The sequence below is a fragment of the Natronoarchaeum rubrum genome, assembly GCF_024494695.1.
Genome location: NZ_JANHDP010000001.1, coordinates 558939 through 612927, shown reverse-complemented (window position 1 = coordinate 612927; position 53989 = coordinate 558939). Strand labels below are relative to the sequence as shown.

63 protein-coding genes and 2 tRNA genes (2 of these 65 only partly in view) are annotated in these 53989 nt (G+C 67.3%); 34 read left to right on the top strand and 31 right to left on the bottom strand.

The genetic code is table 11. The features are described 5' to 3' along the window. The 4 genes from NO931_RS03225 to NO931_RS03210 all read left to right on the top strand — a co-directional run. Nucleotides 1–319: the 3' portion of an NADPH-dependent FMN reductase gene (locus NO931_RS03225; protein ID WP_256391183.1), read on the top strand. It extends 257 nt beyond the left edge of the window; the window shows 319 of its 576 coding nt (coding positions 258–576); its start codon lies off the left edge, out of view; it ends in the stop codon at nt 317–319. A gap of 74 nt (nt 320–393) precedes the next feature. Beyond that, a complete protein-coding gene (locus NO931_RS03220; RefSeq protein WP_256391182.1) occupies nt 394–1086 on the top strand; it encodes a YIP1 family protein in 693 nt (230 codons plus the stop codon). Nucleotides 1087–1254: 168 nt separating this feature from the next. After that, nucleotides 1255–1533 (top strand): DdfA family disk-determining factor, encoded by a 279-nt coding sequence (gene ddfA / locus NO931_RS03215; RefSeq protein ID WP_256391181.1) that lies wholly within the window; start codon nt 1255–1257, stop codon nt 1531–1533. A gap of 58 nt (nt 1534–1591) precedes the next feature. Beyond that, on the top strand, nt 1592–2125 hold the full coding sequence (locus NO931_RS03210) for an HAD family hydrolase (RefSeq protein WP_256391180.1): 534 nt from the start codon (nt 1592–1594) through the stop codon (nt 2123–2125). 15 nt (nt 2126–2140) lie between these two features. On the opposite strand, the gene NO931_RS03205 is transcribed toward NO931_RS03210, so the two are convergent. From NO931_RS03205 to NO931_RS03180, 6 genes are all read right to left on the bottom strand, one after another. Beyond that, a complete protein-coding gene (locus NO931_RS03205) occupies nt 2141–2800 on the bottom strand; it encodes a uracil-DNA glycosylase family protein (RefSeq protein WP_256391179.1) in 660 nt (219 codons plus the stop codon). Between the two features lie 224 nt (nt 2801–3024). Further along, a tRNA-Thr gene (locus NO931_RS03200) sits at nt 3025–3098 on the bottom strand. Nucleotides 3099–3109: 11 nt separating this feature from the next. After that, nucleotides 3110–3592, bottom strand: coding sequence for a GNAT family N-acetyltransferase (locus NO931_RS03195; protein ID WP_256391178.1), 483 nt, complete (start codon nt 3590–3592; stop codon nt 3110–3112). A 67-nt stretch (nt 3593–3659) separates the two neighbouring features. Further along, complete coding sequence (locus tag NO931_RS03190; RefSeq protein ID WP_256391177.1) at nt 3660–4256, bottom strand: CBS domain-containing protein; 597 nt, start codon at nt 4254–4256, stop codon at nt 3660–3662. A gap of 139 nt (nt 4257–4395) precedes the next feature. Next, nucleotides 4396–5157, bottom strand: a complete 762-nt coding sequence (locus tag NO931_RS03185; RefSeq protein WP_256391176.1) for a GTP cyclohydrolase III — start codon at nt 5155–5157, stop codon at nt 4396–4398. A 78-nt stretch (nt 5158–5235) separates the two neighbouring features. Further along, nucleotides 5236–5556: a DUF5785 family protein gene (locus NO931_RS03180; protein WP_256391175.1), complete on the bottom strand. Its 321-nt coding sequence runs from the start codon at nt 5554–5556 to the stop codon at nt 5236–5238. 413 nt (nt 5557–5969) lie between these two features. Here NO931_RS03180 and tbsP point away from each other — a divergent pair, with 413 nt between their 5' ends. Beyond that, complete coding sequence (tbsP, locus tag NO931_RS03175) at nt 5970–6785, top strand: transcriptional regulator TbsP (protein ID WP_256391174.1); 816 nt, start codon at nt 5970–5972, stop codon at nt 6783–6785. Here tbsP and NO931_RS03170 read toward each other — a convergent pair. Beyond that, nucleotides 6782–8629 carry a helicase HerA domain-containing protein gene (locus NO931_RS03170; protein ID WP_256391173.1) on the bottom strand — a complete coding sequence of 616 codons (1848 nt, stop codon included), beginning with the start codon at nt 8627–8629 and terminating at the stop codon, nt 6782–6784. The two genes, tbsP and NO931_RS03170, sit on opposite strands and share 4 nt — an antisense overlap. Nucleotides 8630–8757: 128 nt before the next feature. Beyond that, entirely contained in the window at nt 8758–9927 is a 1170-nt protein-coding gene (mct, locus tag NO931_RS03165; protein ID WP_256391172.1) for a succinyl-CoA:mesaconate CoA-transferase, read from the bottom strand. 174 nt (nt 9928–10101) lie between these two features. Between mct and glmS the strand changes: the two genes are divergently transcribed. The 5 genes from glmS to citE are packed head-to-tail and all read left to right on the top strand — an operon-like array spanning nt 10102 to nt 15518. Continuing rightward, nucleotides 10102–10542 carry a methylaspartate mutase subunit S gene (glmS, locus tag NO931_RS03160; RefSeq protein WP_256391171.1) on the top strand — a complete coding sequence of 147 codons (441 nt, stop codon included), beginning with the start codon at nt 10102–10104 and terminating at the stop codon, nt 10540–10542. Nucleotides 10543–10546: 4 nt separating this feature from the next. Further along, nucleotides 10547–11980, top strand: a complete 1434-nt coding sequence (locus NO931_RS03155; RefSeq protein ID WP_256391170.1) for a methylaspartate mutase subunit E — start codon at nt 10547–10549, stop codon at nt 11978–11980. A gap of 1 nt (nt 11981) precedes the next feature. After that, complete coding sequence (locus NO931_RS03150; protein ID WP_256391169.1) at nt 11982–13289, top strand: methylaspartate ammonia-lyase; 1308 nt, start codon at nt 11982–11984, stop codon at nt 13287–13289. A gap of 17 nt (nt 13290–13306) precedes the next feature. Next, nucleotides 13307–14440, top strand: a complete 1134-nt coding sequence (gene mch, locus NO931_RS03145) for a 2-methylfumaryl-CoA hydratase (RefSeq protein WP_256391168.1) — start codon at nt 13307–13309, stop codon at nt 14438–14440. A gap of 40 nt (nt 14441–14480) precedes the next feature. After that, complete coding sequence (citE, locus tag NO931_RS03140) at nt 14481–15518, top strand: L-malyl-CoA/beta-methylmalyl-CoA lyase (RefSeq protein ID WP_256391167.1); 1038 nt, start codon at nt 14481–14483, stop codon at nt 15516–15518. 31 nt (nt 15519–15549) lie between these two features. Here the strand turns inward: citE and NO931_RS03135 are convergent, their stop codons facing one another. Continuing rightward, nucleotides 15550–16122 carry a response regulator gene (locus tag NO931_RS03135; RefSeq protein WP_256391166.1) on the bottom strand — a complete coding sequence of 191 codons (573 nt, stop codon included), beginning with the start codon at nt 16120–16122 and terminating at the stop codon, nt 15550–15552. A gap of 114 nt (nt 16123–16236) precedes the next feature. Then, complete coding sequence (locus NO931_RS03130) at nt 16237–18207, bottom strand: PAS domain-containing protein (protein ID WP_256391165.1); 1971 nt, start codon at nt 18205–18207, stop codon at nt 16237–16239. A 173-nt stretch (nt 18208–18380) separates the two neighbouring features. On the opposite strand from NO931_RS03130, the gene NO931_RS03125 reads away from it, so the two are divergent. The 3 genes from NO931_RS03125 (at nt 18381) to NO931_RS03115 (ending at nt 19606) form a co-directional block, all read left to right on the top strand. Next, nucleotides 18381–18770, top strand: a complete 390-nt coding sequence (locus NO931_RS03125; RefSeq protein WP_256391164.1) for a hypothetical protein — start codon at nt 18381–18383, stop codon at nt 18768–18770. Between the two features lie 123 nt (nt 18771–18893). Then, a complete protein-coding gene (locus tag NO931_RS03120; RefSeq protein ID WP_256391163.1) occupies nt 18894–19241 on the top strand; it encodes a winged helix-turn-helix domain-containing protein in 348 nt (115 codons plus the stop codon). Between the two features lie 8 nt (nt 19242–19249). Continuing rightward, nucleotides 19250–19606 carry a hypothetical protein gene (locus tag NO931_RS03115; RefSeq protein ID WP_256391162.1) on the top strand — a complete coding sequence of 119 codons (357 nt, stop codon included), beginning with the start codon at nt 19250–19252 and terminating at the stop codon, nt 19604–19606. Nucleotides 19607–20000: 394 nt separating this feature from the next. Here the strand turns inward: NO931_RS03115 and NO931_RS03110 are convergent. Both NO931_RS03110 and NO931_RS03105 read right to left on the bottom strand, forming a co-directional pair. After that, nucleotides 20001–20082, bottom strand: a tRNA-Ser gene (locus NO931_RS03110). A gap of 55 nt (nt 20083–20137) precedes the next feature. Next, complete coding sequence (locus NO931_RS03105) at nt 20138–20893, bottom strand: hypothetical protein (RefSeq protein WP_256391161.1); 756 nt, start codon at nt 20891–20893, stop codon at nt 20138–20140. Between the two features lie 69 nt (nt 20894–20962). Here NO931_RS03105 and NO931_RS03100 point away from each other — a divergent pair, with 69 nt between their 5' ends. After that, entirely contained in the window at nt 20963–21157 is a 195-nt protein-coding gene (locus NO931_RS03100; protein WP_256391160.1) for a hypothetical protein, read from the top strand. Nucleotides 21158–21178: 21 nt separating this feature from the next. On the opposite strand, the gene NO931_RS03095 is transcribed toward NO931_RS03100, so the two are convergent. Beyond that, nucleotides 21179–21811, bottom strand: a complete 633-nt coding sequence (locus NO931_RS03095; RefSeq protein WP_256391159.1) for a uracil-DNA glycosylase — start codon at nt 21809–21811, stop codon at nt 21179–21181. 259 nt (nt 21812–22070) lie between these two features. Here NO931_RS03095 and NO931_RS03090 point away from each other — a divergent pair, with 259 nt between their 5' ends. Next, complete coding sequence (locus NO931_RS03090) at nt 22071–23033, top strand: DUF7344 domain-containing protein (RefSeq protein WP_256391158.1); 963 nt, start codon at nt 22071–22073, stop codon at nt 23031–23033. A gap of 2 nt (nt 23034–23035) precedes the next feature. Here NO931_RS03090 and NO931_RS03085 read toward each other — a convergent pair whose 3' ends face one another. Continuing rightward, on the bottom strand, nt 23036–24067 hold the full coding sequence (locus NO931_RS03085) for an Mrp/NBP35 family ATP-binding protein (RefSeq protein ID WP_256391157.1): 1032 nt from the start codon (nt 24065–24067) through the stop codon (nt 23036–23038). Between the two features lie 109 nt (nt 24068–24176). Here NO931_RS03085 and NO931_RS03080 point away from each other — a divergent pair, with 109 nt between their 5' ends. The 7 genes from NO931_RS03080 (at nt 24177) to NO931_RS03050 (ending at nt 29073) form a co-directional block, all read left to right on the top strand. Then, nucleotides 24177–24938 carry a hypothetical protein gene (locus tag NO931_RS03080; protein ID WP_256391156.1) on the top strand — a complete coding sequence of 254 codons (762 nt, stop codon included), beginning with the start codon at nt 24177–24179 and terminating at the stop codon, nt 24936–24938. Nucleotides 24939–25000: 62 nt separating this feature from the next. Beyond that, nucleotides 25001–25291, top strand: a complete 291-nt coding sequence (locus NO931_RS03075) for a 50S ribosomal protein L21e (RefSeq protein ID WP_256391155.1) — start codon at nt 25001–25003, stop codon at nt 25289–25291. Nucleotide 25292: 1 nt separating this feature from the next. After that, nucleotides 25293–25649, top strand: coding sequence for an RNA polymerase Rpb4 family protein (locus NO931_RS03070; protein WP_256391154.1), 357 nt, complete (start codon nt 25293–25295; stop codon nt 25647–25649). Between the two features lie 128 nt (nt 25650–25777). Further along, on the top strand, nt 25778–26359 hold the full coding sequence (locus NO931_RS03065) for a DUF655 domain-containing protein (RefSeq protein WP_256391153.1): 582 nt from the start codon (nt 25778–25780) through the stop codon (nt 26357–26359). A gap of 153 nt (nt 26360–26512) precedes the next feature. Beyond that, nucleotides 26513–27352, top strand: coding sequence for a 16S ribosomal RNA methyltransferase A (locus NO931_RS03060; protein ID WP_256391152.1), 840 nt, complete (start codon nt 26513–26515; stop codon nt 27350–27352). After that, entirely contained in the window at nt 27352–28500 is a 1149-nt protein-coding gene (locus NO931_RS03055) for a mechanosensitive ion channel family protein (protein WP_256391151.1), read from the top strand. The genes NO931_RS03060 and NO931_RS03055 overlap by 1 nt, the downstream gene beginning before the upstream one ends. Beyond that, entirely contained in the window at nt 28501–29073 is a 573-nt protein-coding gene (locus tag NO931_RS03050; protein ID WP_256391150.1) for a HemK2/MTQ2 family protein methyltransferase, read from the top strand. Between the two features lie 90 nt (nt 29074–29163). On the opposite strand, the gene NO931_RS03045 is transcribed toward NO931_RS03050, so the two are convergent. Beyond that, nucleotides 29164–29385 carry a DUF8144 family membrane protein gene (locus tag NO931_RS03045; protein WP_256391149.1) on the bottom strand — a complete coding sequence of 74 codons (222 nt, stop codon included), beginning with the start codon at nt 29383–29385 and terminating at the stop codon, nt 29164–29166. A gap of 155 nt (nt 29386–29540) precedes the next feature. On the opposite strand from NO931_RS03045, the gene NO931_RS03040 reads away from it, so the two are divergent. Further along, on the top strand, nt 29541–30539 hold the full coding sequence (locus tag NO931_RS03040; protein ID WP_256391148.1) for a 5-methyltetrahydropteroyltriglutamate--homocysteine methyltransferase: 999 nt from the start codon (nt 29541–29543) through the stop codon (nt 30537–30539). Further along, nucleotides 30536–31606 carry a methionine synthase gene (locus tag NO931_RS03035; RefSeq protein WP_256391147.1) on the top strand — a complete coding sequence of 357 codons (1071 nt, stop codon included), beginning with the start codon at nt 30536–30538 and terminating at the stop codon, nt 31604–31606. Before NO931_RS03040 ends, NO931_RS03035 begins: the two co-directional genes overlap by 4 nt. 175 nt (nt 31607–31781) lie before the next feature. Here the strand turns inward: NO931_RS03035 and NO931_RS03030 are convergent, their stop codons facing one another. From NO931_RS03030 to NO931_RS03010, 5 genes are all read right to left on the bottom strand, one after another. Then, nucleotides 31782–32297 carry a hypothetical protein gene (locus NO931_RS03030; protein WP_256391146.1) on the bottom strand — a complete coding sequence of 172 codons (516 nt, stop codon included), beginning with the start codon at nt 32295–32297 and terminating at the stop codon, nt 31782–31784. Between the two features lie 66 nt (nt 32298–32363). Continuing rightward, nucleotides 32364–32612 (bottom strand): hypothetical protein, encoded by a 249-nt coding sequence (locus NO931_RS03025; protein ID WP_256391145.1) that lies wholly within the window; start codon nt 32610–32612, stop codon nt 32364–32366. Nucleotides 32613–32678: 66 nt separating this feature from the next. After that, nucleotides 32679–34484 (bottom strand): sensor histidine kinase, encoded by a 1806-nt coding sequence (locus tag NO931_RS03020; RefSeq protein ID WP_256391144.1) that lies wholly within the window; start codon nt 34482–34484, stop codon nt 32679–32681. Nucleotides 34485–34663: 179 nt separating this feature from the next. Then, complete coding sequence (locus tag NO931_RS03015) at nt 34664–36118, bottom strand: DHH family phosphoesterase (protein WP_256391143.1); 1455 nt, start codon at nt 36116–36118, stop codon at nt 34664–34666. A gap of 68 nt (nt 36119–36186) precedes the next feature. Further along, nucleotides 36187–36471 carry a DUF357 domain-containing protein gene (locus NO931_RS03010; protein ID WP_256391142.1) on the bottom strand — a complete coding sequence of 95 codons (285 nt, stop codon included), beginning with the start codon at nt 36469–36471 and terminating at the stop codon, nt 36187–36189. A gap of 213 nt (nt 36472–36684) precedes the next feature. Here NO931_RS03010 and NO931_RS03005 point away from each other — a divergent pair, with 213 nt between their 5' ends. Together NO931_RS03005 and NO931_RS03000 are read left to right on the top strand one after the other, a co-directional pair. Then, nucleotides 36685–38031 (top strand): FAD-dependent oxidoreductase, encoded by a 1347-nt coding sequence (locus tag NO931_RS03005; protein WP_256391141.1) that lies wholly within the window; start codon nt 36685–36687, stop codon nt 38029–38031. 62 nt (nt 38032–38093) lie between these two features. Next, complete coding sequence (locus tag NO931_RS03000) at nt 38094–38384, top strand: DUF7545 family protein (protein WP_256391140.1); 291 nt, start codon at nt 38094–38096, stop codon at nt 38382–38384. Between the two features lie 36 nt (nt 38385–38420). On the opposite strand, the gene NO931_RS02995 is transcribed toward NO931_RS03000, so the two are convergent. The 5 genes from NO931_RS02995 to NO931_RS02975 form a co-directional block, all read right to left on the bottom strand. Continuing rightward, entirely contained in the window at nt 38421–39080 is a 660-nt protein-coding gene (locus NO931_RS02995; RefSeq protein ID WP_256391139.1) for a 2,5-diamino-6-(ribosylamino)-4(3H)-pyrimidinone 5'-phosphate reductase, read from the bottom strand. Between the two features lie 76 nt (nt 39081–39156). Further along, nucleotides 39157–39663, bottom strand: coding sequence for a YciE/YciF ferroxidase family protein (locus NO931_RS02990; protein WP_256391138.1), 507 nt, complete (start codon nt 39661–39663; stop codon nt 39157–39159). A gap of 72 nt (nt 39664–39735) precedes the next feature. Continuing rightward, nucleotides 39736–40206, bottom strand: coding sequence for a plastocyanin/azurin family copper-binding protein (locus tag NO931_RS02985; protein WP_256391137.1), 471 nt, complete (start codon nt 40204–40206; stop codon nt 39736–39738). Between the two features lie 194 nt (nt 40207–40400). Next, on the bottom strand, nt 40401–40694 hold the full coding sequence (locus NO931_RS02980) for a DUF7521 family protein (protein ID WP_256391136.1): 294 nt from the start codon (nt 40692–40694) through the stop codon (nt 40401–40403). Continuing rightward, the gene (locus tag NO931_RS02975) at nt 40691–41068 is read right to left on the bottom strand and encodes an ArsR/SmtB family transcription factor (RefSeq protein ID WP_256391135.1); all 378 of its coding nucleotides are present in this window, start codon (nt 41066–41068) and stop codon (nt 40691–40693) included. The genes NO931_RS02980 and NO931_RS02975 overlap by 4 nt, the downstream gene beginning before the upstream one ends. Nucleotides 41069–41318: 250 nt before the next feature. Between NO931_RS02975 and NO931_RS02970 the strand changes: the two genes are divergently transcribed. Further along, on the top strand, nt 41319–41969 hold the full coding sequence (locus tag NO931_RS02970) for a helix-turn-helix domain-containing protein (protein WP_256391134.1): 651 nt from the start codon (nt 41319–41321) through the stop codon (nt 41967–41969). 497 nt (nt 41970–42466) lie between these two features. On the opposite strand, the gene NO931_RS02965 is transcribed toward NO931_RS02970, so the two are convergent. Next, nucleotides 42467–42979 (bottom strand): DUF309 domain-containing protein, encoded by a 513-nt coding sequence (locus NO931_RS02965; protein WP_256391133.1) that lies wholly within the window; start codon nt 42977–42979, stop codon nt 42467–42469. A gap of 122 nt (nt 42980–43101) precedes the next feature. On the opposite strand from NO931_RS02965, the gene NO931_RS02960 reads away from it, so the two are divergent. Then, nucleotides 43102–44214 (top strand): mechanosensitive ion channel family protein, encoded by a 1113-nt coding sequence (locus NO931_RS02960; RefSeq protein WP_256391132.1) that lies wholly within the window; start codon nt 43102–43104, stop codon nt 44212–44214. Between the two features lie 40 nt (nt 44215–44254). On the opposite strand, the gene NO931_RS02955 is transcribed toward NO931_RS02960, so the two are convergent. Continuing rightward, nucleotides 44255–44659: a universal stress protein gene (locus tag NO931_RS02955; protein WP_256391131.1), complete on the bottom strand. Its 405-nt coding sequence runs from the start codon at nt 44657–44659 to the stop codon at nt 44255–44257. Between the two features lie 46 nt (nt 44660–44705). Continuing rightward, entirely contained in the window at nt 44706–46175 is a 1470-nt protein-coding gene (locus NO931_RS02950; protein WP_256391130.1) for a bifunctional metallophosphatase/5'-nucleotidase, read from the bottom strand. Nucleotides 46176–46326: 151 nt separating this feature from the next. Here NO931_RS02950 and NO931_RS02945 point away from each other — a divergent pair, with 151 nt between their 5' ends. The 4 genes from NO931_RS02945 to NO931_RS02930 all read left to right on the top strand — a co-directional run bounded on the left by NO931_RS02945 (nt 46327) and on the right by NO931_RS02930 (nt 49128). After that, nucleotides 46327–46566: a DUF5816 domain-containing protein gene (locus NO931_RS02945; RefSeq protein WP_256391129.1), complete on the top strand. Its 240-nt coding sequence runs from the start codon at nt 46327–46329 to the stop codon at nt 46564–46566. A 72-nt stretch (nt 46567–46638) separates the two neighbouring features. Beyond that, the gene (locus NO931_RS02940) at nt 46639–46956 is read left to right on the top strand and encodes a DUF7116 family protein (protein ID WP_256391128.1); all 318 of its coding nucleotides are present in this window, start codon (nt 46639–46641) and stop codon (nt 46954–46956) included. 101 nt (nt 46957–47057) lie between these two features. Further along, complete coding sequence (locus NO931_RS02935) at nt 47058–48815, top strand: ABC transporter substrate-binding protein (protein WP_256391127.1); 1758 nt, start codon at nt 47058–47060, stop codon at nt 48813–48815. A gap of 112 nt (nt 48816–48927) precedes the next feature. Further along, the gene (locus NO931_RS02930) at nt 48928–49128 is read left to right on the top strand and encodes a dodecin (RefSeq protein WP_256391126.1); all 201 of its coding nucleotides are present in this window, start codon (nt 48928–48930) and stop codon (nt 49126–49128) included. Here the strand turns inward: NO931_RS02930 and NO931_RS02925 are convergent, their stop codons facing one another. Next, on the bottom strand, nt 49129–49497 hold the full coding sequence (locus tag NO931_RS02925; protein WP_256391125.1) for a HesB/IscA family protein: 369 nt from the start codon (nt 49495–49497) through the stop codon (nt 49129–49131). It abuts the gene before it with no gap. A gap of 93 nt (nt 49498–49590) precedes the next feature. Between NO931_RS02925 and NO931_RS02920 the strand changes: the two genes are divergently transcribed. After that, nucleotides 49591–49722, top strand: coding sequence for a hypothetical protein (locus NO931_RS02920; RefSeq protein WP_256391124.1), 132 nt, complete (start codon nt 49591–49593; stop codon nt 49720–49722). 15 nt (nt 49723–49737) lie between these two features. On the opposite strand, the gene hisD is transcribed toward NO931_RS02920, so the two are convergent. Next, nucleotides 49738–51012, bottom strand: a complete 1275-nt coding sequence (gene hisD, locus NO931_RS02915; protein WP_256391123.1) for a histidinol dehydrogenase — start codon at nt 51010–51012, stop codon at nt 49738–49740. A gap of 179 nt (nt 51013–51191) precedes the next feature. On the opposite strand from hisD, the gene katG reads away from it, so the two are divergent. Beyond that, nucleotides 51192–53318 carry a catalase/peroxidase HPI gene (katG, locus tag NO931_RS02910; RefSeq protein ID WP_256391122.1) on the top strand — a complete coding sequence of 709 codons (2127 nt, stop codon included), beginning with the start codon at nt 51192–51194 and terminating at the stop codon, nt 53316–53318. A 417-nt stretch (nt 53319–53735) separates the two neighbouring features. Here the strand turns inward: katG and NO931_RS02905 are convergent, their stop codons facing one another. After that, nucleotides 53736–53989 carry the end of a DUF726 domain-containing protein gene (locus NO931_RS02905; protein ID WP_256391121.1) on the bottom strand. Its footprint extends 586 nt past the window's final position, so only the last 254 of its 840 coding nucleotides appear in the window; its start codon lies off the right edge, out of view — the gene reads right to left on this strand; it ends in the stop codon at nt 53736–53738.

Below are 53989 nucleotides of genomic sequence, written 5' to 3'. Positions count from 1 at the left end.
GTCGGTTCTCAAGACCGCGCTGGACTACTGCGGGTTCGACGAGTTCGAGAACGAGACGGTGGGGCTGCTGGCCGTCGCCGGCGGACGATTTCCCGTCACGGCGCTCGATCACCTCCGATCGGTCTGTCGCGCGCTCGACGCCTGGGTGCTGCCGTACCAGGCGGTGGTCCCCCGGGCGTACCAGGCGATCGAGGACGACGAGTTCGTAGACGACGAACTCGAAGAACGCGTCGCGACGCTCGGGCGCCGCGTCGTCCAGTACGCCGGAATCGAGCCGGACCCGGAAACCTTCGAGAGCGAGGAGAACATCGGCGCCTGACCGCCCGCAGCGTCCGCCGGATGGATGGCCACTGCGGCGTCGCGCCGAGTTGACGACCGCCGTCGTGCCCGCGGATGGCAACGCTTTATCGGCAGGGCGCCCACGGTAGAGGCGATGAGCGAGCGAACGCCGACGAGCCGAACGGGTCGCCCCACTGCAGCGCGGAGGCGGTCGCCGTGACCGGCGTCGCCGACCGCGTCGGCGCCGAGGACCACCTCACGACCGAGCTGGTACGGTCGTGGCTCCGCGTGCTCGTCTCGCCCCGGCGGTTCTTTCGGGAGCGCGTCGTCCCCCGCGACCAGGCGCCCGGCCTGCTGTTCGCGATGGGCGTCGTGCTCGTCGCCGAAACCACTCGCGTCGCGTTCGTCCCCGGCGCGTCGAACGCTGGCTCGCCGCTGTTCGATGTCGTGCGGATCCTCGCGGCGGTGCTGTTCGTGACGCCCGCGGCGTTGCACGTTCTCGCCGCGCTCCAGACCGTGCTGTTGATTCCGCTGGCACCGGACCGCGCCGGCATCAGCGAGACGGTACAGGTGCTCGCGTACGCCGCCGCCCCGTGCGCGCTGACGGGCGTCCCGATCGTGGAGGTGCGCGCGCTGGCGGGGCTGTACGCCGCCGCGCTGCTGACGATCGGGCTCTCCGAGGTCCACCGGATCTCTCTCGGCAGGAGCGTACTCGTCGGCGCCGTTCCGGCGTTCCTCGGCTACGGACTGGGGTTCAGGGCCTTCGATGCGATCACGGCGCTGCTTGCGCGCTGGTACATCATCTGAGTCCGATCCCGGATGTCGGCGTCGGACTGCTCGTGATCGGGCCCGGATTTTGTCAAATTAGAGTTCCCTCCCGATTACATTGGTTCCTTAGAAATATCCGAAATCATCAATAAAGGCTGGTGAAATCTCTCGTCAATCTTTTATCGTTGCGCACCGAGAGGGTGAACAATGACTCCCACTCCCCAACGAGACGACTCGGCCGCACAGTCGCCGAGCGAGGCCGTCGTCGAGGCGCTGGCGGACGCGAAGGGCGTCGATCCGCTCGAACTCGAGCCCCTCTATCAGGTCATCGACCCGGACGCGCTCGACGCGCTGTTCGACGGGACGGCCGGCGGGGATCGTCGACAGGGCCGCGTCGAATTTCGGACATCGGGCTACCGCGTCGAAGTGACCGCCAGCGGGCGGGTTCATCTCACCAGTCTCGAAGCGCTCGAAGCCAGCAATTGAGCGGCATCGTCGTCGGACTCACCGAAGTACTCTTCGTCCGGTCGCCACAACGGCCGGTATGATCGACTCCTACGACGGCGTCGTCTTCGACCTCGACGGGACGATCGTCGACCTCGACGTCGACTGGGCGGCCGTCGCGAGCGACGTTGCTGCGGTGTACGACGACGCGGGCGTCGGCGCCGACGGGCGCGGCCTGTGGGCGATGCTGGAAGACGCCGAAGAACACGGCATCCGCGATCGGGTCGAGGCGACCATCGCGGACCACGAGCGGGACGGCGCCCGAACGTCGACGCGCCTCCCGTCGGGCGACGATCTCGCGACGGTCGAACCGGTCGCCGTCTGCTCGCTCAACTGCGAGACGGCCTGCCGGATCGCCCTGAAGACTCACGATCTCGACGACCACGTCGCCGCGGTGGTCGGGCGGGACACCGTCGCGACGCACAAACCCGATCCGGAGCCGCTGCTGGCGGCGATCGATCGCATCGGCGTCGCCCCGGACGGCGCGCTGTTCGTCGGTGATTCGGAGCGCGACGCCGTAACTGCCCGGCGCGCCGGCGTCGACTACGCCGACGTGTCGGAGCTGCGTCGGTAACGGGGCCGCGGTCGGCTATCGGACCATGTACCGCTCGTCGTCGACGAGGAACCGGCTGAGGTCAGAGGTCTGGCGGTAGTCGCCAGCCAGCATCGCGCGGAGCCGCGCGTCGATGCGCTCGGCGTCCGTGTCGGTCCACTCCGTCGGCTCCCGGATCGGAACGACGAGGAAGCCGCTGCCCTTGATTTCGGCGGCGTGTAGCTCGCGCATGTCCAGTTCGAGGCGCCTCGCCTGGGCGGTGTAGTTCTCCAGAACGTGTGCGGTCGCGCGCTCGCCGACGGGCAGCAACACGTGCGCCGCGATGGCCCGAAGTTCGGCGTCGAAGAACGGTTCCAGTTCGGCGTATTCGCGCTCGTCGGGGGATTCTCCCTCCGGCAGACAGCACATGTAGAGGTAGCTCAGGAAGACGTTCGACGGGTCGGGGTCGCCGTCGGATTCGGCCAGCAGCCCTACGTTCCGTAACACGTCCTGCAACCGATCGCCGGCGCCCGAGTCCGTGAACGGGATCCCAGTCTCGCGGCCGCCGTGGACGTCCGGGCGGTCGCCGATCACGTGGAAGTCGGCGTTGGCGTCGCCGTAGCCGAACGCGGCCTCGGGGCCGTCGGCCGCGCAGACGTCCTCACAGGGCGGTCGCATGCCGAACGGGTTGCTCGTCCGGTCTGTTACGTTCTCCACGCCGGCCACGTTGGGCTACGGTCGATAAAACGAACTCGGTTCGGCGTCGGCGAGGACCGGGCCGGCGTCGAGTTGTAGACGGTCCGCCCTCGGAGCGGCGTTCGGGTTGGGAGGGGATCTGAACCACGGTCGTTCCCGTTCGCTCGCTGCCGCTTGCTCACTTCCCGCTCCCCGATTCACATCTTTCCGGTCGCTCTTCGTCCTCACGTTCGTTCGGACAGAAGAGCCAGGGAGGGGATTTGAACCCCTGGATTCTCGATTACAAGTCGAGTGCTTGAACCGCCCAAGCTCCCCTGGCGCGAATAGTCGTTAGCCCCCATCCTTTGAGTGGTTTTCGTCTCGCAGTCGCTTCTCCAGCGCGACCCGGTGGCGACCGTATCCGTTCGACCGATAAAATCTGCGGGCGGCTTCGTTGTCGGCCATCGCCTCGACGGTGATCGCGTCGGCGCCGTTCGCGGCGAGGTCGGCTTCGGCCCGAGCGAGCAGCGACGCCCCGACGCCAGCGTCGCGGAACGCCGGCCTGACGTACAGGTTCTGGACGACGCCGCGGTCGACGTCCGTCTCGAAGCCCTCGCCGGCGCGCTCGTAGGTCACGAACCCGACGATCTCACCGTTCGCCCGCGCGACGAACGCCTCCTCGGCGATGGCGTGGCGGTTCATCGTCTCCGCGATCCGCGAGCGGTTGGCTTCGGGGCGGATGTGCGTGCCGTGAGCGCGCTGCTCGCGGGCCAGCGCGACCCAGAGATCGGAAAGTTCGTCGACATCCTCGATCGCGGGCCGTTCGATGTCCATGGCTAGCGGTTCGTCAGTATCGTGAGCGACCGAGACGGTAACCCCCGGCGAGGAGCTCCCGTTCGACTCACACGTCTCGACAGTCGGCGCAGATGAGCTGCCCGTTGAAGTTCTGGAGGTCGCGGGTCAGCGAGCCGCAGCTCTCGCAAACGCTCTGAGAGGAGTAGTTCGTGTTCGCGCTCGCACGGGCGCGATCGTCCGAGACGCTCCCGGCGGCAGCGGCCTCGGTACCGACGTCCGCGCCGATCGGCTGTCGATCCGACTCCACGCCGGCGCCGCCGTTCTGTAGCAGCGAGGTCGCTGCAGTCACCGCGTCGTCGGCGGTCAGCACGCCGACCAGTTCGTCGTCGTCGGTCACGAGCAGTCGCCGGGTGCCCTGCGTCGACATCAGGTCCAGCGCGTCGAGGAACGATCGGTCGGGCGCGGTCGTCGGCTCGGGCTCCCGCATCACGTCGCCGACCGTCATCGACGCCGCGTCGTCCGAGACGTGCGACAGCAGGTCGTGAGCCGTCACGACGCCGACCGGCCGGCTGCCCCGGACGACGGCGGCGAGCGTCGCCTCGTCCTCGCAGAGCACGTCCGCGACGTCCGCGACCGCGTCGGACTCGCTGACGCCGACGTACTCCCGGGACATCATGTCGCGCACTGTCACGTCGTCGTCCATGTGACAAAGTAGCAAGCGAGCGGTCTAAAAGCTACCTACACCACACTTATCACCGTTCCCGCGGTAGATTAGTTCTTGTAGACGTTTTCGGCGCTCGGTGTGGCTGCTCTCGAACCAGGATGGTCGTCCGAAAGCGGTGTCACTCGGCGAACCAGACCGCGTCACCGCTCGCCCGGGCGTTCTCCAGCGCGTGTTTGGCGTCCATCCCGGCCTCGTGGGCCGTCTTCCCGGCGCCGACGCCGACGCGGAGGTCAACGCCGGCGATCTCGGAGACGTGGTCGATCGCGTCGATGTAGTCCTCTTCGCCGAGCGTCGGACATGTCGCGATGACGTTGTCGCCGCCGACGAAAAAGGAGAGCGCGTCGTTTTCGCCGTGCATCTGTTTCATCAGCGTCGCGTACCCCTGCTCGATCTCGATGAACGTCTCGAACGCGCTGAGCCGGTCGGTGTACTCGCCGGTCGCGTCGATCACGTCGAAGTGGGCGATCCGGACGTCCTCGTCGGTACGGTGCTCGTCTCCGATCGTGCGCCCGCACAGAATTTCGCGGCGGTTCTTGTCCTGCGCGCTGCCACGGTCCTGCAGCCGATCGGTGGCGTCCGCGAGCGCGTGGGCGGGCGTCGTGCCCGTGGCCACCGAGAGGCTGACGGTCACCGGGTAGCGGTTCCCGATCGACTCCTGGATCATCGCGTGGTCGGACTCGTCGAGCCCGTTGGTCACGGCGATCATGTTGTCGAACCGGGTAAAGAAGACGTAGCCGCCCCGGTTGCCGACGAGCTGCGAGAGGTCAGCGTACAGGCGGGACTGTAGCGTCTGGAGGTCGACTTCCCGGCGCGGTTCCGGCGTCACCGTCCACGGGCCGTAGTTGTCGATCTGAACGAGCGTAACCTGCGTGTTCGTCACGGTATCACCTTCTTGTGAAGCATCTCGTATAAGTGACGCGAAGCGGCGCGGCAGTCAACTGCGGTCCGGCGTCCCGACTCAGGCGCGCTTGGTCTCGGGATTCGAGCCGACGGGGTGGTAGTCCCAGTAGCCGCCCTCGCGGATCGCTTTCCCGACTTCCTTGTGCATGTCGACGATCGTCTCGAACTCCTCGGCGTCGACGTGCTCGAAAATCTCTCGGAGGCTGACGACGCGCTGGTAGTTGATGCGGATCGGCTCGTCGCCGTGCTCGGCGACGAACTCCTCGGCCGACAGCGGGAAGTCCTCGTCCTCGTCGACCTTCTTGGCGATGATCGCCATCCCGTACTTACGCATCCCTTCGCTGCCCTCCTCGTCGTCGGGATCGTGCGGCCAGTCCATACACCGATCTGTGGACGGATTCGGGAAAAACGTTCCTATGCCGGCGACAGCGATCCGTCGAGCGCGAACAGTACGAGGGTGTCGGCCCGGCGTCGTACTATCTGCACCTGCTCCGAAGGACGATTCCCCGTTCAGGATTGCCACCGTCGTCGACACCGGTTTCGATATCAGCGCTGTCCGTGGCGCGACGAACGCGCGCGAGGGGGGAGTCGTGTCGTTAGTTCTAACGAGACGCCCGAGAGATTTGCGGCGACGGAGCAAAATTGAACAAGGACGGATATATCCTTATGCGGACGATAGCACGATCCGAGGGCCGTGCCGTCGACGGTTGTTTCCGCGGTGATTGGCGTAATTTGCGATCACCACCCGCAGGCCGATAAAATTAAATGTGTGAAGAGTTAACAGAGTAGCGTATGAGCGAGAATATACTCGATCGAACGCGAGCGGACCTCGTGCGCGACGCCGTCGACGCGGCCGACGACGAACTGACGGCGGTGAACCCGTCCGGCGAGACAGTTCGGGAACTCGTGTCGACGCTGGCGGACGCCGACGCGCCGCCGACGGTGCGCCTGCTGGGCCACCCCGACACGGTCAAGGACGTGATGAGCGACTTCATCGTCGCCAGCAACGCCGCCGACCTGATCGAGGCCGATGCGCTCGAACTCCGCGTGAACGAGGACGCCGAGGGGAACCCGCTGTTGCTCCACGACGACGCCGTCGTCGCCGTCGTCGACGCCGGAGCGTCGGTCGCCGGGCTCGTCTCCGACGACGACGCGTTCGTCGCCGACGCGATCGAGACCTACGGTCGACAGTGGGACGAGGCGGAGACGTACCCCCTGCGGACGCCGCCGCTGTCGAAGGTTCGCGAGGGCCTCTCGACGGAGATGGGCGAGCACGCCGAGCGGGACTTCGAGGCGATGCTGGGGTCGCTCGAAACCGCGCGCGGCGACGGCGACGGCCTCGACGAGGTGACGATCAGCCTGCTGGTCGCCGCCAAGAACGAGGAACTGCTGTACGACGTGAGCAAGTGGGGCGAGGACACCGGCGTCGCCAGCAAGGCGACGTTCTCCCGCACCAAGACCGAGCTCGAGGAGATGGGCCTGATCGAGACGGAGAAGGTTCCGATCGACGTCGGCCGTCCGCGCCTGCGCCTGACGCTCGGTGACGACCGACTCGAAGCCGCGGGCAACGATCAGCTCGCGACGGTCGCCCAGTCGATGCTCAACTAGGCGTCGAACCGTTCGAGCAGCGCGTCGAGCCCGTCTACGTCTTCTTCGACCCGTTGTCCGCAAGCGATCAGCGCATCGAGATCGAACGCGTATTCGCCTTGCGGGTTGCGAACGAGGTACGGTCGATCGCGGAGCTCCGAGAGGAACGTCCAGACGTACTGGACCTGCACGTCGGTCCGCTCGGCGATCGACGCCGCGGCGATCGGGCCGTCCGCCGCGACTTCTTCGACGACGGCGCGCCGCGCGGCCTCGTCGACGTGGGCTCGCTCCGCGGCGTCGGCGACCTCCGGCGCGATCGGATCGCTGCGGACGTACGCCAGCACGCTTTCGGCGTCGAGGTCTTCTGCTGTAGTCTCTGCTGACGAGTCGGGGCGCTCCGTGTCCGCAGCGTCGTCGCTCGTCGTCGACTCGCTCTCCGCTGGCTGTGTATCCGCGTCGACCGCGACCGCGGCGTCGCCGTTCGAGTGTTGTCTGCCGGCATCGCCATCGTCCGGTCGCTCGGGGGCGACGCCATCAGCGCCCGGTCGTTCCGGAGCAACGCCGTCAGCGTCAGTCGCCGCGGCATCCGCGGCGTCGGCCCCGCCGGCGGGGAACGACGCCTGCACCGTGGCCCGCTCGTCGTCGAAGTCGATCGGCGCGGTCGCCTCCTGCAGGCGCTGGTTCTCCGCTTCGAGCTGGTCGATGTACTCGTGGGCGTCGTCGAGTTCGGCTTCCAGATCTTCGACGCGGTCTTCGAGTTCCCCGATGCGGTCGTCCTTGGCGGCGAGTCGCGACTCGACCTCCTCCGGCGTCGACGCCACGTCGCCCCGCGAGAACGCGTTGGCGAGCTGGCGGGCGGCGTTCGAGACGTCCCGTGCGTTCTCGAGGTCCTGCTCTAACTGGTTGATCTTCGCGACCTTCTTGTCGAGTTCCTGCTGGAGGTCGGCGAGTTCGCTCTCGCGTTGCTCCTCTTCCTCGGAGATCGTTTCGAGGTCGTCCATCAGCGAGTCGCTGACGGACTTGAGTTCGGGCCGCTCGAAGTCGTCGAGGCCGGGCGTGGCGCCGGCGTCGAACGTGCGCTTGCGACGGAACTGGATCTGGCGCACGTCGACCTCGGTCCAGTCGGTCTGGAGGAACGCCTCGCCGTCGGCCAGTTCGGAGACGGCTTCCTGGTACTCGGTGTCGACGACGCGCCCGACGACTTTGGTGTCGTTGTCCCAGGTGAGCCGGTGCCAGACGAGCCAGTTCGCCTGCGTGATGAAGTCCTTCTTGACGTCGGCGGGCCGCTGGCTGATCCCCATGATACCGAGCCCGTGCTTGCGCCCGCGCTTGCCGATCTTGATCAGCATCTTGCCCGTCTCGCCGCCGCCGCCCTTCTGGGGGAGGTACTCGTGGACCTCCTCGACCACCAGCAGGAACGGTTTCTTCAGCTTCTTTTCCTTGGTGAACAGGTGCCGGGCGGTCTCCCGGAGCAGTTCGTCAGCGACGTCCTCGTCCAGATAGCCCGAGACGTCGAGAATGATCGGGACGTTCTCCTCTAAGGCGAGATTCGCGATCTTCTCGGCGTGGTCGGGGCCGATCTGGATGTCGCACTCCTCGTCGGCGCCGGCGTGGAGCAGTTCGTACTCCTCCTTGAGCCCGTAGTACTCGCCGTCGGTGTCGACGATCAGGACGGGGTAGCCCGCGTCGAGCAACTCCTCGATCACGACGCTGGCTGTGTTTGACTTCCCGGATCCGCTCTTGCCCGTCACGAAGCCGCGGCCCGTCAGCACGTCGACGACGGGGAGTTCGACGGGCGCGCCCGAGTTTTCCTCGCCCGCCGCGGCGGTCAGCTCGCCGATCCGGATGCGCTCTTGCTCGCTCACTCGCGGTCCCCTCCCCTGTGTGTCGCTCGCTGACTCGTCATTACCAGTACCGTTTCCCGACGCATACTTGAAACCTCGCCCGGCGAGGAAAAATGGGCCCCAGTCAGTCGTCCGCTATGGCTCCCCGATCAGTCGTCCGCCTCGGCCTGTGCGGCGTCGTCCAGTAGCTCCGACCGGTGTTCGTCGAGCAGCGGCGCGCGCTCGCCCGGCCGGGTCGGCGTCCGAGTCATCTTGATGGGATTCCCCGCGATCGCGACTTCGGCGTCGGCGCCCGGCTGGTCGACGCCGACGCGCATCTCGCGCGCCTCGACGTGAGGATCGGCCGCGATGTCGGCAGCGTCCTGCACGGGAGCGGTCGGCAGCCCGTCGAGCGCGTCGAGCACGGCGTCGGTCGGCTTGCTCCGCGTCCACTCGACGATGGCCTCACGCAGCGACTCGCGGTTGGCGAGCCGGCTTTCGCGGTCGGGATACTCCGCTGCGAGATCCGGTCGATCCATCGCCTCGCAGAGTTCGCGCCAGTGGTTGCTCCCGAACGCGGCGATCACGACGTAGCCGTCCGCGGTCTCGAACGCGTCGTAGGGGAACAGCGTCGGGTGTGAGTTGCCCTGTCGGGTCGGCGCCGCGCCGTCGTAAGAGTGCTGGTAGACCGTCCGCTCGCAGAGGCTGATCATGGCGTCGTACATCGCGGTGTCGACGTACTGGCCCTCGCCCGTGCGGTCGCGGTGGTGGACCGCGGCGAGAATCCCCACCGCGTTGAGCGCCGCGGTGAAGAGGTCGCCGACACCGGGGCCGACCTTCGTCGGCGGGCCGTCCTCCTGGCCCGTGATCTCCATGACGCCGCCGAGCGCCTGGGCGACCAGATCGAACGACGGTTGCCCTTGTCGATGGGTCTCGCCGGTACGCGGGTCGCCGAAGCCCCGGATCGAGCTGTAGATTAACTCGGGGTTGCGCTCCCGCAGCGTCTCGTAGCCGAGATCGAACTGCTCCATCGTCCCCGCGCGGTAGTTCTCGACGACGACGTCTGCGCGCTCGACGAGCGAGAGGAAGTCCTCGCGGTCGGCGTCGTCGCCGAGGTTCAGCTCGACGCTGCGCTTGCCGCGGTTCACGGACTGAAAGTAGCCGCCGTACGCTTCGGCGTCGGCGTCCTCGTAGAACGGCGGGTTCGACCGGATGAGGTCCCCGCCCGGGCGCTCGATCTTTACCACGTCCGCGCCCATGTCCGCGAGCAACATCGTGCAGTACGGGCCGGCGAGCACCTGCGTCAGATCGAGCACGCGCAAGTCGTCGAGCGCTCCCATGGAGTGGGCGTCGGGGAGGGGAGGGAAAAACATTCCCTATAAATCATGAAGAATGTGGTTGTCTCTCAACCGTTGTGATTGTCTACCATCCGACTATATCTAATCCCTTAAGGAATATTATCATGAAAAACCATTAACTATAAGGGTTCTTCATTCGACCGTCGAGACACCGACATGGCGAAGACAGTCATCCTCGGCGTCATCGGATCCGACGCGCACGTCGTCGGCATCACGATTCTAGAACAGGCCCTGCGCGCAGCGGGGTTCGACGTCGTCAACCTGGGCGTCCAGACCTCTCAAGAGGACTTCATCACCGCAGCGGACGACGCCGACGCCGAGGCTGTACTGATCTCGTCGCTGTACGGCCACGCGGAACAGGACTGCCAGGGGTTCCGCGAGCGCCTCGACGAGGCCGGCCTCGACGTCCTGACCTACATCGGCGGCAACCTCGCCGTCGGACAGGACGACTTCGAGGAGACCCGCCGGAAGTTCCGCGAGCTCGGCTTCGACCGGGTCTTCGACTCGGAGACCGACCCGGAGGACGCCATCGCGGCGCTCCGGCAGGACCTCCAGCTCGCCGCGACCGAGGCCGAGCGCCACCGGGTCGAGGGATAGCTCGATGCTGCGAGACGAGCCCATCCCCGACGAGCAGTTGCGACGCATCGACGAGAACGTCCGCGGGAACTGGCCGACCGGCGAGGCCGTCGACTTCGAGGAAGCGATCGCGTTCCACGAGTCGCTCCCGGCCTCGAAGCGCTTCGCGGACGTGCTCGAATCGGCCGACAAGCCGCTGTTGCAGCCCCGGGCCGGCGTCCCGCGGCTCGACGAGCAGATCGAGTTGCTCGAACACCTCCAGAACGCGGGGCAGGCCGACCTGCTGCCCACGACGATCGATTCCTACACCCGGGACAACGAGTACGAGAAGGCCCAGCAAGGGCTGAACGACGCCCGCGAGAACGGCGGGGACACGCTCAACGGCTTCCCCGCGGTCAACCACGGCGTCGAGGGCTGTCGCGAGCTGATCGAGGCGCTCGACGCGCCGATCGAGGTCCGCCACGGGACCCCCGACGCCCGGCTGCTCGCGGCGATCACGTTCGCCGGCGGGTTCCAGAGCTTCGAGGGCGGGCCGATCTCCTACAACATCCCCTACACCAAGGAGCACGACCTCGAAGCGACGATCCGCCACTGGCAGTACGTCGACCGCCTCGCGGGCGCCTACACCGAGCGCGGCGTCCGGATCAATCGCGAGCCGTTCGGCCCGCTGACCGGGACGCTGGTGCCGCCCTGCATCGCCATCGCGGTGATGGTGATCGAGGGGATGCTCGCGGCCACGCAGGGCGTCCGCTCGATCACGCTGGGCTACGGGCAGGTCGGCAACCTCGTTCAGGACGTCGCGGCGCTGCACGCGCTGCGCTCGCTCGGCGAGGAGTATCTGGGCGACGACGTCGCGGTCACCACCGTCTTCCACGAGTGGATGGGCGGGTTCCCCCCGGACGAGGCCCGCGCGAACGGCGTCATCGGGCTCGGCGGAATGACCGCCGCCGTCGCCCAGCCGGACAAGGTCATCACCAAGTCGCCCCAGGAGTTCCAGGGCGTCCCGACCAAGGAGGCGAACGCGGCCGGGCTGCGGACGACCCGCCAGCTCGTCGACATGGTGATCGAGCAGAACGTCCAACTCGTCGGCGTCGACCGCGAGCTGAACCTGATCCAGAAGGCCAGCCGCGAACTGATCGAAGAAGTGCTCGCGCAGGGAGACGGCGACGTCGCGCAGGGCACCCTCGCGGCGTTCGACTCGGGCGCACTGGACGTTCCGTTCGCGCCGAGCGACAGCGCGAAGGGCGACGTGCTGCCGGCCCGCGACGACGACGGCCGCATCAGGATCTTCGAGTTCGCCGACCTCGCGCTGTCCGACGACGTCAAGGAGATCCACGGGAACCGGCTGGACTCCCGGGCGAGCACGGAGGGGCGCGACCAGACATTTAGAATGGTCGCCGACGACGTCGACGCGATCAGCGACGGCAAACTGATCGGCCGACCGCAGGGGGACGACTGAGATGGCGGAGATCCGCGCCGTCCGGGCGATTCCGACCGTCTCGGGCTTTTTCTTCGACGACCAGCGCGCGATCAAAGCCGGCGCCGAGCGCGACGGCTTCGACTACCGCGGCGACCCCGTCACGCCCGGCTTCGACGCCGTCCGCGAGGCCGGCGAGGCGCTGACGGTCGAACTCGAACTCGCGGACGGCACCGTCGCGACCGGCGACTGCGCCGCGGTCCAGTATTCGGGCGCGGGCGGCCGCGATCCGCTGTTTCGCGCCGCCGAATACCGGCCGGTCGTCGAGGACGTCGTCGGTCCCGAACTGGTCGGGCGCGACGCCGACGCGTTCGCCGACAACGCCGCCACGATCGAGTCGCTATCGCCCGCCTCGGGTCGCTCCGGGAGCAGCGGCGACCCCGGCGCCGACAGTGGAAAACTCCACACCGCGGTGCGTTACGGCGTCTCGCAGGCGCTGTGCGACGCCGCGGCGTCGGCGCGCGGAACGACCCGAACCGACGTGCTGGCCGACGCGCTCGGGACCGATCCAGCGACCGAACCGGTCCCCGTGTTCGGCCAGTCCGGTGACGACCGCCGGACGAACGCCGAGAAGATGCTCGTCAAGGGCGTCCCGGTGCTCCCCCACGGCCTGTTCAATAGCGTCGAGAAGGTCGGCGCGGACGGTGAGGGCCTGCGCGAGTACCTCGCGTGGCTCGCCGACCGGACGGCCGAACTCGGATCTGGCTCGTACGCGCCCCGGTTCCACGTCGACGTGTACGGCGTGCTCGGCGACGTGTTCGGCCCGCCGTACGACCGCGACGAGGTCGCCGACTACTTCGACTCCCTGCGGGCGGCCGCCGCTCCCTACCCCCTCCAGATCGAGGGGCCGATGGACGAGGGCCACAGGGGAGAACAGATCCGCGCGATGGCCGAACTGCGCGACGGCCTCGCGGACGCCGGCGTCGGCGTCGACATCGTCGCTGACGAGTGGTGCAACACCTTCGACGATGTCCGGGCGTTCGTCGACGCCGGCGCGGCCGACCTCGTCCAGGTCAAGACGCCGGATCTGGGCGGGATCCAGCGCAGCGCCGAGGCGGTTCGGTACTGCGAGGGCACCGACACCCGAGCCTATCTCGGGGGCACCTGCAACGAGACGGACGTCTCCGCGCGGGCTTGCGCCCACGTCGCGCTGGCGACCGACGCCGCGCAGGTGCTCGCCAAGCCCGGAATGGGGTTCGACGAGGGGTACATGATCGTCGAAAACGAGATGCGCCGGACGCTGGCCCGGCGCGACGCCGACGGCGCGCGAACCGCCGCGGCCGACGACTGACCGAGAGTTCGACACCGATGACAGACGACACTGATCCGACAGACTGGACCGATCCCGAGACGTTCCGCGCGGCCCTCGACCGGGCCGAGACGCGCGAGAAGGGCACCTACTTCGAGGCGTTCGCCGAAGGCGACCGCATCGAGCACGACCCCGGCATCCGGCTCTCGCGGGCCGGCAACGAGCGCTGGATGAGCCAGACGCTCAACCACGATCCGGCGTTCTGGCGGACCGACGCCGCCGCCGAGTGGGGGTACGACGAGCCGCCGATCCACCCCGACTACCTGCTGGCGGCCACGATGGGCCCGAGCGTCGAGGACCTCAGCGAGAAGGGCGGCTACTTCCTCGGGCGCACCGACGTGCGCTACCGAGCCGACGCAGTCTATCCGGGGACCGAACTCCGGGTCGACTCGACGGTGATCGAGACGCGCGCGTCGGGCTCCCGGCCCGAGTACGGCATCGTCACCTGGGAGACGACCGGCCGGGACGCCGAGACGGGCGACGCGCTCGTCTCCTACCGCCGGACGAACATGATCCCGCGTCGCGAACCACTCGAAACCGACGGCGGGCAGACGGCCGGAACCGACGGCGGGCAAACGACCGGAGAGCGGACTGATGCCGACCCCGAACTGGGGCTCCCCGACACACTTCTGACGCCCGACGGCCAGCATTTCGAGGATTTCCGCGCCGCGCTCGACGACGCCGACGGACGGGACGCCGCGGTGGCGTACCGCCACGAGCGCGGGCGGACGATCGACGACGCGCTGCTCGCCGGCCTCCCGCTGTCGACGCTCAACACCGCCAAGCAACACCACGACGCCGCGACGATGGCCGACTCGCCGTCGGGCGAGCCGGTCGTCTACGGCGACGTGACCCGGTCGATCGCGTTGGGTCACGCTCGCTCGGACGAACGCACGTACCGAGAGGTGGGGTACGACGACGAGCGCTTCCACGACTTCGTGATCGCCGGCGACACGATCTACGGGTTCACGCGCGTGCTGGGCGCCAGCGAGACGCCGACGGTCGAGCTGCCGTCCGGCGTCGATGCGACTGGCGCCGCCGGTGAAGTTCGCTTCCAGCACGTCGCGTTCAACCAGGACGAGGAGCCCGTTTACTCGGGCACGAGAACCGCGCTGATCGAGACGCGAGACTGACCGAGCTACGACGACCACAACCGACACCACGACATCCACCATGCCACGACTCTGCCGCACGTTCCAGACCGCACCGGCCGCCGTCCCCCGCGAGGACTCGGCGAAGTATCTCCGCTCGGGCCTGACTGCCGAAGGGTTCGCACTGCCCGACTGGCTCGTGCCCGACCTCGAAGACGGCACGGCCCCGGAGATGAAAGACGCCGCGCTGGAGAACACGGTCGACCTCCTTCCGGAGTACGCCGACGACTTCGCCGGCGAGCTCTGGCCGCGCGTCCAGTGGGGGTACGACAGCGAGCGCGCTCGGGACCGCGGGCGCGAGGAGATCGAGACGCTCGTCCGCGAGGTCGGCGCCGAGATCGACGGCGTCGTCGTCCCGAAGGTCGGCCGCGTCGAAGACGTGCGACGTGCGCTCGACGCCGTCGACGAGTTCGAGCGAACCTACGGCGTCGACGAGGGATCGATCGGGCTCTCGGTCATCGTCGAGTCGGCGCGCGCCGTCTCCGATCTCCCCGAGATCGCCCGCCTCGGCGAGGACGACCGCCTCTCCGGGCTCGTGTTCGGGCCGGTCGACTACACCGCGGAATTGGGTGGGCGGGAGTTCGACGGCTCGCGCCCGACCTGGCCCGCGCTGCTCGAACGACTCTCGAACGAGGCCAGCGCGGCCGATCTCGTCGCGGTCGGCGGTCCCTTCGACCAGCTGTTCGAGGAGCGCGCCGGCGTGACATTTTACAATGGCGACGCCTACGCCGATCAGGTCGAGCGCGAAGCCGCGGTCGGGCTCGACGGAAGTTGGTCGCTTCACCCCAACCAGACCGAGCAAGCCAACCGCATCCACATGCCCCGCCCCGAGGAACTGCGCCGCGACGTCGAGCGAATCGAGGCGTTTCAGGACGCCAAGTCCGAGGGCACCGGCGCGGTCTCGGTCGACGGGCAGATGATCGACGAGGCGACGTTCAAGAACTTCGCCAACACCGTCGAGACCGTCCGGCGGATCCACGAAACGCGTCCGCGCCAGACCGACGAACGCTTCGACGACGCGCTGCTGGAGCGGGCGCTCGCACTCGACACCGAGTGGTGACGGCGTCGCGACGCCGCCGGCCGGCAACCGGTCAGGCGTCCTCGAACTCGCTCGCCGAAAAGTCGAGTTCGTCGTACTCGCGCAACATCCGTTCGAGATCCTCGCGGAGCGACTCGGCCAGCACCGTCAGCTCCTCGTACCGGTCGTCGGCTTCCAGTTCGTGGTAGGGCTTCTGGTCTTCGAGCGTCGAGAGCTTCGCCTTGAGCCGGAAGTACTCGTCGAGGCGCGTGTCGTAGGAGTCGAGCAACAGCTGCGTCTCCACGGCGTCCTTCACGTCTTCTTCGGTGGCGGGCTTGACGAGGTACTCGTCGAACTGCATGTCGACGATGTCGAAGTCGGGCTCGATCGCGGTCACCATCACGACCCGGCAGTCGTACCCCTCCTCGCGGAGCCGCTTGAGCACCTCGTCGCCCGCCAGCGCGGGCATCCGGCGGTCGAGCAACACGACGTCGACATCGTCGTCCAGTGTCTCCAGCGCTTCCTCCCCTCCGTAGGCGCGTTGGACCGAATAGAGGTCTTCGAGATAGGTCGCGTACAGGTCCGTCACTCGCTCCTCGTCGTCGACGACGAGGATCGTGGCCTCGGGACCTACGTGATCGTCCATCACACGGGGGTTTCGTGACATCCGTAAAATAGTTTCGCACCGCGTCAGTCGCGTCATTGCCGGCGACACTGTGGCTCTGGCCGCTGCGCCGAGCGCCGCCAGAGGAGTGGACAGTTACTGAAACAGCACCGTCGGCCGACGCGACGCTTCCGCGACCGGCGTCTCGTCGTCGATCGTCGGCAAGCGGAGCGTCGCGACCGTTCCGCCGTCGGCCGCCTCGCGCGGGCGGATCTGGAACGAGCCGCCGTACCGCGTCACGATCCAGTTGACGAACCAGAGCCCGAGGCCGTCCCCGTGTTCGACCGATGTCTCTCGGCCCGCTTCGACGACTGACGCTTCGACGCCCGGGATCCCCGGGCCGTCGTCGACGACCGTGAGTTCGATCTCGTCGCTCCGGTCCGAGGCGGCGACCGTCACCCGCGTCCCGGTCGACGGGTCGTGTGCGATCGCGTTCGCGATCAGTTCCGTCACCGCGGCCTCGATCTCGACGCCGGTGCAGATCGATCGGTCGGTCGCCACCCGCACGTCGATGTCGGCGTCCGGATGCTCGTCGCGCAGCTCGCCGGCGATTCTGGCGAGCAACTGCGTCGGATCGATTCGTTCGGGCTCCCTGGGCTGTCGGGCGTACTGCTCCAGGGTTCGCACTCGTTCGCTCAACTCGACGAGCGACGACGAGGCGGCGCGGATCTGATCGACGACGTCATGATCCACCTCCGCCGCCGTATCCAGCATCTCGACGCGCCCCTGCAGCACGTTCATCTCGTTGCGCAGGTTGTGTCGCAGGACGCGGTTTAGCAGTTCGAACAGCTGGTCGGTCCGCTTGCGCTGGGTGACGTCCTCCTGGAATCCGACGAAGTGAGTGACGCGCCCGCCGTCCTCTTCGACGGGACTGACGGTCACTCGGTTCCAGAACGGGACGTCGTCGGCCCGGTAGTTGAGAATCTCTACCGAAACCGGCTCCCGTGCTTCTATCGCTTCCCGAAGCCGATCGACGGCGTCGGAATCCGTGGCCGGACCCTGCAGCTTGCGACAGTTCTCGCCGAGGAACTCTTCTTCCGAGTAGCCCGTCAGTTCCTCGAACGCTGCGTTCACGTAGACTACCGGGTTGTCCGGCGCCGTGGCGTCCGCCAACGTGATCCCCACGTCCGTGTTTGCGATCGCCCGATCCTTGACCCGAAGCTCGGCCTCCTGTCGCTTGCGCGTGGAGATGTCCCGCGCGACGCCCTGGATCCGTCTGGTTCCGTCGTGGGTCTCGACGATCGTCGCGTTGACTTCCAGCGTCACGGTCGCCCCGTCGGCGTCCAGAAAGTCGAGTTCGAGATTCTCGACCGGGTCACCGTCCAGCAATCCCTCGAAGGCGTCCGACGCGTCCTCACCGGACGAATCGTCGATGTACGTCGTGAACGACGTTCCGAGGATCTCGTCCGGAGCGATCCCCAGCACGCGCTCGACCGAGGGCGAGATGTAGGTGAACCGCATGTCGGGCGAGATCCGATAGAGCACGTCGAAGCTGTTCTCGGCGATCCCCTCGAAGCGACGTTTCTCCGCTCGCAGGCGTTCGGTGCGACGCTGTAGCTGCCGCTCGTAGGACTGGCGTTCGAGCGCCTGGCCGGCCAGGCGCGCCACCAGCTCGACGAACAGCAGCTCCGCCTCCGAGAACGGCGATTGGCGGGTCGCTTCGTCGGCGAAACAAACCGTTCCGAACACCTCGCCGTCGACCATCAGCGGGCAGCCGACGTAGGACCCCAGCCGAAACGTGTCGTAGGCCGCCGCCGATATCTGCTCGGAGTTCTCGGCGTTCTGCACGCTCATCGGCGAGTCGAGTTCGACCGTCCGGCGACAGTACGCCTGATCGAGCGGGCACGTCTCTCCGCGACGGATCGTCTCGTGATCGCCGACGACGTGTTCGATGAGCTGCGCTCCGTTCTCGATCCTCGTCACGAATCCGAGCCCGACGCCGAGATATTCCCGGCCGGCAACGAGCATCGACTCGAGTTTCTGATCGACTTCCAGCTCCGGATCGGCGAACGTCGCGTACACTCGCTCTCGATACGTGCTGCGATTGCCTACGTCGTCCTGTCGCATGGTTTCTATCGCAGCCGGATCTGATCGCGATCGGCTGTCGTGATAGGGACAGGTTAGGATCGGAGACACATAAATAAGAGCGCTTGCTCGCACTGTCCGCAGTGTACCCCCGGGATTTGCTGGACCAGCAAATCCGAGTAATCACCTTATCAATAGCGCCAGTACGTGTTCGTATGTCCGACAACCCACCACTGAGGGATCGGCTCCAGCGAGACCTGACGGATAATTTCTCGGTCAGCGCGAGCGCCACGCTCGCCGCGCTGATCGCACTGTTCGCGTTCGCCCGGATCGGTGATTCGGCGACGGGAGGACTGTTGCTCGCGCTCGCTATCGCAGTGTTCGTTCCGTATGCGTACGAACAGTTCTGGCCCGAGGAGTACGCCGGCGCCGCAGCAGCCGTCTGGACGATCTCGGCTGCACTCGTCACGACGGGGCTTTTCGTCGGGATCTATCAGCTCTCGCTCGATGCGGGCGCGTACGCGCCGGGAATCGCGTTCGTCGTGACTGTGACGATCCAGTACGTCGTCGCCGCACTGTTTATGCGTGCTCGACAGAATGCCTGAGAGCAAACGGGCAGTGATGGATGATCAGTTTCCGGAATGAAACAGACACGCCACCACACCACGACACAGCGGCTGTTCCGCCCCGAGAGACTGTCGTCGACTTCTCGGCGGAGGTGGTTCGACGTGACTGACGATCCGGACCCGGACGAAGTACTCGCCTTGCTCGACGACGAGTACGCCGAAGCGATCCTTCGACAGACGCGCGACGCTGCACTGTCTGCAAAGGAGATCAGCAACGCGTGCGACATCTCCATCGCCACGGTGTACCGGCGGACGGAGCGGCTGGTCGACTGCGGGCTGCTCGCTGAACGCCGCGTGGCACAGCCCGACGGGAACCACCACAGCACGTACGAGGCGCGGCTGGACGAGCTCACGGTTCGTCTCACTGACGAGGGATTCGAGGTGACGATCGACGAGCGACCGACCGGCGATCTCGCCGACCGCTTTACCGACATGTGGGAGGGACTATGATGGCCGTAATGCAGGCGGTTAGCCCGCAGACCCAGTCCGACTATCTGCTCTTGCTGTCCGTCTCGCTGATCGCCGTCGGACTGGCGCTGTTCATCGTGTTTCACGCGTTCCGGGGGTATCGGCGCAACGACAGCGTTCGGATGCTGTTTCTCGCCTGCGGCCTCTGTCTGCTCACCGTCGTCCCGATGACCCTCTCGATCGGGGTCAACACACTGGGCCAGACTGTCGAGGTTCCCACTCGCGTCTACACGTTCTTCCTGCCGGTCCTGATCCGCGTGAGCGAGATCGCCGGGCTGTGCACCTTGCTGTACTCGCTCCTCGTCTCTCCTAGTCGATCGGAGCAGTCGGAGGGCCGCACTTCGTAGTTTCCGACGAATGCATCGCTGTCGGAGTTCGATCTCCGCGCCTTCGACTCGCTGTTCAGGAGATGCTCGCCGTGAGTTCGCGGTAGAACACGGTGGGGATGGGATTTGAACTACGCGAAGACGGTCCTGCTCGCCTCGCTCCGCTCGGCTGTGCGGGCTGCGACTTCTCTCGTTCAAATCCCGCGTTTACGCCTTGCTCGTCACGACGTCTCGCTCACTCCGTTCGCAAGCCCCTCGCAAAAGCCAGTGGGGATGGGATTTGAACCACGGTCGTTCCCGTTCGCTCGCTTGCGCTCGCTCACCTCCCACTCCCTGCTTCAAATCCCAACGTCTACGTTTCGCCGCTCACAGTGGCGAGCACACGAGGTGCTCGCCGTTCGTTCGCGGTAGAATACGGTGGGGATGGGATTTGAACCCATGAGGCTGACGCCACCGGTTTTCAAGACCGGCGCAATAGGCCGCTCTGCCACCCCACCTCGGGTACGACTACGCGCGTCCGTCCTTAAGAACTAACGGAAATCGCCCGCCCGGTCAGTCCCGGACGAGCGTCGGCTCGCCGCCCTCGTGCTCGACGCGCAGTCCGAGGTCGTCGATCAGCTTCGTCGTGAACTCGGGGACGATCCGGCCGGCCGTGACGCGGGAGCGCAGCATCGTGACCAGCGTCGTCAGCCCGTCGGCCGTGTCGACCGTCGGCAGCAGTTCGGTGTACTCGACGTCGTGACCGGCGTCGGTCGCGCGGGTCGCGAGCGTCTCCACGGCGGGCGGTTCGTAGGCGCCCTGAAAGTCGATCGTGTCAGTGAAGCCCGCGTAGTACACCTCGCCGCCGAGCGAGGGGCCGAGAACGACCGGGTTGTTCCGGAGCTTCATCGCCGCGCCGTCGATGTGCGTCCGGGCCATCAGCGGTACCGTCGGCAAGACGGCGGCCGCGGACTTGACCTCCTCGCTCTCCAGCAGGTGCGTGATCGTGTTGCCGACGCGGGCCGACCGCGAGGTGCCGACCTGCACCTCGAAGCGGACGTCGTCGATATCGTCGACGGCTTCGCGAGCGAGCGCGCGCAGTTCGTCCTCGGCGCTCTGCTCGCCTTTGTGCTCGTCGGGCAGATCGACGTCCGAGCGGTAGTTCACCAGTAGGTCGCCGCCGCTGGCGTCGACGGCGCGAAGCACGTCCTTGTACGCGGCGGCGTACAGGTCGGCGGCCTCGGCGGCCGACAGCGGCGTCGTCTCGGCGATTTCCGGCAGTACGAGCCCCTCGCGCGGCGGCTCCGCGACGACTGCGACGACTGTCATGCCGTAAACTCCCGGACGCGGACCCTTCAACCCGCCGTTTTATTGCCCGTCACGGGAAACCATCCCGGCGTGACACGACAACGACCGATCGCCGGCCTCGCGGTGCTGACGGTGGGAGCGCTCGCGGTCGGCGGCGTCTGGTCGCTGGCGTCGACGTTCGGACCGCCGGAAGCCGCTACCGCGGCGTTCGTCGCGGCGGCGCTGCTGATCGTCGGCGTCGTCGGCGTCCGCTCCGGGCGCTCGATCGAGAATCCCTACTGGTGACCGCGCGTCGGCGTCCGGCGTCTACCGGCCGCGCCGGCCCTTCGTCTGGCGGTAGTCCGTCGCCATCAGCTCGGCGAACGCCTCGACGAACGCCTGAGTTTCCTCGTCGGTCTGCTCGTCGGGCGCGATCATCGGCACCAGTTCGAAGCCGCGCCCGCGGATCCGCTCGCCGTGATTCTCGACGACGTCGAGGTCCTCGACCGGCGTCGTCGTGTACTCCGTGCCGATCTCCTCGAGCGCGCGCTCGCCGACCGGCACGATGATCTCGGGGTTGATCATCCGAATCTCGGCGTTGAGGTACGGCTCGCAGCTGACGACCTCCTCGTCGGTCGGCGCGCGATCGGGCTCCCGACAGCGAGTCAGGTAGGTGAGAAACGAGTTCGAGAGCTCCGGCTCCTCGCTGTCGGGCTGGGAGGCCGAGAGGCCGAGTCTCCGGAGGATCGAGAGCAGCTGTCGCCCCGCCTCGTCGCCAGTAAAGGGGACGCCCGTCCGGTCGGCGCCGGTGCCGGGCATCTCGCCGACGAACAGGAAGTCCGCGCCCACGTCGCCGTAGCCGTGGGCGATCGTCGAGCGCGTCTCGCAGAGCTCGGGGCAGTTCCGGCACTCCTCGTCCATCCCGAACGGGTTCGACAGCTCCTCCTGGTTCGCGTCCACACGCGACGTTGGCGCCGTCGGCACAAAAGGTCCTCGCTGCGCGCCGGCGAACGGTAGTGAACTGCCTGCAGATGCCGACCCGCTTGCTCGTGAGTTATTACCTGTTGTCCTCCTATACCTACGTCATAGTCGAAATTAAATTTCTATCTTGTTCACGTTGTCCCACAGTAGATACCCTTGTCTTCGTTTCAATACAGTTGGTGGCGCGGCGCGCGGAAGAGTCATAACGTCCACGAGCCGTCCCTCGAACAGATCCAAAATGGAACCGGGAGTGGCAGACGGCGGATGGGACGTCACCGAGAAGTCCGGCGCGATCGCGATCGGCGGACTGGGGCTGGTGCTCGGCGCCGTCGGCATCGAGTTCGTGCTGTCAGACCCCGAGCCGCTGGCGTGGTGGTCCTTCGAGTTCAGCGTCGCGGCGGCGCTTCCGGCCGTGCTGATGTACGCCGGCTACTGGCTCGCCCGGACCGACTTCGACGCCGACGAGCTCTGGAGCGTCACCGCGTGGTCGTTCGCCGGCGTCGTCGCGCTCACGACGGTCGGCGGCTGGCTGTTCGCCCACCAGACGGCCGAGGGCACGCACGTCACCGACCCCGGCTACCTGCTGGTCACGCTGGCGACCGTCGGCGCGCTCGGCGGGCTGACCGCCGGCGTCGCGAGAGCGGGGAGCATCGGCGGGAGCGCGACCGGGACTTCCGCCGATAGCGTCCGAACCCCGTCCGCCGACGAGGAGGACTCGGCAGCCTCGCTGGCGGAGGACGGCGACGCGTCGCGAGACGCCGCCGCGTCTGACACCGATGCGGATTGTGACGCCGACGCGGCGTCGGACGCGTGGGTCGGCCTCCCATCGATGCCCGTCAACGAGCGAGCGGCCGAGGACGTCGATCTGGAGGACGTCGTCGCGGGCGAGCAACGGCGGATCGCCGTCGAGTACCTCACGTCGACGCCCGGACGGGCGCTGACGGTCCACCAGCTGGTGGACCTGATCGTCGAGCGGCGTGAGGCGAAGACCGGTGACCGTCCGGACAGGGAGCCGATCGTGCGCAGACTGCACTGCATCGACCTGCCGAAGCTGGCCGCCGCCGGGCTGATCGAGCGCGACGAGCACGGCCGGATCCGCTACGTCGGCGGTCAGGAGGAGACGGCGCGGCTCTCGTCGCTCGTCGAGGCGATCGACGCGGTCGACGGCGGGGGCGACGACGATACTCCAGTCGACTTCTAGAACTACCTGCGACGCCGGACGATCCCGGCGTTGTTCGCGACGTTCGCGGCCATCTCGCGGAACGCTTCGCCCGTCTCGCTGTCGTCGTCGAGCACGATCGGCTCGCCCTCGTCGCCGCCCGTCCGGACGTCGGGGTCGAGCGGGATCGAGCCCACCAGCGGCATGTCGTGTTCCTCGGCGAAGCGCTGGCCGCCGCCGCTGCCGAAGATGTCGTGCTGGCCGCCACAATCCGGACAGCGGAACGACGCCATGTTCTCGGCGATGCCGAGTACCGGCGTGTCGTGCTTGCCGAACATCTCCAGGCCCTTGCGCGCGTCGTCGAGCGCGACGTCCTGGGGCGTCGTCACGATGACGGCGCCGGTGACCGGAACAGTTTGAAGCAGGGTGAGCTGCGTGTCGCCGGTGCCGGGCGGCAGGTCGATCACCATGTAATCGAGGTCGCCCCACTCGACGTCCTCCCAGAGCTGGGTGAGCACCTTGTGGACCATCGGGCCGCGCCAGATCACGGGGTCGTCCTCGCCGACGAGGAACGCCATGCTCATCAGCTTCATCCCGTACTGCTCGGGCGGGACGAGCGTCTCGTCTTTGGTGGCTTGCGGGGGCTCGTCGGCGTCGACCATCCGCGGGACGTTCGGCCCGTAGATGTCGGCGTCGAACAGCCCGACTCGCGCGCCAAGCTCCGAGAGCCCCGCCGCGAGGTTGACGGCGACCGTGCTCTTGCCGACGCCGCCCTTGCCCGACGCGACGGCGATCACGTTCTCGACGTTCGGGAACACCTGCTCGTCGGCCGGGATGTCGTCGTCCACGCGGGCCGACAGCGAGACCTCCAGCCCCTCGTCGCCGAGCACCGCGCGCACCTCGTTTGCGATCGCGGTCTCGTTCGGCGAGTACGGCGCGCCCAGCGCGAGCGAGATGTGCACCGACTCGTCGCCATCGAACTCGACGTCGTTGACGAGCCCGAGCGAGACGATGTCGTCGCCGAGATCCGGGTCCTCGACCTCCCGAAGGAGATCGAGCACGTCGTCTTCGTCCATGCCCTACGATAGGCGGTGACCCGGCGAAAAGAGTTGTGAAGGGGCGACGCCGCGGTTCGGCGTCGCGACGAGCGACCGATTTTTGGAGGACGCCGCGGAACCGTCGCGCATGAACGACGAGCGCGTTCCGGACTCCTTCGCCTCCCACGCGCTGGTGGTCGCCCGGTCTGTGGACACCGACGCCGGGGTCGACGTCCACAACGCCGCGCTGGCCGCGATTCTCGATCGCGCCGACGCCGTCGATCTGTGGGCTGACACCGAACTCGTCGCCGACGAGTATCCGGGCGTCGCGGCGTCGCTCCGGGAGGCGTTCGACCGAGTCGACGAGGACCGGTACCGCGCCACGCTCTCCGACTGTCGATCGGCGCTGGACGCGCTGCTGGCCACCGAGGGCGTCTACCGCTTTGTCGGCCTCGAACGGCTGGACGCCCGGGTCGACGATCGGCTGATCGCCCGGTACGTGCCCGACCACTCGAAGTTTCGCGTCGACTGCGCGGCCGTCGAAGGGCTGGACGCGGAGCTTCGGCGGACGCTCGCGGACGCCGAAGCCGCGATACTGCCGGCGCGAACGCTCGCGGAGTGGTCGTGTGACGGCACGCGGTACGAACTCCATCCACCGTCGCTCTGCACCGATCGCAGTTGCAGGGGTCTCTCCGGCATCACGTCCGTGCGGCTGGACGACGCCGAGCGCCGGATCGAACTGGAGTGGGTGGGGCCGAACGGCGTCCTGCAGCGCGCCGTCGATCTGCTGTTCCCCGACTCTCCGCGGGCGTTCGCGTTCGACGACGAAGGGGCGTACTGCGACGCCGCTGACGCCTTCGAGATGATCGCGAAGCGCCTCGACATCCCGATCGAGCGCGCGTCGGCGTGAGCGGCGCGCGCGGACGGAACGCACCATTTATTACGCCGAACGGTCAAACCCGGGGTACGACTATGCCAAACTCTAATGGACCCCGCCAAGGCACTCGTAACAAACTCGCCAACCACCCGCGAGACAGCGGCGCGTCCCCGCCCCAGCGCTCGATCCAGGAGTTCGAGGAGGACTCGAAGGTCCACCTCAAGATCGACCCCAGCGTCCCCGACGGGCAGTTCCACCCGCGCTTCAACGGCCACACCGGCACCGTGGTCGGCAAGCAGGGCCGGGCGTTCCAGGTCGAGATCAGCGACAAGGGCAAGACCAAGAAGCTGATCGTCAACCCGGCGCACCTGAAGGCCCAAGAGTAGCATGACGATCTTCAAAGAGAAGATCGACGAGGAGTACCTGACCCTCGCGGAGACCAAGGAGTTGCTCGCTGACGTCGAGGCCGACCGGGCCGCCGACGAGGACCGAGAGATGCGCTACGAGCTCGCGCGGGCGATCGAGCACGTCAACCGCTTTGCCGTGCTCGAACCCGAGGAGGCCGACGAGCTCGTCGACCAGCTGCTCGAACTCGAGAAGGTCGACGAGGCGACGGCCTACAAGATCGCGAACCTCCTCCCTCAGGACCGGGACGAGTTGCGCGCCGTGTACGCCCAGGAGCGGTACTCGCTGTCGGGCGACGAACTCGACGAGATTCTCAACGTCGTCGCGCAGTACGCCTGATAGGGATTGCTCTCACTGGTTCCCGGTGATTGCTGGCCCCCTACTCGCGATCGCCGGTACTTGACGAGAGCAATCCCTATGAAGCGGGCGACCGTTTAAGTGTTCGCTCGCCGTAACGTAGAGGTACGATGAGCCACGCCACCGGCGACGAGTCGACGCCCCGTCGAGCGGTCGTACTCGACACGCTCCCCCACGGCCGTTCGGACGACGACAGGCCCCAGTACCAGAAGCCCCCGCTCGCGTACGCCGTCGCCGAGGACGATTTCCGGCTGTACGAACTCGTCTTCGAGGAAGACTCCGAGGTGAACATCGGTGATCGGGTCACCGTCGCCCCGGCCGACGAACGCGTGGCGATCGACGAACTCAAGCGAGTCCAGTACGGCGACCTCTCCAGCGGCGCCCAGACCGAACTGGAGTACGTCGTCGAGGACGTCGTCGACGAGAACCCCCAGCGGTTCGTCGACTTCTACAACGAGGCCCAGCCGATCACGCTCCGGCTCCACCAACTCAACCTCCTGCCGGGGATCGGCAAGAAGCTGCGCAACTCGATCCTCGACGAGCGAAAGCGCAAGCCCTTCGAGAGCTTCGAGGAACTCGAGGAGCGCGTCGCCGGACTTCACGATCCGGAGGAGGTGCTGGTCGAGCGCATCATCGAGGAGATCCGCGAGGACGACCTGAAGTACCGGACGTTCGTCGACGCCGACCAGTGACGCGCCCGCCGTCGGGTCGCGCGCCGCCGCCGAGCCGACTGATCTCCCGGTCGGTGATGTACGGCCGGACGCCGACGCCGCCGCGCCGTCCCGCTTCTGCCGCGATTCGAGAGTCGGAGCGTTTACCCCGGTCCGTTGCATAGCCGGCAGGAAATGAGAGATCCCGACGGGCTGTTGCGCCGGGCCGGCGTGCGGGGGAACCCGGACCGCGACCAGCACTTTCTGGTCGACGACCGGGTGCTGGACCGACTCCCCGACTACCTCGACGACGCGGATCGCAGTCACCTGCTGGAGATCGGCGCCGGGACGGGCGCGCTGACCGACCGGCTGCTCGCGATCGCCGAGCGCGTGACCGTCGTCGAGCGCGACCCCGAACTCGCCGCCTTTCTTCGCGAGGAGTTCGACGAGGAAATCGCGGCCGGCGACCTGACGGTGATCGAGGGCGACGCGCTGGACGTCGATCTCCCCGACTTCTCGGCCTCGGTTTCGAACCTGCCCTACGGCGTCTCCAGCGAGATCGCCTTCCGCCTGCTCCCCGAGGGGAAGCCGCTCGTCCTGATGTTCCAGAAGGAGTTCGCCGAGCGCATGGCCGCCGACGCCGGCACCGACGACTACGGCCGGCTGTCGGTGACCGCCCAGCACTACGCCGACGTTGAGGTCGTCGAACCCGTCCCGAAGGAGGCGTTCTCGCCGCCGCCGGAGGTCCAAAGCGCCGTCGTCCGGACGACGCCGCGGACGCCCGACTACGAGGTCGACGACGAAGCGTTCTTTTTCGACTTCGTGAAGGCGATCTTCACGCAGCGGCGCAAGACGCTGCGCAACGCGATTCGGAACACGGCCCACATCTCGGGGCTGGACGACGCCGACGCGGTCGTCGACGCCGTCGACGAGGACCTGCTCCGGCGGCGTCCCGGAACGCTTGCGCCCGCAGAGTTCGCCGAACTGGCGGTGATCGCCAGAGATAACGGCTTCGAGCAGGGTGAGAGCGGCTGATGTTCGGTGGGGGGGTCGTGCCCGCGCTCGACGCGGGCTTGCTCGGCGTCGGCGAGACGGTCACGACCGATCGCGGACGAGCGATCGTCTCGGTCGCCGCTCTGGCGGTCGCGGTCCTCACCGCGTTCCTCGCACGCCGCGGACGGGATCTCCTCGCCGAGCGGCTTCGTCCGGCCGTCGCCGACGTCGCCATCCCGTTCGGAGTCATCACGGTGTTCGCCACCGCCGTCACCGTGATCCTCGACGCGTGGGGGCTAAGTAACGACGTCCTCGACGCCATCGGCGAGCCGAGCGGAGCGCAACTCGGTCAGTTGATGGTGACGGGCATCGTCGTCGTCGGCGGCTACGTCGTCACCAGCGCGATCCGACGACTGCTCGACGATCTGATCGGTCGGAGCGACGCCGTCACCGACCATCAGCGCGAGGTCACCTATCGGCTCTCGCAGCTGGTGGTCTGGATCCTCGCGGGGATCTCCGTGCTCGGCGTCTGGCAGGTCAACCTCGAAGGGCTGCTGATCGGTGCGGGGTTCCTCGGGATCGTCGTCGGTATGGCCGCCCGCCAGACGCTCGGTGCCCTGCTCGCCGGCTTCGTCCTGATGCTCTCGCGGCCGTTCGAGATCGGCGACTGGATCGAGATCGGGCCCGACGGTCAGGAGGGGATCGTCAAGGACATCACGATGATGAACACCCGGATCCAGACGTTCGACGGCGAGTACGTGATGGTTCCCAACGACGTGATCGGCAGCCAGTCGCTCACCAACCGATCCCGCAAGGGCCGGCTGCGCCTGGAAGTCGAGGTGGGCGTCGACTACGACGCCGACGTGGATCGGGCGGTCGAGTTGGCGGACGACGCGGTCGGGGACATCGAGGAGTCGCTCGACGTGCCGAGCCCGGAGACGGTGGTCAAACGCTTCGCCGACTCCTCGGTCGTCCTCGGCGTCCGCTTCTGGATCGACAACCCGAGCGCGCGGCGCCGCTGGCGCGCCCGCACCGCGGCCATCAGCGAGGTCAAGGACGCCTTCGACGAGGCGGGCATCACGATCCCGTTCCCGCAGCGCACCGTCGGCGGCCGCGTCGACGGCGGCCGAGACTCGCAGGTCGGCGGCGAGACGCCGGTCGCCGAGTCGCCGCCCGGGGGTGACGAGTAAGTGGACCTCGCCGAGCGCCGCGGCGTCGAGACCGAGGTGTACCAGCCCGCCGAGGATTCGGGCCTGCTCGCCGCCGAAGCCGAATCGCGCGTCGACGCCGACGATCGCGTGCTGGAAGTCGGCACCGGATCGGGCTACGTCGCCGAGCGCGTCGCCGAGGAGACGGGCGCGACCGTCCTCGCGTCGGACCTCAACCCTCACGCCTGCCGGCAGGCCCGCGAGCGCGGCCTCGACGCCGTGCGCGCCGATCTGACGACGCCGTTCCGCGAGTCGGCGTTCGACGCCGTCCTGTTCAATCCGCCCTACCTGCCGGTCGACGAGCTGGCCGAGCGCGACGACTGGATGGAGATCGCGCTGTCGGGCGGCGAGACGGGGCGCGAGGTGATCGAGGCGTTTCTCGACGACGTCGGGCGCGTCCTCGCGCCGGAGGGCCGGATTTTCCTGCTGGTCAGCAGTTTAACGGGCGTCGACGAAGTCGTCGACCGCGCCGCCACTGCGGGTTTCAGCGCCGCGGCGCTCCGCGACGAGTCGTACCCCTTCGAGACGCTGACGGTGCTGAAGCTGGTGCGGTGAGGAGCGTTCGTCGCAGCGTACGACCGTCATCGCGCCTCACGGGGGCGCCGCGGCGCCGTCGCGTCCCGCGGGAACCGCACGGTGCGACTCTCAGGCCGCCGAGAACGAGGCGTCGTAGCGGCCGTACCAGACCGCGAACGCGATGAAGACGGCGAGGGCGCCGACCGCCGTTCCGATCCAGACTCCGAAGGGAAGGCCCGCCGTCGAGAGAGACCAGCCGACCGCGCCGCCTCCCAGCACCATCCCGAAGACGACGGCCAGACCGAGCAAGAATCGGGTGACGAAGTTGTTCTCCACCGGATTTCGTTCCATACGCCGGGTTCTCGCCAGCGCAAGATAAAACGGGTCCATGATATCCGAGCCACGGCGTGCCGGGCCGATTCGGGGACGGTCGATGCCGCGAGATTACTACAGAGCATTAATCCGAATAGGAAATATTAAAGCCCGTCATTTCGTAGCCAGTGGTGATGACAGAACTCGTAGCGACGTCCCCCGGCCTCTATCCGTTGCCGGACTGGGCGAAGGAGGAACTCGCCGACCTCAAGGGTCGGCAGAAGCACGACCTGATCAGCGGCGACGAGGGCGAGGAGATCGTCGACGCGTACGAGCGCGCCCGAGAGGAGGTCGTCGGCGTCCAGGAGTCGGCCGGCCTCGACCGGATCGTCGAGGGGCAGCTGCGCTGGGACGACATGCTGGCTCACCCGCTTGCGGTCCACGACAGCGTCGAGACGCGCGGGATCGTCCGCTACTACGACAACAACAACTTCTACCGCGACCCCGCGGTGCAAGGCGAGCTCGACTTCGACGGCGACGTCGCCGCCGAACTTGAGGCGACCGCCGAGCTGACCGACGAGTCGCTCCAGGCCGTCCTGCCCGGCCCGTACTCGCTGGCCGACCTCGCGACCGACGAGCACTACGGCGACGACGCCGAGTTCCTCGCGGCGATCGGCGACTTTCTGGCGGGCGAGGTCGACGCCTTCCCTGACGTCGAGACGCTCACGCTGCTCGAACCCTCGCTCGTCGAGAACGCGCCGGAGGACGGCGAGGACGAGCGAGCGTCGGAAGCCATCGACGCCGTGGCGTCCGCGATCGACGCCGACGTCGTCGTCCAGCCGTACTGGGGCGCCCTGGAGGAGAAGGTGTACGCCCACCTGCTCGACGCCGACATCGACGCCGTCGGTTTCGACTTCGTCGCCAACAAGGAGCAGAACATCTACAACATCAACGAGTACGGCGCGACCGACGACGTCGCGCTCGGGCTGGTCGACGGGCAGAACACGCTCGTCGAGACGCCCGAGACGATCCGCGAACGCGTGGAGTGGATCGACGACCAGACGCCCGGCGCCGACTTCGAGCGCGCCTACCTGACCTCGAACACCGAGCTGTTCTACCTGCCGGTCAACAAGTCCGAGGCCAAGCTCGAGGCGCTCGGCGAAGCGGCCGACATCGCGGAGGTGAAAGCATGACTAACGAGAACAAGGACCAGTTCAAGCCCGCCGATCACCCGAACGACCACTTCATCATGACGACCGTCGTCGGCTCCTACCCGAAGCCGAAGTGGCTCAACCGGATGCAGGACCTGTACGAACAGGACGACGGTCCCGTCGACGAAGACGACTGGCAGGAGGCGCAGGACGACGCCGCCCGCCTGATCACCGAGGAGCACGAGCGCTCCGGACTGGACGTGATCGTCGACGGCGAGATGCGCCGCAACGAGATGGTCGAGTTCTTCGCCGACCGGATCGAGGGCTACGAGTTCAACGGCCCCGTCAAGGTCTGGGGTCACAACACGTTCGACAAGCCCAGCGTCGTCACCGACGTCGAGTACGACGAGTCCTGGCTGGTCGACGAGTACGAGTTCACCGCCGACGTGGCCGACAAGCCCGTGAAGGTGCCGATCACCGGCCCCTACACGCTCGCGTCGTGGTGTTTCAACGAGGCCTACGAGGACGACGCCCCGCTCGCGAACGATCTGGCCGACCTCGTCAACGAGGAGATCGAGAAGCTCGTCGACGCCGGCTGTCGCTACATCCAGATCGACGAGCCCGCGCTCGCGACGACGCCCGACGACCACCAGATCGTCGGCGACGCCCTCGAACGCATCGTCGACGACATCCCTGAGGAGGTCCGGATCGGCCTGCACGTTTGCTACGGCGACTACTTCCGGATCTACCCCGAGATTCTGGAGTTCCCCGTCGACGAGTTCGACCTCGAACTCGCCAACGGCGACTACGAGCAGCTCGACGTGTTCAAGGACCCCGAGTTCACGGCCGACCTCGCGCTGGGCGTCACCGACGTCCACGTCGCCGAGGCCGAGTCCGTCGAGCAGATCAAGGAGAACATCAAGAAGGGTCTGGAAGTCGTGCCGCCGGAGCAACTCGTCGTCTCGCCCGACTGCGGCGTCAAGCTGCTGCCCCGCGACGTCGCCTACGGCAAGATGGAGAACATGGTCAAGGCCGCACGCGAGGTCGAGGCCGAACTCGACGCCGGCGAGATCGACGTCGAGGCGGCGCCGGCCAGCGCGGACGACTGACGCGCGGTTCGGAGCGAGTGCAAACGAGCGAGAACCGCGAAAACGCGAGCGGGGAGGAACGACCCGCGAGCGAACCGGCTGAGCGTCTCATCGCGAAGCCGCGATCTCGGCGCTGATTAGCGCCGACGACTGACGCGCGGTCCCACAGCCCGCGAAACGTAGGTCGAGGCCCAACTCAAGATTCCTCGACGGTCAGTTCGAGTTCCCAGTCGTAGGGGCCGAACCACTCGCCGTCTTCTCTCCAGCGAACGCGCGATTCGAACCCGTAAGTTCCCGCTGGGAAGCACCGTTGCTCGCGCGGTTGCATCAGCGGGACGTACTCGGTGCAAAACGCTTCGCCGGGGTCGATCGTCACGCCGCGCGTCGTGTCGTAGCCGACAAATCGCGTGTGGGCCCGCCAGCACCCGTCCGCTTCGGGCGAGTCGGGGATCAGCAAGTGCTCTTTCGGCGCGTGGTTTTCCTCGTACTCGGGCGGGATAATGAACAGCTCTGCCGGTCCGGATTCGTTTTTCATGCCGTGGAACGGCGGCGGCGTGCCGAATGTAAACCGTCGCGACGAGGACGCCTCGTTTCGGACGCACAGTTCGACCACCGCGGGAGACTCGGGCGACATCTGCGACGCGACGGACGCGGACGTGCTAACGTCGCAGTCGGGGAACGCGTCGTCGGCTTCGATAGTCGGGAACGACATAGCGGACGCTCTGTGTTGCGATTGTGGTTTGTGGGCCGAAATAAATTCGTGTCGGCTGCCCTCGGTCTATTCGCCCAGCGCGGCGTTCGCGAGTCGCGCGCGATAGCGCGGCCCGGCGTCGCGACCGGGCGGCGCGCGCCACAGGCGGTCGACGGTGAAGATCGAGACCTCGACGGCGTACGAATCGAGTCGACTGGCGATCGGTGCGGAGGAGTTGCTAGTCGCCGGAGCGGCGTCGAGTGCGCGGCCGAGTACGGAGCCACCAGCGAGCACGCCGCCGAGGGCAGTTAACGTGTGTCTGCGTGAGCGGGGCACTGTGCGGTCGCTGCCAAACGACTTCCGGAGTACTACAAGTGCTTTCTGTGTCGCCGTGCGCCGGCGCTAGCTCGGACTCGATCCGTCGGCGAACGGATCGTCCACGTCGCCGATCACGTCGGCGTCCGGCTCGGGATTCTCTATCGGCTCCGCGTCGTCGATTCCGTCGGACGCCGCGTCGTCCGCGTCGATCGCCCGCGGGAGCCGGATCGTGATCGTCGTCCCGTCGTCGACGCCGATGTCGAGCGAGCCCCGCGAGGCCCGAACGGTCCAGCTGACCAGCCAGAGGCCGAGCCCGCTGCCGTGTTCCAGCGCCGTCTCGCGGCCGCGTTCGAGGACGACTCGCTCGGGGTCCGGGAGTCCGGGGCCGTTGTCGACGACCGCCAGCTCGATCCACTCGCCGTCGCGTTCGAGGGTGATCTCGACGCGCGGCGTCGCCGCGTCGTTGTGTTCCAGCGCGTTCTCGACGACCTCGAACAGCGCTTCCTCCAGCGAGACGTGGGCGCTGACCACCGCGCGCTCGGGCAGGTCGGCGTCGATCTCGGCCTCGGGGTAGGTGTCGCGCAGGTCGTCGAGCACCGCGTCGAGCGCCCGGACGACGTCGACGGGCGCGTCGCTGCTGTCGGCCGGCGCCAGCGTCCGCTCGATCGATCGAGCCTGGTTGCTCCAGTCGACCAGATCGCGGGCGGCCGACTCGATAGCGTCGGCGTGATCGAGCGAGTCGTCGTCCTCGACGGTATCTTCGAGGAAGTCGGCGTGGCCGAGGATTTTGTTGGTCTCCTGGCGGACGTTGTGGCGCAGCACGCGGTGGAGCACGTCGAGGCGCTGCTCCCGGAGCAGCCGGTCGGTGACGTCGTGGAACGTGATCAGCCGGCCCAGCTGGTGGCGACGGCCGCGCTCGATCGGCCGGGACGTGATCTCGAAGTATCGCTCGTGACCGCCGACCCGAAACACGACTTCGTCGATGGTCTCGGGCGGGCCGTCGAGCGGTTCGAGATCGCCCGCCAGCGCGGGAAACAACTGGGCGAACGGGTCGCCCCGTGGGTCGACGCCGTCGTCCAGCAGCGATCCGGCGGCCTCGTTGTAGTCGACGACGCGACCGCCGGCGTCGATGATCACCACGCCGTCTGAGACCTGCTCGAACGCGACGCCGTGGGCGACCGTCGGCGCGACCGGGGGCACCTCGAACAGGTCCTTCTCGAAGAGCGCCCACACGCCGACCGCGCCCGAAAAGGCGTAGGCGTACGGCGTCGGATCGACGGGGATCGGGAGCGACCCGCCGAGAAACGCGAGATTCACGACGACCGGCGCTGCGATAGAGGCCAACACGGCGACGGTCCGCGGGCGGTAGCGCTCGGGCACCGTCAGCATCAGGTGGACCAGTATCGCCGTTCCGAGGACCACCAGCGCGTAGGAGTACGCGACGTGGAGCCAGAAGCCGACCCCCGGCGTCAGAAACACCGTCGTGACCTCGCCGACCGTGACCAGCTCGTGGTCCGCGTAGAACAGTCCGTTGCGGTGGGTCGTCCAGACGAGCGCCAGCGCCGCGAGCGGTTCGATCGACAGCGCCGCGACCGACCGCCGGGTGAGCCACCGGTCCCGCCCCGTGTAGTCGAGCGCGAACGCGAACCACCCGGTCGGCACGAGGACGATGCCGAAGTACTGGGCGTACACCCAGGCGTACGACCACGTCGCGCTCTCGCTCGCGGCGGCGAACGCCGTGGCCAGCGCCCACACCGCGGCACCGAGGTTGAAGACGCCGAACGGGATCGCTCCGGGGTTCGGACGGCTCCGCCAGGCGTAGCCCGCGACGAGCAGACAGACCCCGGCGACGGGGAGCAGCGTCAGCGTGTAGATGTTCGTGAGTGTCATGGGGCGCTCTCCGGCGGCGATCGATCGACCGTTCGTAGCTTTCTATCGATGAGTCATATAACGTTTCTGGGGAAATCGCCGGATCGATGCCGCTACGGAGCGTCGCGATCCCCTGCGAGGGCGAGCAGTCGGACGGCCCCGGTCCGATCGACGGCCGGGCCGATGTCCAGAAAAGAGCGTTATCCGCCGTTCGAGCCGTCGCCGCTCTCGACACCCATCGCGTCGAACAGTTTGCTCTTGACAGCTTCCTCGGTCAGCGCAAGGAGAGTGTCGCGGTTCTCCTCGTTGGTCTCGATGCCGGTGAAGATGCCCAGCGGAATCTCCGCGCTGGCCTGCGTCGAGTGGCCCGCGGCTTCGCCGATCTCGCCGTAGGCGTCCTGTAGCACCTTGCCGATGTTCATCCGGATGTCCTTCGAGCGCGCTGCGAGGTAGATCGTGTCGTCGGCGATGCCGAACACGCCCGTCGTGGTGATCCCCACCAGGTTCAGGAGGTGCTGTGCGGCCTGGGTCAGCGCATCCCGGTCGCGGATGAACCCGGCGTTCGAGACGAGGTGGCTTCCCTGAACTTCGCGGCTCGTGATCGCCTCGGCGAGCACGTCCAGCGTCTCGGGCGACATCGACGGCGACTCGACCTGTTCGAGGGTGTCGTGGTTTGCGAACGGGTAGAGGTACGCCGCGGCGGTCAGATCCGCCGGATTGGTGTCGCGCTTGAAATCGAGCGTCTCGGCCCGGATCCCGTACAGGAGGGCGGTGGCGACCTCCTCGCCGACGTTCATGTCGAACTCCTGAATGTACTTCGTCATGATCGTCGACGTCGAGGACATGTTCGGGCGCACGTCGACGAACGCGGCGTCGTAGTCGACGTCGGGCTCGTAGTGGTCGATCAGCACGTCGATGTCCAGATCGACCTGGAACTCCGCGGACTTGGCGTGGTCGACCAGCGCGATCGTGTCGTACTGGTCGACCTCTTCGACCTCGTCCCAGTCGTTGAGTTCGATCCCCAGCAGGTTCGCGAACGCGCGGTTCTCCTGGTGGCCGATGTCGCCCATGTAGAAGATGTCGGCCTCGATATCGAGGTGGGCGGCGACAGCTTGCAGGGCGGTCGCGCTCGCGATCGAGTCGGGGTCGGGGTTGTCGTGGGTGAGGATCGCCATCCGGTCGCGCGTCTCCTCGATCACGTCGGAGAGCTGGCGGGCCTTGTGTTCGAGTTCGCCCGACTCCAGCGATCGCAGCGCGAAGTCGGCGATCACCGACGAGGGGTTGATCACGACGTCGGCGCCGAGTTCGCTGAGTTCGTCGCCCGAGACGGGGTCGCTCGCGCGGACGACGATGAACTGATCGTCGCCGTCCTCGCGGATCTGCTCGACCGCCGCCTTGTTCGCCTCGACGTCCGAGGACATGATCAACACGACCTCCCGGTCGGCGATCTCGTCGACGATCGACTCGTCGCGGATGTCGGCGGTCCGGGCGTTCAGGTCCTGGTCGCGCAGCGCCTCGACGCGCCCCTCGTCGCGGTCGATGATGAGCACGTCCTTACCCTGCTCGACCAACTCCTCGGCGACGACGTGGCCGACGCTGCCGCAACCCAAGATGGCGTAGTCCGACGTCGAGGAGATCGTGACCCCTGCACTCATGTGACCGACACCTTGCGGGGGCCACTACTTAACAATCCCGAAGAAGTGAGCGCCCGCCGACAGCAGTTTCAAACGGTGAACAGGTGACCCTCGGTCGGCACGTCGAACAGACCGATCCGGGCGCCGGCGTCGAGCCACGCGTGGCCGTAGGAAAACGACGCCAGCGCGTTCACGAGATCGTCGTTCTCGCGGAAATGTCGGCCGTCTTCGAGGTACGACGCCGCCATCTCGCGACACTCCAAAGCGGCGTCGTGCAGCGGCGTCCCCTCGGCCGGTGCGATCTCGGCGGCGTCGAGCGCCTCGGCGAGCAGGCCCTCGTAGCGGTCGGTCTTCTCGTCGATGTCGGCTGCCATGCGAGTGTGGTGGGCGGTCGCCGGGGAAAGCGCTTCGGCTGTCGGGTCGCCGGGCGCCAGAGCGCCGCCGCTGTTTGCGCTGTTTCGTCGAGCACTGTTTCGTCCCCTGGGCACCGTTACCGTAGGTTCTGGCACGTACGAGTCAGTACCCAAAATGCGGTCCGATCGCACAACAACGCAAGCTAAATACCCCCAGCGTAGCAACGTCCTGGCATGAGCGACGAGCCACGGGTGGAGATCTATACGAAGGAAAACTGCTCGTACTGCGAGAAGGCCAAGGACCTGTTCGACGCCAAGGGCGTCGACTACGAGGAGTACAACGTGACGGGCGACGACGAGCTGTTCGAGGAGATGGTCGAGCGAGCCGACGGCCGCAAGACCGCACCCGAGGTGTTCGTCGACGACGAGCTGATCGGCGGCTGGGACGACACGAGCGCGCTCGACGAGACCGGCGAGCTCGACGAGAAACTCGGACTTACCGAGGATGATAACGACGAAATCGTCGAGCACCGCACGCTCGTCGTCGCCGGAACCGGGATCTCCGGGCTCACTGCCGCGATCTACGCCGGCCGGTCGAACAACGACCCGCTGGTCATCGAGGGCGACGAGCCCGGCGGCCAGCTCACCCTGACGACCGACGTGGCGAACTACCCCGGCTTCCCCGAGGGGATCAGCGGCCCCGAGCTGGTCAACAACATGAAAGAGCAGGCTCGGAAGTTCGGCGCCGACCTGAAAAACGGCGTCATCGAGTCGGTCGACGACTCCTCGCGGCCGTTCCGCGTCGAGCTGAAAAACGGTGACGTGTACACGGCCGACGCCGTGATCGCCGCCAGCGGCGCGAGCGCCCGGACGCTCGGCGTCCCCGGCGAGGACGAGCTGATGGGCTACGGCCTCTCGACGTGTGCGACCTGCGACGGCGCCTTCTTCCGCGACGAGGACATGATCGTCGTCGGTGGCGGCGACGCCGCGATGGAGGAAGCGAGCTTCCTGACGAAGTTCGCCGACACGGTCTATCTGGTCCACCGCCGCGAGGAGTTCCGCGCCGAGGACTACTGGGTCGACCGCGTGCAAGAGCAGGTCGAAGACGACGACATCGAGATCCTGCGCAACACCGAGGTCACCGAGCTCCACGGCAGCGAGGAAGCCGGCGTCGAGGAGGTATCGCTGGTCGAACACCCCGAGGGCCACCCGACCGACAAGCTCGACGATCCCGAGTACGCCGAGGAGGTCGACGAGTTCGAGATGGACGTCGGCGCCGTGTTCTACGCCATCGGCCACACGCCCAACACCGGCTACCTCGAAGGGACCGGCGTGGAGATGGACGAGGACGGCTACCTGAAGACCAAGGGCGGCTTCGGCGGCGGCCAGACCGCCACCGACGTGCCCGGCATCTTCGGCGCGGGCGACGTCGTCGACTACCACTACCAGCAGGCGGTCACCGCGGCTGGCATGGGTTGCAAGGCCGCGATCGACGCCGACGAGTACCTCGAAGAGCGAACCGAAGCCGGCGACGCCGAGGCGTCGACCGAGGACGCCGCGCTGGCCGAGTCCGACGACTGATCGGCGAGGACGCCGCGGCAGAAGAACACCCCTCTTTTACGCCGCGACGCCGAAGCGTCGGTATGGCATCCGACGAAACGACGTTCACGATCGAGGCCGACGACGGATCGAGCGACGAGCTGTCCATCCCGACCGACATGCTGGAGCTGCTGGCCGAGGAGGACGGCGAGTCGCCAGCTCAGATCGTCGGCGACCTCGCGCTGATCAGCTGCGCTCAGCGCATCCACGGCGCCGTCCACCACGGGCAGGGCGAGGCCGGTCCCGAGATCAAGGAGATCGAGGAGGAGACGCTGGACCGCTTCGAGGAGCGGTTCGGCCAGACGTTCGGCGAGATGACCGGCCACGACCACTGATCGCCGCCGATCCGAAGCCGATTCTTCCGACGACGGTCACGCGCTCCAGGTGAGCACGACGCCGTCGTCGAGCCGTTCGACGCCCTCCAGCGTCAGCTCCGGAAACTCGTCGACGAACCCCTCACCGTCGGCCAGCGTCGGCGCGTCGCGACCGCCGATGAGCGTCGGACCGACGAACGCCGACAGCTCGTCGACGAGCCCGGCATCGAACAGCGAGAAGATGAGTTCGCCGCCGCCCTCGACCATCAGCCGCTCGACTCCGGCGGATTCCAGTTTCTCGAACGCCGCCGGGAGCGCGACGCGGTCCGCGCCGGCGCGAACGATCTCGGCGCCGCTCGCGCGAAGCGCGTCGACGCGCTCGTCGGGCGCGGCGTCGGCCACGAGGACGTACGTCGTCGCCGCGTCGTCGAGGATCCGGGCGTCGGTCGGCGTCCGCGCGCGGGAGTCGGCGACGACGCGGGCCGGGTTCGCCGGTTCCCCCTGATCGACCCGGCGCTCGCGTCGCTCCGACTCGTCGAGCGTCAGGCTCGGATCGTCGGCCAGCACCGTCCCGACGCCGACCATCACCGCGTCGCTGTCGGCCCGCAGCCGGTCGACTCGGTCGAAGTCCTCGGGCCCGCTGATCGCGATCTGCTTGCGGCGTCGCGACGAGAGCTTTCCGTCGACGCTGGTCGCTGCGTTGACGACGACGTGCACGTCCGGACGCTCTCGCTCGGCGACGAAAACAGCTTCGGGACGCGCGACCCTGCGCGAGGTCGGTCGGGTCGACGACTCAGCGAAGCTTCGCCAGCAGCTTGCCGAATCGCGATTCCTCGCCGATCGCGCTCAGTTTTTGTTTGGCGTCCTCCTCCTCGTCCAGCGTCTCTTCGAGCGGTTCGGTGACGTCCTCGTCGTAGTCGAGTTCGTCGGCCATCCGGAGCAGCGACTCGTACTGTTCGATCTCGACGGCCTCTATCCGGCGGCCGATCGCGACCGAGTGGGAGTCGACCAGGTCGGGGTCGTCGGTCGCCTCGACGACCCGCTGGCGGTCCGCGGCGAGGCCGTCCAGCGTCGCGCTGCGCTCGCTGTGGCTGGACGCGCCGATCGCGCGGAACGCGTCTTCGAGCCGGGTGGCGTGCTCGCGGGTCTCCTCGCGGTGGTCGGCGAACGCCTCCTTGATCTCATCGTTCCGCGACTCCAGGGCCAGTTCGTCGAGCACGTCGATCAGCTCGGTCTCGACGTAGTACAGCGCGGCGAGTTCGTGCTCGAAGAGGTCTTCGAGCGTATCGATGTCGGTCATGGCATAGGCTACGCCGCCCGCAAAGTAATAGTTCGGAGAAAGAACCGCACGAAAGTCCGGCGGCGTCGGATCCTATTCGACGATGATCGTGCCGGTCATCCCCGAGCCCTCGTGGGGCTCGCAGACGTACTCGTAGGTGCCCGCGACCTCGAAGGTGTACTCGTAGGTGTGGCCCGAATCGAAGGTATCGGTCTCGCCGGACCAGTCCGCGTCGCTCGGCTGGGACGTCGGGACGACGTTGTGGAAGTTCGAGTCCCACTCGAACGTGACGGTGGTTCCCGTCGAAACCGTCAGCTCCTCGGGATCGAACGTGAAGTCGCCGCCCGGGCCGACGATGACGGTGGAGCCACCGCCTCCGCCGTCACCGCTACCGTCGCTGCTGTCGCTGCTACCGTTGTTGTTCCCGCCGTCGTCGTTATTTCCATCGGCGGGCTCGGCATCGTCGCCGCTGCTCGTACAGCCTGCCAGCGCGGGCACCGCGGCCGACGCCGCTGCGATACTGACGAACCGCCGTCGGGAAACCCCGTCCGTTCGATCTGTCATTGTCTCCATCTGAGCGTAGCCGCCGGACACTGTTAACGGGGAAAGCCAATTCTCACGTCGTAGGAATCGGCTCGCAGTTCGCACTTAAACGACTGCAATGTGAAGGGTAACGGCTACACGGACGGACGAACCGGCCGATACGGCTGGCCCGCTTAAGTAGAATCGCCGGGGTCGGACGCGATGCGCGCCGGCGTTTACCGCGTGTACAGCGAGTACGCGATCACGAGAAAGCCGGCCAGTACGAGCACGCTCTCGGTGAGGACGCCCACAGCGAGCGACATCCCGATCACGTCGGCGACCACGCCGGCGAGGAACGTTCCCATGGTTATCAGGCCGAAGCCAAGCGCCAGCGCTCCGAGCGATCTGCTGTCGGTGCGACGGTACGCCCTGAACGCGAAGTACGTAATGACCCCGCCAGTGATCAGTATCAGTGTCTTGACGACCGCCATCGCCGTCGTTACCGCCGGTCCCGCAGTGCCGTGTGTCATAGTTCTTTGCTCACCTCCGACCACATGTCCGCGAGCCGCTCGTCGGCCGTGCGCGCCGGGCGGCTGACGTCGACTTCGAGGCTGCGATCGTCTTCGAGGACGAGTCGCACCTCGTCGAACGCGATCTCGTAGCGCGTCGTGTGGTGCCCGTCGCCGCGCACCTCCGTCAGCTCGTCGAGCAGCGTCGCGTCCGACATGGTGTCGAGCTTCCGGTAGATGGTCGACAGCGGAATCTCACATTCGTCGGACAGTTCGCTCGCGGTCATGGGTTCCTCAAGTTGCCGGATGATCGTCCGGCAGTCGGGATCTTCCAGCGCCCCGAGGAGCTCGTCTGCATCGGGGACGTCCTCGTCGGAAAACGGATCCCGTACCATCCTATCGTCCATGGTCGGTTGGGCCATATAAATGGTCTGTTGTTGCGACGCGGCGGCGACGGCGTCGGTCGCCGCGGACGGCCCGGCGAGAGTCCGACGCGACGACTGGTTCGAAGACCATGTCGCCGGCTACGGGCCTGCCGTCGGTAGGACGCCCGCCGAACATGTTCGCTACCGCGAGGGGCCGACGATTCCCGTCGCGTGAAAATTCGCTGTCCGGTTTTTACGCCCCCAGAACGCAGGGTAGAGCATGAACGGCGGTGTGCGCGCACGGATCGAGATCGAATCGCCCGGCGACTGCCCGGTCGCCACCGCATCGGTCGACGCCGACGCTCGGATCGACCGCATCGACCGCGCGACCGGAGGCCGCGACGGCGTCGTCGCCGAGGAGTTCGCCGTCGACGGCGACGCCGAACTGTCGGTCGACGCGACGCCGGTCGCGAGCGAGGGCGACCGGACGGTGTACCGCTTCGAGCGCGAGCGCGACGAGCTCTGTGCCTGCGATCTCGTCGAGCATACCGGGCCGCCGCTGGCCGACATCAGCGCCGCGGACGGCGGGCTGAAAATCTCATTCCGCGCCGCGGACGTCGCGGAGGTCCGGGCCGTCGTCGCCGCACTCGACGACGCGTTCGACGGCGTCCACCTCCGGACGCTGTCGCGCGGCGACGACGGCGGAGACGAGACCGACGCGGTCGTCGTGGACCGCTCTGCGCTGACCGACCGACAGCGGCGAGTGCTCAAACGCGCTCACGAACTCGGGTACTTCGAGTACCCCAAAGGAGCCAACGCCAGCGAGGTCGCCGAGGACCTGGGTATCGCGCGCTCAACGTTCACGGAACACCTCGCGGCCGCTCAGTCGAAGCTCTACGACGCGATGCTGGAAGGCGGCGTCGAACCCTGACAGGTAGCCGGTTGTACGCTTCTTTATCCGGGTGGCTCCCCGAACCCGCATCGAACGCTTTGATACTCACCGATGCGTATCATTCGCCTCGTTCGGCAGAGCGTCTGTACAGCCACCATGGAATATCAAGGACCATCGCCAGTACGACCGCGACCGCGACCCCCATCCCAAAACCATCGGTGAGACGAAGTGCCAGAAAAACGGCGACGGCGCTACCACCGATTCTCGTTAGTCGCTCGAGGTTCCAGTTGAAGAGGGCGGACTGCATCGTCGAACCTGTTCGTCATCGTGAATGATAGTCCCTTCGAGTCAAACGCTCGATGACCAGAGAGCGACGGATAGTCTCTGCCCCAAGTTGCTCGGGGGTTGCTCGCCCCTCGAAACGACGACCCCGTCGTGCCAACGATGCGGTCGGCGTCGGGGGAACGTCTCGGCGTCGGGGGAACGTCTCGGCGTCGGGCGGGACGACGCGGCACGTGCGTCTCTGCCCGGACGTTTCAAAGCCGTTCCGCGTACTCGAAATCGGTGCGGTCGGCCGTCGGCGTCGCGCCGTCCATCCGAATCTTCCAGCCGTCCAGCACTGTGGGATCGTTCAGCGCGTTCGTCAGCGTCGTCCGGACGTCCAACAGATCGACGCCGTAGTAGTCGTTCGGGACGCCCTGCAGGTACTGGAGCGCGGTCCGAAACAGCGAGCGCATCCCGTCGTCGTTCTCGAAGTCGAAGTGCTTGTACGCGCCCGCGGCGACCTGAACCATCCCGTGGGCGAACGCGCTTTCCGTGGTGCCGCTCCCGTAGTTGTACCACTCGTCCTCGAAGCAGTCGTGGGATTCGTGGAACTCGCCGGCGTTGTAGAGGCGGACGCCGTGGACCACGGCGCGCCGCAGCGTGGCGTGCTCCCACGCGCCCGATCCCCCGATCGCGTCGACGCCGTCGCCCGCGCCCTCGGGTCGCCACCCGGTCGGGTTTCCCGCCGGCGGTTCGACGGTCGGGTCGCGGGTGTGCTCGTCCATACGGTCGTACAGGGCGGCGAGCCGTGTAACTCCACCGACGCGAGGGCACGTCGCGGTCGGCCGCGTCCGACGCCGTCGTCCGGTCACAACCCTTATTCGGAACCGGGCGAGATGAACGTGGTATGACTATTGGCCCCGGGACGATCGGTCCAGTGCAACTGCCCCCGCGGGTCGCGCCTGTGGTCGACGCCGTCGCTCGGCCGGTCCCGAGCGTCGTCTGGCAGTACGTCGAGGCGATCCTGGTGTTGATCGTCGGCTGGTACGTCTCGAAGCTGGTCGTCCGGTCGGCCGGGCGGATGATCGCCCGACAGTTCGCGCGCCCCAGCATCACCCAGACGGTGCTGCGGGGGATCCGCGCGAGCGTCCTGCTGCTGTCGCTCGCGATCGCCGTCCAGATAATGGGCTTCCAGCCGGGCAACATCCTGCTGTCGGTGACGGTGTTCTCGGCGGTCGTGGCCGTCATCCTCGCGCCGATCGTGGCGTCGGTGATCAGCGGTCTGTTCGTGCTCGCCGACCAGCCGTTCGAGATCGGCGACATGATCGAACTCACCGACAACAACGGTGGCCAGAAAGGGTTCGTCGAGGACATCACGCTGCGGTACACCAAGATGTTCACGCTGGACAACACGTTCATCGTCGTCCCGAACTCGACGATCCGCGAGCGCGACGTGGTGAACTACTCCGCCGAGGACGAGCGAACCCGCCAGTCGCTGTCGATCCTCGTGACCTACGAGAGCGACCTCGCGGAAGCCCGGAAGCTCATCGAACGGTCGGCGCGACAGGTCGACAACGTCATTACTGGGGGACCGGGAATCCGGGTCGGCAGCGCGCGCTACGACGCCGCGCCGACCTGCTACATCGACGAGTACGCCGACCACGGCGTGTTGCTGACGTTACGCTACTGGCTGCAGGAACCGTACAAGCTGCTGGTCGCGCGTTCGCGCATCCAGGAGCACCTCTGGGGGCAACTGGAGGACGCCGACGTCGAGATCGCTTACCCCCACACTCACCTGATGTTCGACGACACGAGCGGGCAGGCTGACGTGGCGGTAACGCACAGGCGTTCGGCACAGCCGGAAGCGCCGCCGGAACAGCACCGGGCGGCCGATCGCGGTGGGCACGCGGCCGCGCACGGTGATGCCGAAGACGCCGCCGCGCAGGTCGACGCCGACCCCGAACCCCGCCCCGACGACGCCGACACCGAACCCCAACCCGACGACGCCGACACCGAGTAACCACAGACGATTTTCGGGAAACTCGCCCGCACGGTCGCGCTCAGTTCGCGCTGACCGTGACTAGTTCGCAGTCGACACGCTCGCGTAGATAGCTCTCCACGTCCGGATCGTCGACGAGCTTGCGGATCATCCGGCGCCAGCGACCGGCCTGCTTGTGGCCGATGACGACGACGTCGGCGTCCTCGGAGGCGACCTCCTCCAGGATCGTCTCCTCGACGAGAAACGCCTTTCTGACCGCGTAGCGCGTCTTCCGTGGCACGTCGAACGCCGATTCGACCGATCGCTTGAGCTCCGAGCGCGTGACGTGGTTGCTGTCGTGGTACAGGTCGACGTGGAGGACGGTGAGCTGGGCGTCCCGCTCGCGGGCGATCTCGATCGCCTTCGCTAGCGTGTTCTTCGAGTGGGTCGTCAGCGGATACCGAACCGGGACGACGACGTGACTCATTGTTGGGATCGAGCGGCGGGCCGGGCGTAAGTGTTCGCTCTCGCGGTCACTCGTCGTCGGCCAGGCTGGGCGTTCCCGACCCCGGCGTCTCCGCCGCACCGCCGTCCGAAGCCGGTGCAGCGTCGGCGTCGATCGACGCCTCCCGCGGACCCGAATCGAGGCCGAGCCGGCGGATTCGTCCCTCGATCTCCGGGTCGACGCCGCGCTCGCGGGCGTACTCGACGAGCACGTCGTACTGGATGTCCAGCGTGTCGACGCGGTGGTGCGGTTCCAGCGCGGGGAACTCGTGGTCGGTCCCGAGCAGGTACTCGGAGGTCGCGACCGTGTAGGTCGCGTCGGGATCGACGGACTCGCCGTCCACGCGAACCCCCTCCAGCGCGGCGTCGGCGCCGTCCCAGACGATCTCGGCGCCGCTGACGTGGGCGTGCCACCACTCGGGCTCGCCCAGTTCGACCGTCGACCCGCTGGCCTGCCGGCAGATCGACCGCAGCTCCGCGCCCGTCACCTCCGCGACGACGATCGGCTCCTCGAAGGGCACGACGCTGATCAGGTCCGCCACGGTCACGTCACCTTCGAGGGGCTCGCCCGCTCGGATGCCGCCGCTGTTCTGGAGCCCGACGTCGGCGGCGCTGGCCCATCGGTAGGCGTCGGCGACGAAGTTGCCGATCCGGCTCTCCCCGCGGAACGCCGTCTCGTGGGTGCGCTCGACCGGCCGCTCGACCGCGTCGACGGTGGTCTCTAAGTCCGCGGCGACCTTTCGCTCGCGCAGCGCCGCGGCGACCTCGTCGTCGATCGGCGCCTCGGCGACGGCGTGGCGGGTTACCGTCGGCTCGCCGCCGCCGAACTCGATCTCGTAGAGCGACTCGCCGTTCGCGGCCGGGCGCGTCAGGACGGCGCCGCCCACTCTGGCGGTGCGCTCGGTGTGAGTGTGCCCGCCCAGCACAGCGTCGACATCGCACTCGGCGGCGATCCGCTCGTCGTCGGCCATGTGCGCGAGTGCGACGACGTAGTCGACGGCCCGGTCGCGCAGGGCGGCGGCGGCGTCCGCGACGGCGGGGACCGGATCCGTCACGGTGAGGTCCGACGCCGTCGGCGTGATCGAGGGTGTGGTCGGCGTCGTGACGCCGACGACGCCGATATCGTGGGAGCCGCGCTCGACGATCGTCCACGGCTCGGCGCCCGCGTCGGCGGCGAATCGCCGCCCGTCGAGTTCGACGTTCGCCGCGACCCACGTCTGGGGCGAGTCGTCGACGACCGATCGCAGCGCGTCGTAGCCGTGGTCGAAGTCGTGGTTCCCGAACGTGTCGACGTCGGGATCGACCGCGTCGAAGAAGTCCAGCGCCTGACGACCGTCGCTCACGAGCGACAGCACGCCCGGGGCGGTGTTGTCGCCGGCGCCGGCCAGCAGCGTCTCCGCGTCGCGGCGCTCGTCGATCACGCCCGCGAGGCGCCCGATCCGCTCGGGCGCGTCGTAGGCGTTCTCGACGTCGGAGTAGTGGAGGATCCGGAGGGCCATACACCGCTAGTGAGAACAGCGGGGGTAATATATCCTAGACCTAACCGGCTTCGACCGGGACCGCGTCCACGAACGCCTCGACGGCATCGCACGGCCGCGGCGTCGGGCCGCTGTCGAATCACCTATCCTCCCGGGGTCGTTACGGCTCCGCATGGAGACGCACACGACGCCCGACGGAGAGACCGTCTACGTGGCGACCGACGAGGGCGACCGCGGCTCGAAGGCGCCATTCTACGTCGCCTACGTGACGCCCGACCGCGAGCGCCGCTACGGCTGGTTCTGCGGCGAGTGCGAGACGGTCGACAACGCGATGGACGCGATGGGTCGGATCCAGTGCAATCGCTGTGACAACCTGCGGAAGCCGACCGAGTGGGACGCCGCCCACGAGTGAGGGTGGCGCCCGCTAGCAGTTTTTTCCGCCGGTGCGTAGCTTTATTAGGGCGGCTGGCATAGGGAGAATCGAATGGGTACTGTTAACACCCAACTGGACGACGAAGCCCGATCGATTTTCACCCGTCTGGGGTACACCGTCTCGGGAGACGGCGCCGAGTTCACCGCCGAACGCGGCTGGAAGGCGGTGCGGGTGACGACGATGGCCGAACCCGACGACCCGCCCGAGTCGGGCTGTCTTCGATGCTTCGTGACTCGCCGATCCGAAGCCCGCGAGATCAGGCGTCGGCTGGTGCGCACGGATCCGGACTACGACTGGGCGATCATCTCCGTCGCGAACGACGACTACGAGGTGGTTCGCGCACCCCCGGGCCCGGAAGCCAGCGCGTAACTGTCCCGAACGACGCCGGATCGACGCCGACTGATACGTGCTACTTTGTCACACAACCTATTCGGTAACTTGTAAGGCGACGCGAAAACAAGAGGGGGTACATGCGCTCTCCCAGCTCCGGACCCCGTCGACGGGAGCTGCTCGCCGCGCTCGGAGCGACTGCACTCGGTTCGACTGCAGGCTGTACCGACGCTCTCTCCCGTTTCGCCTGGTCCAGCCCCGACGACGTCTCCCTCACTATCGCGACGGTTCCCGCCAACGTCGACACCGCGGCCACACAGATGGCCCGCCAACTCGAGACGAATCTCGAAGCGGCCGGGATCAACGCCAGCTACGAACCCCAGAGCGAGGGGTCGGTTCTGCGCGGCGCGCTGATGGAACAGGAGTTCGACCTGTTTATCGCCCGCCACCCGGGCGTCAGCGATCCCGACGAGCTTCGGGGACTGCTCCACACCAGCTTTAGCGAGGAGGCCGGTTGGCAGAACCCCTTCGGATTCAACGAACCCGGCGTGGACGAACTGCTCACGGCCCAGAACACCCAGACCGGCACCGATCGGATGGGGACCGTGACCGAGCTGCAGGAACAGCTCTTCGAGCGCCAGCCCTTTGCGGTCCTGGCGTACCCCGACCATATCTCGGTCGGCAGCGCCGCGTTGAATCTCGAACGGACCCAAAGCGGCCTACTTGGCCCCCTCGACTATCTCCGACTGGGCGCGACGAACCCCGACATCGACCGACTCCGTGTCGGCCATCTCGGGTCGGCGATCACGCGCAACCGCAATCCGCTGTCGGTCGCTCACCACAGCCGAACGGAAATGCTCGGCCTCCTGTACGAACCCCTGGTCAGGCTGGTCGACGGCGAGTACCTGCCGTGGCTCGCCGAGACCGTCGACTGGGTCGACGACGCCCCGGAAACGACGGTCCGCGTGACGCTACGGGACGACCTCGAGTGGCACGACGGCGAGCGGCTCGACGCCACCGACGCGGCGTTCACCTACCAGTTCCTGCAGGACACCGCGATGGGCAACGAGTCGACGCCCGTTCCGGCGCCGCGGTTCCGCAGCGAGTCGAGCATCGTCACCTCGACGTCGACGCCGTCGAACTACACCCTCGAACTGACGTTCGGTGACGCCACCCGGGACGTCGCGCTCCGGTCGCTGACGGTGCCGCTGTTGCCGAGACACGTCTGGATCGAACGAACGAGCCTGGTCAGACAGTACATGACCAGAGCGCTCGTCTGGAACAACAGGCAGGCGATCGGGTCCGGCCCCTATCGGTTCGAAAACGCGAACGTCGGGAACCGGCTGTTGCTCTCGAAGAACGAGGACCACTTCCTGTTCGACGGGCGCGAACTCGACGAGCGCTACGATCAGTTCGCGGACGGCGGCGCGTTCGACGAGCTCCTGTTCGACATCGTCGAACACTCCCGCCTGCTCGTCATCGAAGTCGCGGACGACAGCATCGACATCAGTTCGTCACCGATCCTGCCCAAGCACGCCTCTGCAGCCGAAAGCGCGGACAGCGTCGAACTGCTGTCCGGCGACAGGGGCGAGTTCTACATGCTCGGATTCAACACCCGCCGGCATCCGATGACCAACTACCAGTTCCGTGCCGCCGTCGCTCGACTGATCGACCGGCAGTACTCCGTCGACGAGATCATGTACGGCCACGCCACGCCGTCGGACTCGCCGCTCTTGCGAACGGAGTACCTCGCCGACGAGTTCGCGTGGGACGAACAGAGCAACCTCGGACCGTTCCCCGGCGAGGCGGGCGAGGCCGACCAGAAACGAGCGAGAGACGTGTTCCGCGAGGCCGGATTCCGCTACAGCAACGACGGGCATCTCGTTACCCGAGACTGACCGGGCACGGCGCCGACGAATCGGTGTCGTGGATGCATCGACGCGCTCGCCAACCGAATCGGTCGTGTGTCGGCGTACCATTAAGTTCGTCCGCGAAGTAGCGGTAACTGTCATGGTTTTCAAAAAGATCACGCTGATCGGGACGAGTACCGAGAGCTTCGAGGACGCTGCCGACAACGCGCTCGATCGGGCCGAGTCGACGCTCGACAACATCCACTGGGCAGAAGTAGAGGAACTCGGCGTCGAGATCGCGTCGGCCGAAAACCGAGAGTACCAGGCCGAAGTCGTGGTCGCGTTCCAGTTAGAGGAGTAGCTACGTCCGGAACGACTCGCCGCAGCCGCACTCGCTGACGACGTTGGGGTTCTCGACGTGGAACCCCTCGGCCTGCAGGCCGCTCTCGAAGTCGACGACGCTGCCCTCGACGTAGTTCATGCTGGCGGGATCGACGAACACGCGCAGGTCGTGGTGTTCGTAGATCGTGTCGTCTTCGTCGGGCGCGTCGTCGAAGCGCATGCCGTAAGACAGCCCGGCGCAGCCGCCTTGCTGGACGAACAGCCGGAGGCCGGCCTCGTCGGTGTCCATCTCCTCCTGTTCGAGCAGCCCCAGCGCGCGCTCGGCGGCCGCCTCGGTGACCTCGATCGACGGCTGGGTCTCCCCGCCGGACGCGGCGTCAGTACTCATGGGTACGTGTAGTGCGGTCACGTAGATAACAGTGACGCCGCCGGGAGCGCCGGCCGGTGAAATCAAGCGGGTCGACGCCGTACCGGACCACGTATGAGCGTGCTGATCGACATCGCCTGCCCGGAGTGCGGTCGGACGCGGTCGGTGCGAAAAGTCGCGCTGGACCGGTACCGCTGCGAGGAGTGCTGCGTCGAGTTCTCGCAGGAAGACGTGCTTCCCGAGTAAGCGTATTCTCGTCGCTTACTCGTCGCCGAGACGCCGTCGGACGCTCTCGGCGTGGGCTTCCAGCCCTTCGGCGTCGGCCAGCGTCGTGACCGTGTCGCCGAGACTCTCCAGAGCGTCCCGGTCGAGGCGCTGGACGGTCGTCGACCGGACGAACGTGTCGACCGAGAGCCCGCCGGTGAGCTTCGCGCCGCCGCCGGTCGGCAGGACGTGGTTGGTGCCGCTGGCGTAGTCGCCCGCGGCGACCGGGGTGTAGGTGCCGAGGAACGCGCTGCCCGCGCTCTCGATCCGGTCGAGGATCGATTCGTCGTCCTCGGCGACGATCGAGAGGTGTTCGGGCGCGTACGCCTCCGCGAACGAGATCGCCTCGCTCATCGAGCGGGCGTGGAAGACGCCGCTGGCGTCGGAGTCGAGCGCGGCGCGGATCACGTCCTCGCGCTCGCGACCGTCGGCCTGCCGGTCGACGGCGTCGGCGATCTCGTCGGCCAGCGCCTCGTCGTCGGTGACGGCGACGACCGAGGCGTTCTCGTCGTGCTCGGCCTGCGCGACCAGGTCGGCGGCGACGTACTCGGGATCGGCGGTGTCGTCGGCGACGACGAGGATCTCGCTCGGCCCGGCGAGAAAGTCGATCTCGACGTCGCCGCGCACCTCGGCCTTGGCGGCGGTCACCCAGCGGTTGCCCGGCCCGACGATCTTCTGGACGCGGTTGACCGACTCGGTGCCGTAGGCCAGCGCGCCGACGGCCTGGGCGCCGCCGACGCTGTAGACGGTGTCGGCGCCGGCCGCGTGGATGGCCGCCAGCGTCGCAGGATTGATCGTCTCGGCCGGCGGCGTCGCGACGGCGACCTGCTCGACGCCGGCGACCTTCGCCGGGACGACGCCCATGATCGCGCTGGAGGGGTAGGCGGCGGTGCCGCCGGGCGCGTAGACGCCGACGCGCTCGATCGGCCGGAACCGACGGCCGAGTTCGCGACCGTCGAACGACTCGCGCCAGTCCTCGGGCACCTGCGCCTCGTGGAACTCGCGGACGTTCTCGACTGCCGCGTCGACGGCGTCGCGGAGGTCGGCGTCGATCTCGTCGTAGGCCCGCTCGGCCTCGTCGGTGATCTCCAAACTCCCGACGGTGACGTCGTCGAACTCCTCGCAGAACTCCCTGACGGCGACGTCGCCCTCCTCGCGGACCCGATCGACGATCTCGCGAACGTCCTCGCGCACCGCGGCGACGCCGGCGTCGCGATCGAACAGCGCGGACCGGTCGTCCGGACCGAGGTCGGCGACTGCACTCTCGTTCATACCCGTAGGTGAGAACGGCGCGAACAAACCGTTTCTGGATCACCGAGACGAGCCCCGAACGATCGGGAACGTTGTCCGCGGTCAGCGCACAATAATCTACCGTTACCGGGAACCGTCATTCGCGATTCCACAGCTTTTTTTGGTAGTAGCGGAAAGTCGTGTCCGAGCCAATACTAACGATGTCACGAAGCAACCGAGACTGGTGGCCGAACCAGTTGAACCTGGAGGTACTCGACCAGAACGCCGCCAACGTGGGGCCGTACGAGGACGACTTCGATTATGCCGAGGAGTTCCAGAAGCTCGATCTCGAGGAGGTGAAAGCCGATCTCAAGGACCTGATGACGTCGTCCCAGGACTGGTGGCCGGCCGACTACGGCCACTACGGTCCGCTGTTCATCCGGATGGCGTGGCACAGCGCCGGCACCTACCGCACCGTCGACGGCCGCGGCGGGGCGTCCGGCGGGACGCAGCGTCTCGCGCCGCTCAACAGCTGGCCCGACAACGGGAATCTCGACAAGGCACGCCGGCTACTGGAGCCGATCAAGCAGAAGTACGGCCGCAAGCTCTCGTGGGCCGACCTGATCGTCCTGGCAGGGAACACCGCCCTGGAATCGATGGGCATGCAGACGCTCGGCTGGGCCGGCGGACGCGAGGACGAGTACGAGCCCGACGAGGCCGTCTACTGGGGGCCCGAAAGCGAGTGGGAAGCGCCCCAGGACGAGCGCTTCGACGAGGACGACGAGCTCGACGAGCCGCTCGGCGCCACCGTGATGGGGCTCATCTACGTCGACCCCGAGGGGCCGGACGGCGATCCCGACCCGCTCAAGTCGGCAAAGCGCATCCGCCAGGCGTTCGGGCGCATGGCGATGAACGACGAGGAAACGGCCGCCCTCATCGCCGGCGGACACACGTTCGGCAAGTCCCACGGCGCCGAGAGCGACGGCATGGGGCCCGAGCCCGAAGCCGCGCCCATCGAGGAGCAGGGTCTCGGGTGGCCCGACTCCGGCAAGGGCTCGGAAACGACGACCAGCGGCATCGAGGGGGCCTGGAACCAGTGGCCGACCATGTGGGACACCTCCTACCTCGACAACCTGCTCGACTACGAGTGGGAGCTGACGGAGAGTCCCGTCGGTGCGAACCAGTGGGAGCCGGTCGACGAGGAAGCGAAAGACACCGTGCCGGACGCCCACGACCCCTCGGAGAAGCACGCTCCGATGATGATGACGACGGACCTCGCCCTCAAGCGGGATCCGGAGTTCCGGGAGACCATCGAGAACTTCCGCCAGAATCCGCCCGAGTTCCTCCAGGCCTTCGCGAGCGCGTGGTTCAAGCTCATCCACCGTGACATGGGCCCCGAGGAGCGGTTCCTCGGGTCGGACGCCCCCGACGAGACGTTCATCTGGCAGGACCCGCTCCCCGACGCCGACTACGACCTGATCGGCGAGGAGGAGGTCGACGAGCTCGAGGAGGAAATCCTCGACTCGGAGCTGACGGTCTCCCAGCTGGTCAAGACCGCCTGGGCGTCGGCGTCGACGTACCGCGACAGCGACAAGCGCGGCGGCGCCAACGGCGCCCGCATCCGACTCGAGCCCCAGCGGAGCTGGGAGGTCAACGAGCCGGCGCAGCTGGAGACGGTGCTGTCGACTTACGAGGAGATTCAGGCCGAGTTCAACGACTCGCGATCCGACGACGTTCGCGTCTCGCTCGCCGATCTCATCGTGCTGGGCGGCAACGCTGCCGTCGAATCGGCGGCGGCCGACGCCGGCCACGACGTCGAGGTCCCCTTCGATCCGGGCCGGACGGACGCCACGCAGGACCAGACCGACGTCGAGTCCTTCGAGGCGCTCAAACCGGAGGTCGACGCGTTCCGTAACTACTTCGGCGGCGAGTACGACGGCCCCGTCGAGGAGCTACTGGTCGACCACGCCGACCTGCTCGACCTGACGCCGTCCGAGATGACGGTGCTGGTCGGCGGGCTCCGCGCGCTGGACGCGAACTACCAGGACTCCGACCTTGGCGTCTTCACGGACGAGCCGGGGACGCTGACGAACGACTTCTTCGCGAACCTGCTCTCGATGGACTACGAGTGGGAGCAGGCCGACGGCTCGGAGGAGCGCTACGAGCTCCGCGACCGCGAGACGGGCGACGTCGAGTGGGAAGCGAGCCGTGCTGACCTCATCTTCGGCTCGAACTCCCGCCTTCGAACGCTGGCCGACGTCTACGCGAGCGAGGAGGAGAAGTTCGTCGAAGACTTCGTGGACGCCTGGCACAAGGTCATGAGTCACGACCGCTTCGATCTCGAATAACGGCGCCGCGACTCTCTGCGTCATCTTTCGTTGCAGTTTGAGGGGTCGTACAGCTACAGTTGCTGCGAACAGCGTTGCCACGAGGTACAGCCGTCGCTCTCGAAGGATGAGTGTCGCCCGGAACACTAACGACCGGTATCATCCGTGGGCGGCAGGCCCTGTCAACCGGGAAACCCTCGTGCCGGGCGGGTTGAGCGTCGCTCAACCGGACGACCCGGCGGTTCACACCGTCGGGCGGGTCGAACAATCTCGACCGGTTCAGCAACTGCGTGTCGCGCACCCGGGTTCTCCGCGCTGTCATCGCGTCCTGGCGGACGTGCTCGGGCGGGGACTAAAGGTACGCAGTCGGACGTAGGTCCGCCCCTGCAAAAAGGATGTCGTGCCGATGTCGCTCCCCGAGCCGCCGATCGACACCGTTCACCAGTTCGCGACGACTTCGTCGATGCAACCCTCCGCGGCGTCGTAGTACGAGAAGTGATCGGGGACATAGCTCACGTCGTGGTCCCGGTAGTTCGCCGGCGGCGTCCCCTCGACGCCGTTGGATCCGAGCGCGCCGTCCCACTCGGCGCTTCCATAGGCCCAGTTGAGGACGCCGTCGTCCTCGTTCCAGTAGTTGTCCACCCGTCCGACGACCTCCCCCAGCGCCGGGCCGTACCGGCCGGACGTGCTGG

Coding starts and splice junctions, on each gene's coding strand:
- NO931_RS03220 (WP_256391182.1), top strand. CDS start 394: ATGGCAACGCTTTATCGGCAGGGCGCCCACGGTAGAGGCGATGAGCGA.
- ddfA (WP_256391181.1), top strand. CDS start 1,255: ATGACTCCCACTCCCCAACGAGACGACTCGGCCGCACAGTCGCCGAGC.
- NO931_RS03210 (WP_256391180.1), top strand. CDS start 1,592: ATGATCGACTCCTACGACGGCGTCGTCTTCGACCTCGACGGGACGATC.
- NO931_RS03195 (WP_256391178.1), bottom strand. CDS start 3,592: ATGGACATCGAACGGCCCGCGATCGAGGATGTCGACGAACTTTCCGAT.
- NO931_RS03190 (WP_256391177.1), bottom strand. CDS start 4,256: ATGGACGACGACGTGACAGTGCGCGACATGATGTCCCGGGAGTACGTC.
- NO931_RS03180 (WP_256391175.1), bottom strand. CDS start 5,556: ATGGACTGGCCGCACGATCCCGACGACGAGGAGGGCAGCGAAGGGATG.
- tbsP (WP_256391174.1), top strand. CDS start 5,970: ATGAGCGAGAATATACTCGATCGAACGCGAGCGGACCTCGTGCGCGAC.
- mct (WP_256391172.1), bottom strand. CDS start 9,927: ATGGGAGCGCTCGACGACTTGCGCGTGCTCGATCTGACGCAGGTGCTC.
- glmS (WP_256391171.1), top strand. CDS start 10,102: ATGGCGAAGACAGTCATCCTCGGCGTCATCGGATCCGACGCGCACGTC.
- NO931_RS03155 (WP_256391170.1), top strand. CDS start 10,547: ATGCTGCGAGACGAGCCCATCCCCGACGAGCAGTTGCGACGCATCGAC.
- NO931_RS03150 (WP_256391169.1), top strand. CDS start 11,982: ATGGCGGAGATCCGCGCCGTCCGGGCGATTCCGACCGTCTCGGGCTTT.
- mch (WP_256391168.1), top strand. CDS start 13,307: ATGACAGACGACACTGATCCGACAGACTGGACCGATCCCGAGACGTTC.
- citE (WP_256391167.1), top strand. CDS start 14,481: ATGCCACGACTCTGCCGCACGTTCCAGACCGCACCGGCCGCCGTCCCC.
- NO931_RS03135 (WP_256391166.1), bottom strand. CDS start 16,122: ATGGACGATCACGTAGGTCCCGAGGCCACGATCCTCGTCGTCGACGAC.
- NO931_RS03130 (WP_256391165.1), bottom strand. CDS start 18,207: ATGCGACAGGACGACGTAGGCAATCGCAGCACGTATCGAGAGCGAGTG.
- NO931_RS03125 (WP_256391164.1), top strand. CDS start 18,381: ATGTCCGACAACCCACCACTGAGGGATCGGCTCCAGCGAGACCTGACG.
- NO931_RS03115 (WP_256391162.1), top strand. CDS start 19,250: ATGCAGGCGGTTAGCCCGCAGACCCAGTCCGACTATCTGCTCTTGCTG.
- NO931_RS03105 (WP_256391161.1), bottom strand. CDS start 20,893: ATGACAGTCGTCGCAGTCGTCGCGGAGCCGCCGCGCGAGGGGCTCGTA.
- NO931_RS03090 (WP_256391158.1), top strand. CDS start 22,071: ATGGAACCGGGAGTGGCAGACGGCGGATGGGACGTCACCGAGAAGTCC.
- NO931_RS03085 (WP_256391157.1), bottom strand. CDS start 24,067: ATGGACGAAGACGACGTGCTCGATCTCCTTCGGGAGGTCGAGGACCCG.
- NO931_RS03080 (WP_256391156.1), top strand. CDS start 24,177: ATGAACGACGAGCGCGTTCCGGACTCCTTCGCCTCCCACGCGCTGGTG.
- NO931_RS03075 (WP_256391155.1), top strand. CDS start 25,001: ATGCCAAACTCTAATGGACCCCGCCAAGGCACTCGTAACAAACTCGCC.
- NO931_RS03070 (WP_256391154.1), top strand. CDS start 25,293: ATGACGATCTTCAAAGAGAAGATCGACGAGGAGTACCTGACCCTCGCG.
- NO931_RS03065 (WP_256391153.1), top strand. CDS start 25,778: ATGAGCCACGCCACCGGCGACGAGTCGACGCCCCGTCGAGCGGTCGTA.
- NO931_RS03060 (WP_256391152.1), top strand. CDS start 26,513: ATGAGAGATCCCGACGGGCTGTTGCGCCGGGCCGGCGTGCGGGGGAAC.
- NO931_RS03055 (WP_256391151.1), top strand. CDS start 27,352: ATGTTCGGTGGGGGGGTCGTGCCCGCGCTCGACGCGGGCTTGCTCGGC.
- NO931_RS03045 (WP_256391149.1), bottom strand. CDS start 29,385: ATGGAACGAAATCCGGTGGAGAACAACTTCGTCACCCGATTCTTGCTC.
- NO931_RS03040 (WP_256391148.1), top strand. CDS start 29,541: ATGACAGAACTCGTAGCGACGTCCCCCGGCCTCTATCCGTTGCCGGAC.
- NO931_RS03035 (WP_256391147.1), top strand. CDS start 30,536: ATGACTAACGAGAACAAGGACCAGTTCAAGCCCGCCGATCACCCGAAC.
- NO931_RS03030 (WP_256391146.1), bottom strand. CDS start 32,297: ATGTCGTTCCCGACTATCGAAGCCGACGACGCGTTCCCCGACTGCGAC.
- NO931_RS03020 (WP_256391144.1), bottom strand. CDS start 34,484: ATGACACTCACGAACATCTACACGCTGACGCTGCTCCCCGTCGCCGGG.
- NO931_RS03015 (WP_256391143.1), bottom strand. CDS start 36,118: ATGAGTGCAGGGGTCACGATCTCCTCGACGTCGGACTACGCCATCTTG.
- NO931_RS03010 (WP_256391142.1), bottom strand. CDS start 36,471: ATGGCAGCCGACATCGACGAGAAGACCGACCGCTACGAGGGCCTGCTC.
- NO931_RS03005 (WP_256391141.1), top strand. CDS start 36,685: ATGAGCGACGAGCCACGGGTGGAGATCTATACGAAGGAAAACTGCTCG.
- NO931_RS03000 (WP_256391140.1), top strand. CDS start 38,094: ATGGCATCCGACGAAACGACGTTCACGATCGAGGCCGACGACGGATCG.
- NO931_RS02990 (WP_256391138.1), bottom strand. CDS start 39,663: ATGACCGACATCGATACGCTCGAAGACCTCTTCGAGCACGAACTCGCC.
- NO931_RS02985 (WP_256391137.1), bottom strand. CDS start 40,206: ATGACAGATCGAACGGACGGGGTTTCCCGACGGCGGTTCGTCAGTATC.
- NO931_RS02980 (WP_256391136.1), bottom strand. CDS start 40,694: ATGACACACGGCACTGCGGGACCGGCGGTAACGACGGCGATGGCGGTC.
- NO931_RS02975 (WP_256391135.1), bottom strand. CDS start 41,068: ATGGTACGGGATCCGTTTTCCGACGAGGACGTCCCCGATGCAGACGAG.
- NO931_RS02970 (WP_256391134.1), top strand. CDS start 41,319: ATGAACGGCGGTGTGCGCGCACGGATCGAGATCGAATCGCCCGGCGAC.
- NO931_RS02965 (WP_256391133.1), bottom strand. CDS start 42,979: ATGGACGAGCACACCCGCGACCCGACCGTCGAACCGCCGGCGGGAAAC.
- NO931_RS02960 (WP_256391132.1), top strand. CDS start 43,102: ATGACTATTGGCCCCGGGACGATCGGTCCAGTGCAACTGCCCCCGCGG.
- NO931_RS02955 (WP_256391131.1), bottom strand. CDS start 44,659: ATGAGTCACGTCGTCGTCCCGGTTCGGTATCCGCTGACGACCCACTCG.
- NO931_RS02950 (WP_256391130.1), bottom strand. CDS start 46,175: ATGGCCCTCCGGATCCTCCACTACTCCGACGTCGAGAACGCCTACGAC.
- NO931_RS02945 (WP_256391129.1), top strand. CDS start 46,327: ATGGAGACGCACACGACGCCCGACGGAGAGACCGTCTACGTGGCGACC.
- NO931_RS02940 (WP_256391128.1), top strand. CDS start 46,639: ATGGGTACTGTTAACACCCAACTGGACGACGAAGCCCGATCGATTTTC.
- NO931_RS02935 (WP_256391127.1), top strand. CDS start 47,058: ATGCGCTCTCCCAGCTCCGGACCCCGTCGACGGGAGCTGCTCGCCGCG.
- NO931_RS02930 (WP_256391126.1), top strand. CDS start 48,928: ATGGTTTTCAAAAAGATCACGCTGATCGGGACGAGTACCGAGAGCTTC.
- NO931_RS02925 (WP_256391125.1), bottom strand. CDS start 49,497: ATGAGTACTGACGCCGCGTCCGGCGGGGAGACCCAGCCGTCGATCGAG.
- NO931_RS02920 (WP_256391124.1), top strand. CDS start 49,591: ATGAGCGTGCTGATCGACATCGCCTGCCCGGAGTGCGGTCGGACGCGG.
- hisD (WP_256391123.1), bottom strand. CDS start 51,012: ATGAACGAGAGTGCAGTCGCCGACCTCGGTCCGGACGACCGGTCCGCG.
- katG (WP_256391122.1), top strand. CDS start 51,192: ATGTCACGAAGCAACCGAGACTGGTGGCCGAACCAGTTGAACCTGGAG.